At 71.4% G+C, this 57,671-nt stretch carries 41 protein-coding genes and 1 pseudogene (1 of these 42 cut by a window edge); 31 read left to right on the forward strand and 11 right to left on the reverse strand.

The genetic code is table 11. The features are described 5' to 3' along the window. From dapF to hflX, 4 genes are all read left to right on the forward strand, one after another. Nucleotides 1–461 carry the 3' portion of a diaminopimelate epimerase gene (dapF, locus tag ACFYV5_RS00265; protein ID WP_389162496.1) on the forward strand. The gene continues 436 nt to the left of window position 1, outside the view, so 461 of the gene's 897 nt are visible here — the last part of the coding sequence; the start codon falls outside the window, past its left edge; the stop codon is at nt 459–461. A gap of 138 nt (nt 462–599) precedes the next feature. Next, nucleotides 600–2,729, forward strand: a complete 2,130-nt coding sequence (locus ACFYV5_RS00270) for a RelA/SpoT family protein (RefSeq protein WP_389162499.1) — start codon at nt 600–602, stop codon at nt 2,727–2,729. A gap of 161 nt (nt 2,730–2,890) precedes the next feature. Next, a complete protein-coding gene (locus ACFYV5_RS00275; protein WP_389162502.1) occupies nt 2,891–4,384 on the forward strand; it encodes a M1 family metallopeptidase in 1,494 nt (497 codons plus the stop codon). 119 nt (nt 4,385–4,503) lie between these two features. Continuing rightward, nucleotides 4,504–5,997, forward strand: a complete 1,494-nt coding sequence (hflX, locus tag ACFYV5_RS00280) for a GTPase HflX (protein ID WP_355106098.1) — start codon at nt 4,504–4,506, stop codon at nt 5,995–5,997. 134 nt (nt 5,998–6,131) lie between these two features. Here the strand turns inward: hflX and ACFYV5_RS00285 are convergent, their stop codons facing one another. Beyond that, nucleotides 6,132–7,295, reverse strand: coding sequence for a hypothetical protein (locus tag ACFYV5_RS00285; RefSeq protein ID WP_355106100.1), 1,164 nt, complete (start codon nt 7,293–7,295; stop codon nt 6,132–6,134). 153 nt (nt 7,296–7,448) lie between these two features. Further along, nucleotides 7,449–8,624 (reverse strand): hypothetical protein, encoded by a 1,176-nt coding sequence (locus ACFYV5_RS00290; protein ID WP_355106102.1) that lies wholly within the window; start codon nt 8,622–8,624, stop codon nt 7,449–7,451. Nucleotides 8,625–8,944: 320 nt separating this feature from the next. Here ACFYV5_RS00290 and ACFYV5_RS00295 point away from each other — a divergent pair, with 320 nt between their 5' ends. From ACFYV5_RS00295 to ACFYV5_RS00315, 5 genes are all read left to right on the forward strand, one after another. Further along, nucleotides 8,945–10,417, forward strand: coding sequence for a diaminobutyrate--2-oxoglutarate transaminase family protein (locus ACFYV5_RS00295; RefSeq protein WP_389162508.1), 1,473 nt, complete (start codon nt 8,945–8,947; stop codon nt 10,415–10,417). 38 nt (nt 10,418–10,455) lie between these two features. Beyond that, a complete protein-coding gene (locus ACFYV5_RS00300) occupies nt 10,456–12,339 on the forward strand; it encodes an IucA/IucC family protein (RefSeq protein WP_389162511.1) in 1,884 nt (627 codons plus the stop codon). Nucleotides 12,340–12,434: 95 nt separating this feature from the next. Next, a complete protein-coding gene (locus ACFYV5_RS00305) occupies nt 12,435–13,202 on the forward strand; it encodes a GNAT family N-acetyltransferase (protein WP_389164980.1) in 768 nt (255 codons plus the stop codon). A 61-nt stretch (nt 13,203–13,263) separates the two neighbouring features. Continuing rightward, nucleotides 13,264–15,111 (forward strand): IucA/IucC family protein, encoded by a 1,848-nt coding sequence (locus tag ACFYV5_RS00310; protein WP_389162514.1) that lies wholly within the window; start codon nt 13,264–13,266, stop codon nt 15,109–15,111. A 37-nt stretch (nt 15,112–15,148) separates the two neighbouring features. Beyond that, complete coding sequence (locus tag ACFYV5_RS00315) at nt 15,149–17,122, forward strand: ATP-dependent DNA helicase (RefSeq protein WP_389162517.1); 1,974 nt, start codon at nt 15,149–15,151, stop codon at nt 17,120–17,122. 110 nt (nt 17,123–17,232) lie between these two features. Here ACFYV5_RS00315 and lexA read toward each other — a convergent pair whose 3' ends face one another. Next, on the reverse strand, nt 17,233–18,030 hold the full coding sequence (lexA, locus tag ACFYV5_RS00320) for a transcriptional repressor LexA (protein ID WP_137992887.1): 798 nt from the start codon (nt 18,028–18,030) through the stop codon (nt 17,233–17,235). Nucleotides 18,031–18,509: 479 nt separating this feature from the next. Here lexA and nrdR point away from each other — a divergent pair, with 479 nt between their 5' ends. Both nrdR and ACFYV5_RS00330 read left to right on the forward strand, forming a co-directional pair. Further along, entirely contained in the window at nt 18,510–19,022 is a 513-nt protein-coding gene (gene nrdR / locus ACFYV5_RS00325) for a transcriptional regulator NrdR (protein ID WP_355106114.1), read from the forward strand. 157 nt (nt 19,023–19,179) lie between these two features. Beyond that, a complete protein-coding gene (locus tag ACFYV5_RS00330) occupies nt 19,180–22,068 on the forward strand; it encodes a vitamin B12-dependent ribonucleotide reductase (protein ID WP_389162523.1) in 2,889 nt (962 codons plus the stop codon). Nucleotides 22,069–22,585: 517 nt separating this feature from the next. On the opposite strand, the gene ACFYV5_RS00335 is transcribed toward ACFYV5_RS00330, so the two are convergent. Then, nucleotides 22,586–23,164 (reverse strand): TerD family protein, encoded by a 579-nt coding sequence (locus ACFYV5_RS00335; RefSeq protein WP_389162526.1) that lies wholly within the window; start codon nt 23,162–23,164, stop codon nt 22,586–22,588. A gap of 122 nt (nt 23,165–23,286) precedes the next feature. On the opposite strand from ACFYV5_RS00335, the gene ACFYV5_RS00340 reads away from it, so the two are divergent. Then, nucleotides 23,287–23,892 (forward strand): YdbC family protein, encoded by a 606-nt coding sequence (locus tag ACFYV5_RS00340; RefSeq protein ID WP_355106124.1) that lies wholly within the window; start codon nt 23,287–23,289, stop codon nt 23,890–23,892. On the opposite strand, the pseudogene ACFYV5_RS00345 reads toward ACFYV5_RS00340, so the two are convergent. Continuing rightward, nucleotides 23,893–24,426: pseudogene (locus ACFYV5_RS00345) on the reverse strand (TetR-like C-terminal domain-containing protein); the annotation flags it as partial. It lies immediately after the preceding gene. A gap of 101 nt (nt 24,427–24,527) precedes the next feature. Here ACFYV5_RS00345 and ACFYV5_RS00350 point away from each other — a divergent pair. From ACFYV5_RS00350 to ACFYV5_RS00380, 7 genes are all read left to right on the forward strand, one after another. Beyond that, nucleotides 24,528–25,259, forward strand: coding sequence for an ATP-binding cassette domain-containing protein (locus ACFYV5_RS00350; protein WP_389162529.1), 732 nt, complete (start codon nt 24,528–24,530; stop codon nt 25,257–25,259). 33 nt (nt 25,260–25,292) lie between these two features. Next, nucleotides 25,293–25,976: a histidine phosphatase family protein gene (locus ACFYV5_RS00355; RefSeq protein ID WP_389162533.1), complete on the forward strand. Its 684-nt coding sequence runs from the start codon at nt 25,293–25,295 to the stop codon at nt 25,974–25,976. Further along, a complete protein-coding gene (locus ACFYV5_RS00360) occupies nt 25,966–26,877 on the forward strand; it encodes an ADP-ribosylglycohydrolase family protein (protein ID WP_389162534.1) in 912 nt (303 codons plus the stop codon). Before ACFYV5_RS00355 ends, ACFYV5_RS00360 begins: the two co-directional genes overlap by 11 nt. 546 nt (nt 26,878–27,423) lie before the next feature. Further along, nucleotides 27,424–28,872: a DUF4153 domain-containing protein gene (locus tag ACFYV5_RS00365; protein WP_389162537.1), complete on the forward strand. Its 1,449-nt coding sequence runs from the start codon at nt 27,424–27,426 to the stop codon at nt 28,870–28,872. 340 nt (nt 28,873–29,212) lie between these two features. Beyond that, entirely contained in the window at nt 29,213–29,563 is a 351-nt protein-coding gene (locus tag ACFYV5_RS00370) for a TetR-like C-terminal domain-containing protein (RefSeq protein ID WP_389164982.1), read from the forward strand. Between the two features lie 85 nt (nt 29,564–29,648). Further along, complete coding sequence (locus tag ACFYV5_RS00375) at nt 29,649–30,359, forward strand: ribonuclease HII (RefSeq protein ID WP_355106132.1); 711 nt, start codon at nt 29,649–29,651, stop codon at nt 30,357–30,359. Nucleotides 30,360–30,450: 91 nt separating this feature from the next. Further along, nucleotides 30,451–31,080, forward strand: coding sequence for a hypothetical protein (locus tag ACFYV5_RS00380; protein WP_389162541.1), 630 nt, complete (start codon nt 30,451–30,453; stop codon nt 31,078–31,080). 81 nt (nt 31,081–31,161) lie between these two features. On the opposite strand, the gene ACFYV5_RS00385 is transcribed toward ACFYV5_RS00380, so the two are convergent. Beyond that, nucleotides 31,162–31,791 (reverse strand): hypothetical protein, encoded by a 630-nt coding sequence (locus tag ACFYV5_RS00385; protein WP_355106135.1) that lies wholly within the window; start codon nt 31,789–31,791, stop codon nt 31,162–31,164. Between the two features lie 217 nt (nt 31,792–32,008). Then, nucleotides 32,009–34,192 (reverse strand): RecQ family ATP-dependent DNA helicase, encoded by a 2,184-nt coding sequence (locus ACFYV5_RS00390; RefSeq protein ID WP_389162545.1) that lies wholly within the window; start codon nt 34,190–34,192, stop codon nt 32,009–32,011. Nucleotides 34,193–34,325: 133 nt separating this feature from the next. Here ACFYV5_RS00390 and ACFYV5_RS00395 point away from each other — a divergent pair, with 133 nt between their 5' ends. From ACFYV5_RS00395 to ACFYV5_RS00425, 7 genes are all read left to right on the forward strand, one after another. Beyond that, on the forward strand, nt 34,326–35,690 hold the full coding sequence (locus ACFYV5_RS00395) for a DUF4192 domain-containing protein (RefSeq protein ID WP_389162548.1): 1,365 nt from the start codon (nt 34,326–34,328) through the stop codon (nt 35,688–35,690). Between the two features lie 115 nt (nt 35,691–35,805). Beyond that, nucleotides 35,806–37,854, forward strand: coding sequence for a glycogen debranching N-terminal domain-containing protein (locus tag ACFYV5_RS00400; RefSeq protein ID WP_389162551.1), 2,049 nt, complete (start codon nt 35,806–35,808; stop codon nt 37,852–37,854). A gap of 108 nt (nt 37,855–37,962) precedes the next feature. Beyond that, nucleotides 37,963–38,733, forward strand: coding sequence for an NUDIX domain-containing protein (locus tag ACFYV5_RS00405; protein ID WP_355106143.1), 771 nt, complete (start codon nt 37,963–37,965; stop codon nt 38,731–38,733). A gap of 119 nt (nt 38,734–38,852) precedes the next feature. Then, nucleotides 38,853–40,610 carry an ATP-binding cassette domain-containing protein gene (locus ACFYV5_RS00410; RefSeq protein WP_389162555.1) on the forward strand — a complete coding sequence of 586 codons (1,758 nt, stop codon included), beginning with the start codon at nt 38,853–38,855 and terminating at the stop codon, nt 40,608–40,610. Nucleotides 40,611–40,770: 160 nt separating this feature from the next. Beyond that, nucleotides 40,771–41,658 carry a FadR/GntR family transcriptional regulator gene (locus ACFYV5_RS00415; protein WP_389162558.1) on the forward strand — a complete coding sequence of 296 codons (888 nt, stop codon included), beginning with the start codon at nt 40,771–40,773 and terminating at the stop codon, nt 41,656–41,658. Nucleotides 41,659–42,034: 376 nt separating this feature from the next. Then, nucleotides 42,035–43,582, forward strand: a complete 1,548-nt coding sequence (locus ACFYV5_RS00420; RefSeq protein WP_355106149.1) for an RNA polymerase sigma factor — start codon at nt 42,035–42,037, stop codon at nt 43,580–43,582. A 133-nt stretch (nt 43,583–43,715) separates the two neighbouring features. Beyond that, entirely contained in the window at nt 43,716–44,534 is an 819-nt protein-coding gene (locus ACFYV5_RS00425) for a serine protease (protein ID WP_389162562.1), read from the forward strand. Nucleotides 44,535–44,778: 244 nt separating this feature from the next. On the opposite strand, the gene ACFYV5_RS00430 is transcribed toward ACFYV5_RS00425, so the two are convergent. Beyond that, nucleotides 44,779–45,009 carry a hypothetical protein gene (locus ACFYV5_RS00430; protein ID WP_329115038.1) on the reverse strand — a complete coding sequence of 77 codons (231 nt, stop codon included), beginning with the start codon at nt 45,007–45,009 and terminating at the stop codon, nt 44,779–44,781. Nucleotides 45,010–45,441: 432 nt separating this feature from the next. Here ACFYV5_RS00430 and ACFYV5_RS00435 point away from each other — a divergent pair, with 432 nt between their 5' ends. From ACFYV5_RS00435 to ACFYV5_RS00445, 3 genes are all read left to right on the forward strand, one after another. Continuing rightward, complete coding sequence (locus tag ACFYV5_RS00435; RefSeq protein WP_389162566.1) at nt 45,442–47,559, forward strand: type IIA DNA topoisomerase subunit B; 2,118 nt, start codon at nt 45,442–45,444, stop codon at nt 47,557–47,559. 253 nt (nt 47,560–47,812) lie between these two features. Beyond that, a complete protein-coding gene (locus tag ACFYV5_RS00440) occupies nt 47,813–48,328 on the forward strand; it encodes a DUF485 domain-containing protein (protein WP_389162569.1) in 516 nt (171 codons plus the stop codon). Continuing rightward, nucleotides 48,325–49,923, forward strand: a complete 1,599-nt coding sequence (locus ACFYV5_RS00445) for a cation acetate symporter (RefSeq protein WP_389162572.1) — start codon at nt 48,325–48,327, stop codon at nt 49,921–49,923. The genes ACFYV5_RS00440 and ACFYV5_RS00445 overlap by 4 nt, the downstream gene beginning before the upstream one ends. Nucleotides 49,924–49,935: 12 nt before the next feature. On the opposite strand, the gene ACFYV5_RS00450 is transcribed toward ACFYV5_RS00445, so the two are convergent. Beyond that, nucleotides 49,936–50,619, reverse strand: a complete 684-nt coding sequence (locus ACFYV5_RS00450) for a response regulator (RefSeq protein WP_389162575.1) — start codon at nt 50,617–50,619, stop codon at nt 49,936–49,938. Further along, on the reverse strand, nt 50,616–52,370 hold the full coding sequence (locus ACFYV5_RS00455; RefSeq protein WP_389162578.1) for an ATP-binding protein: 1,755 nt from the start codon (nt 52,368–52,370) through the stop codon (nt 50,616–50,618). Before ACFYV5_RS00455 ends, ACFYV5_RS00450 begins: the two co-directional genes overlap by 4 nt. A 267-nt stretch (nt 52,371–52,637) precedes the next feature. On the opposite strand from ACFYV5_RS00455, the gene ACFYV5_RS00460 reads away from it, so the two are divergent. Next, nucleotides 52,638–53,897, forward strand: a complete 1,260-nt coding sequence (locus ACFYV5_RS00460) for an MFS transporter (protein WP_389162581.1) — start codon at nt 52,638–52,640, stop codon at nt 53,895–53,897. Between the two features lie 96 nt (nt 53,898–53,993). Then, nucleotides 53,994–55,070, forward strand: coding sequence for a CobW family GTP-binding protein (locus ACFYV5_RS00465; RefSeq protein ID WP_389162585.1), 1,077 nt, complete (start codon nt 53,994–53,996; stop codon nt 55,068–55,070). On the opposite strand, the gene ACFYV5_RS00470 is transcribed toward ACFYV5_RS00465, so the two are convergent. Next, nucleotides 55,067–57,526 (reverse strand): DNA topoisomerase (ATP-hydrolyzing) subunit A, encoded by a 2,460-nt coding sequence (locus ACFYV5_RS00470; RefSeq protein WP_389162588.1) that lies wholly within the window; start codon nt 57,524–57,526, stop codon nt 55,067–55,069. The genes ACFYV5_RS00465 and ACFYV5_RS00470 overlap by 4 nt on opposite strands. Nucleotides 57,527–57,671 lie beyond the last annotated feature (145 nt).

The raw sequence follows: 57,671 nt of genomic DNA on the forward strand, positions 1-57,671 counted from the left end.
TCACCGTGGAGGGCCGGAGCTGGCCCGCCCGCAACGTGAACATGGGCAACCCGCACGCCGTCGCCTTCGTCGAGAGCCTCGACCACGCGGGGAACCTCTTCACCGAGCCGCCGTACAGCCCCGCCGAGGTGTACCCCGACGGCGTCAACATCGAGTTCGTCGCCGACCGCGGCCCCCGCCACGTCGCCATGCGTGTACACGAGCGAGGTGCCGCGGAGACTCGCTCCTGCGGCACGGGCGCGTGTGCCGTCGCCGTGGCCACCGCGCGCCGGGACGGCGCCGATCCCGCGGTGATCGGCACCCCCGTCACGTACACCGTCGACGTCCTCGGCGGCACGCTGATCATCACCGAGCACCCCGACGGCGAGATCGAGATGACCGGCCCGGCCGTGATCGTCGCCGAGGGCACGATCGAGCCCTCCTGGCTCGCCGACGGAGAAACCGAAACAGTCAACGACTGATCGTTCGCTCGAATGGGTGATCCGGTTCACGCTGGGCGAGAGCGGCACTGCGCTCCGTGGTGGGGTCGGTAGCATCAAGCACCGGCCCGGCGGGCATGCCTTGCCCGCCCCCGCCGGTCGACGCCGCCGGAGGTGCCCATGAGTGCAGAGGCCACCAATCCTGTGAGCGCAGCGGAGGCCGACGGCCCCGACGCTCCCAGCCGCAGGCGCGCCCGTCCGAGGATCGACCTCCGTCGGCTGGGCCGTGCCGCTCTCCTCGGTCCCGCCACCAGGGACCGGTTGCCCGACGCCATCGGGCATGTCGCCGAGGCACACCGCGCCCACCACCCCGACGCCGACCTCGCCGTGCTGCGCCGGGCGTACGTCCTCGCCGAGTTCTCGCACCGCGGACAGTTCCGCAAGAGCGGCGAGCCGTACATCACCCACCCGCTCGCGGTCACCCTCATCCTCGCCGAACTCGGTGCCGAGACCACGACCTTGACCGCCTCGCTCCTCCACGACACCGTCGAGGACACGGAGGTGACGCTTGACCAGGTGCGCGAGCAGTTCGGTGACGAGGTCGCCTATCTCGTCGACGGCGTGACCAAGTTGGAGAAGGTCGACTACGGCGCCGCCGCCGAACCCGAGACCTTCCGCAAGATGCTCGTCGCCACCGGCAACGACGTCCGGGTCATGTCGATCAAACTCGCCGACCGGCTCCACAACATGCGCACCCTCGGCGTGATGCGGCCCGAGAAACAGGTCCGGATCGCCAAGGTCACCCGGGACGTCCTCATCCCGCTCGCCGAACGGCTCGGCGTCCAGGCACTCAAGACCGAACTGGAGGATCTCGTCTTCGCGATCCTCCACCCCGAGGAGTACGAGGACACCCGCGCGCTCATCGCCGAGAACACCGGCGCGGGCGACGCGCTCGCCGTCATCGCCGACAGCGTCACGGCCGTGCTGCGCGACGCCGGTATCGCCGCCGAAGTCCTGGTCCGGCCCCGGCACTTCGTCTCCGTCCACCGTGTCCGCCTCAAGCGCGGCGACCTGCGGGGCAGCGACTTCGGACGGCTCCTCGTCCTCGTGAGCGAGGACGCCGACTGTTACGCCGTCCTCGGCGAACTCCACACGTGTTTCACCCCGGTGATCTCCGAGTTCAAGGACTTCATCGCCGCACCCAAGTTCAACCTGTACCAGTCGCTGCACACCGCCGTCGCCGCCCCGGACGGGGCCGTCGCCGAAGTCCTCATCCGTACGCACCAGATGCACAAGGTCGCCGAGGCCGGCGTCGTCGCGCTCGGCAACCCGTACACCCCTCCGACGGGCGGCGACGGCACCGAACCGGTCGAGGACGGGGAGCGCGCCGACCCCACCCGCCCCGGCTGGCTCTCCCGGCTCCTCGACTGGCAGCAGGCCACCCCCGACCCCGACACCTTCTGGACCTCGCTCCGCGCGGACCTCGCGGAGGACCAGGAGATCACCGTCTTCCGCGCCGACGGCGGAACTCTCGGCCTGCCCGCCGGAGCGAGCTGCGTCGACGCCGCCTACGCGCAGCACGGGGACGCCGCCCACGGCTGCCTCGGCGCCCGCGTCAACGGCCGACTGGCGACGCTCAGTACGGTGCTGAACGACGGTGACACGGTGCAGCTGCTGCTCGCCGCGGACACCGCGTCGGGGCCGTCCCCCGCGTGGCTGGACCACGCCCGCACCCCCGCCGCGCGCATCGCGATCACCGCATGGCTCCAGGCGCACCCGGAAGCCGCGAGAACACCGGCGGCCGACCCCCGGCCGCCGCTCTCCTTCACCGCCGACCGGCGGTCGGGCGCCAAGCTCCATGCCGACCTGCCGGACGCCCCGTCCGCCGCCGTGCGGCCGGCCGGCTGCTGCACCCCCGTACCCCCCGACGAGATCACCGGCTTCCAGGTGCGCGGCGGATCGGTCACCGTCCACCGCACCGGATGCGCCGCCGTCGACACGATGAGACGGCTCGGGCGCACACCCGTCACGGTCCACTGGGGCGACACCGCCGAGTGCCGCGTCACGCTCGTCGCCGAGTCCTTCGGCCGCCCCCGCCTCCTCGCCGACCTCACCGAGGCAATCGCCACCGCGGGCGTCGCGGTCGTCTCGGCGACGGTCGAGCCGCCCAGCGAGCAGCGAGTCCGGCACACGTACACCCTGCAACTCCCGGACGCCGCCGGGCTGCCCGCCCTGATGCGCGCCATGCGGGACGTGCCAGGGGTGTACGACGTGAGCCGCGCCCGGCACCCCGCCTCGCACGACGAGTGACGTCGGGGCCGCGGTGGCGTCAGGGCGCCGGTGGCGTCAGGGCGCCGGTGGCATCGAGGCGCCACATGCGTGCGGGTGACGCCATCGCCAGGGTGACCCCTTCGAGTGGCGGGCGAGCGCGCCGCCCGGGGGAGGGGCGCGGGCCCTGGTAGCCGTAGCCCATGCCGATCACACCCCGTCATCCCTCCCCACGCGCGCGGTGGCTGCGTTCCGCCGTCCTGGTCGCCGCCTCGGCCGGCCTCGTCGCGGCCTCCCTCCCCGCGCCCGCGCCGCTCGGCATCGGAGACCCGCTCTTCCCCCACCTCGGCAACCCGGGATACGACGTCCTCTCGTACGACATCGACCTCACCTACCGGGGCAAGAACACCGAGCCACTCGCGGCGGTGACCCGCATCGAGGCACTCGCCACCGCCGACCTGGAGCGGATCAACCTCGACTTCACGCACGGCCAGGTCGCCTCCGTCACCGTCGACGGCGAACCGGCCGAGTTCGTGACCAGCGGCGAGGACCTGGTGATCACACCGGTCCAGCCGACGGAGGACGGCGACCCGCTCACCATCGCCGTCACCCACACCAGCGATCCCCGTGGCCCCGCCGACACCGGCGGCTGGGTCCGCACGGGCGACGGCCTCGCCATGGCCAACCAGGCCGACGCCGCCCACCGGGTCTTCCCCTCCAACGACCACCCCGCCGACAAGGCGCTCTTCACCTTCCGGATCACCGTCCCCAGCTCTCTGACGGCCGTCGCCAACGGCCTGCCGACGGGCCGGACCACCGACGGGTCCACCACCACCTGGACCTACCGCACCCGCCACCCCATGGCCACCGAGCTCGCCCAGGTCTCCATCGGCCGCACCACCGTCGTCCACCGGACCGGACCGCACGGGCTTCCCCTGCGGGACGTGGTGCGCACCGCCGACCGTGACCTCATGGAGCCGTGGCTGAAGCGCACCCCCCGTCACCTGGAGTGGATGGAGCGCCAGGTCGGCCGCTACCCCTTCGAGACGTACGGACTCCTGGTGGCCGACGCCGAGACCGGGTTCGAGCTGGAGACCCAGACCCTGTCTCTCTTCGAGAGAAGGCTCTTCGCCGAGCCCGGGTTCCCGGAGTGGTACGTCGACTCGATCATGGTCCACGAGCTGGCCCACCACTGGTTCGGGAACAGCGTCTCGCCCCGCACCTGGTCGGACCTGTGGCTCAACGAGGGGCACGCGACCTGGTACGAGGCGCTGTACGCGGAGGAGACCGCGAAGCAGTCGCTGGAGCGGCGCATGAAGGCCGCCTACGGGGCCTCGGACGGCTGGCGGGCGGCCGGCGGACCACCGGCCGCCCCCGAGCCGCCCTCACCTGGGCAGAAGATCAGCCTCTTCCGGCCCGTCGTGTACGACGGCAGCGCCCTGGTCCTCTACGCACTGCGCCAGGAGATCGGCAAGGACGCCTTCCAGCGACTGGAGCGCCGCTGGGTGAGCGAGCACGCCGACTCCACCGCCACCACCGCCGACTTCACGGAGCTCGCCTCCGAGGTGGCAGGCCGTGATCTCACGTCGTTCTTCTCCGGCTGGCTGTACGCGAAGAAGACCCCGCCGATGCCCGGGCACTCGGACTGGCGCTCCGGCCCGGCCGGCGAAGCCCGCAGCGCCGCGAAACCCGGATGACGGGCCCGGGCGGGCCGTGTCACCATCGTCTGGTCGACGACGCGGCCGGCCCGGGAATCTTTCGGTGCCGTCACACGTTGTGATCGACGTAACGACTTTCCTATCGACGTAAGGATCCAATGACCTCCTCTTCATCCCCTTCCCAGGACGAGCAGAGCTTCGCGGAGACGAGCCGCACCGAGAGCCTTCGGGCCGATGCCCTGATGGAAGAGGACGTCGCCTGGAGCCACGAGATCGACGGAGAGCGGGACGGCGATCAGTTCGACCGCTCCGAGCGCGCGGCCCTGCGGCGCGTCGCGGGACTCTCCACCGAGCTCGAGGACGTCACCGAGGTCGAGTACCGGCAGCTGCGCCTGGAGCGCGTCGTGCTGGTCGGCGTATGGACCTCGGGGACCGTTCAGGACGCGGAGAACTCCCTGGCGGAACTCGCGGCCCTCGCCGAGACGGCGGGCGCCCTGGTGCTCGACGGCGTGATCCAGCGCCGTGACAAGCCGGACCCGGCCACCTTCATCGGTTCCGGCAAGGCCCGTGAGCTGCGGGACATCGTGCTCGAGACCGGCGCCGACACGGTGGTCTGCGACGGCGAACTCAGCCCCGGCCAGCTCATCGCGCTCGAAGACGTCGTCAAGGTGAAGGTGGTCGACCGGACCGCCCTCATCCTGGACATCTTCGCCCAGCACGCCAAGTCCCGAGAGGGCAAGGCGCAGGTCGCGCTCGCGCAGATGCAGTACATGCTGCCGCGACTGCGAGGCTGGGGTCAGTCGCTCTCCCGTCAGATGGGTGGCGGCGGCGGTGGCGGCATGGCCACCCGTGGTCCCGGTGAGACCAAGATCGAGACCGACCGGCGTCGTATCCGCGAGAAGATGGCGAAGATGCGCCGGGAGATCGCGGAGATGAAGACCGGCCGGGACATCAAGCGGCAGGAGCGGCGCCGCCACAAGGTGCCGTCGGTCGCCATCGCCGGATACACCAACGCCGGCAAGTCCTCACTGCTCAACCGACTGACCGGCGCGGGTGTGCTGGTGGAGAACGCACTGTTCGCCACCCTCGACCCGACCGTGCGCCGGGCCGAGACGCCCAGTGGCCGGGTGTACACCCTGGCCGACACCGTCGGGTTCGTACGGCACCTGCCGCACCACCTGGTCGAGGCGTTCCGCTCCACCATGGAGGAGGTCGGCGACTCCGATCTCATCCTGCACGTGGTGGACGGATCGCACCCGGCTCCGGAGGAGCAGCTGGCCGCCGTGCGCGAGGTGTTCCGGGACGTCGGCGCGGTGAACGTGCCGGAGGTCGTGGTCGTCAACAAGGCGGACGCGGCCGACCCGCTGGTCCTGCAGCGGCTGATGCGCGCCGAGCGCCATGCGATCGCGGTCTCCGCCCGTACGGGCGAGGGCATCGAGGAGCTGCTCGCGCTCATCGACGCCGAACTGCCGAGGCCGCAGGTCGAGATCGAGGCGCTCGTGCCGTACACCGAGGGCGGTCTGGTGTCCCGGGTGCACGCCGAGGGCGAGCTGCTCTCCGAGGAGCACACGCCGGAGGGCACGCTGCTCAAGGCGCGTGTGCACGAGGAGCTGGCGGCGTTCCTGATGCCGTACGTTCCGGCCGCTCACTGATCGGTTCCCGTTCATGCGGAAGGCCCCGCCCCCTCACCGAGGGGGCGGGGCCTTCCGCATGAGTCGTACGGGCCCTGAGCCGGGCCGCGAGACGGGCCTTGACCCGGGCCTTCACCTGGGTCTTCGGGGACGGATCAGCGAGCGAACTTCTTGCTCACCATCTCGTGCGCGTTCTGCGCGCCACGGCCCAGGAGCGGTCCCGCCAGCCAGCCGTTGCCGCCGGCCGGGCCGATCGAGGTGTTCGAGACCAGCGCGGTCTTCCCGTTCGGCAGCACGCGGAACCAGCCACCACCCGAGGAACCGGCGGTCATCGTGCAGCCGATGCGGTACATGGTCGGCGTGGCGGGTGCCGTGACCATCCGGCCCGCCCGGTCGAGACACTTGTGCATGATCACACCGTTGTACGGCGGCGCCGACGGGTAGCCCCAGGCGCCGATCGTCCCGGCCCCCGCGGGAGTCGGTGCCGAGAAGTCCATCGGCAGCGCGGCGCCGACGGTCTCCTCCAGGGACTTCTTGCCCCGCTGCGGCTGGACGTGCAGCACGGCGTAGTCGTACGGCCAGGCGGCGTTCGTCCCGCCGCGGTTGATCCACTCGTTGGAGGTCACGGCCCAGTCGGCCCAGTACTGGCCGTAGGGCGCCTCTTGGTGCGGCTGGGCGTTGCGCAGCGCGGACGGGGACTTGCCGAGGTCGTTGTAGGCCGGGACGAAGGTGATGTTGCGGTACCAGCCGCCCTGCTGACCGGCGTGGACGCAGTGGCCCGCGGTCCACACCATGTTCGACTTGCCGGGCCGGCGCGGGTCCTTCACGATCGTGCCGGAGCAGACCATGTGCCCCTTGGGCGAGTCGAAGAAGATCTTGCCGACCGGCGCCGCGTTGCGGTGGTACGGCGTCTTCTCCCGCTGGGCCTGGACGGGCCGCGGCACGGGGTCGCTGCCACCGCCCGCCGTGGTGGCGATCGTCTGGTCCGGGCTCTTCGCCGACTGCATCCGCTGGGAGTCCCAGAGTCCGTCGATCACCGGGTTGACGAAGTCCTCGGCCTCACGGAGCCAGGTGTCGGTGTTCCAGTTCTTCCACTCGCCGTCCCTCCACTTGTCCGGGTCGACGCCGTGCTTCTTCAGCTTGTCGGTGAGCTCCTTGGGGAGAGCGGCCTGGCCCTCTCCCGTGGCGGAGGCGGAGGCGCTGGCCCCGGCCGCGGGCTTGTCGGCCGCCGGCGTCTCGGTGGGACCGCAGGCGGTGGCGGTCAGCGCGAGCGCCGAAGCCAGCGCGGCGAAGGCCGGTATGAGTCGTGTGGTGCGCATGAGTCGGGATCCCCCAGATGATGATTCCCGCGTCCGGCCCTCGCCGGGACCTGAGGTCAGGGCTGGTTGCCATGGACGCGTCACTTGCGGTGCACAGTATGCCCGTAGGACGGGGCGGGACCCCGCAGGGTCCCGCCCCGTCGACCGAGCCGCCTAGCGGCCGGCGAACTTCTTGCTGACCTCGTCGTAGATGCCCTTCGCCTCGGTGCCCAGGCGCGGACCGGCGAGCCAGCCGGCCGTCACCGGCCCGATGGAGGTGTTGGACACCAGTGCCGGCTTGCCGTCCTGGCCCGCGGCCACCCAGCCGCCACCGGACGAACCACCGGTCATCGTGCAGCCGATGCGGTACATCGTGGGCTGCTCGACCTTCAGCGACAGACGGCCCGGCTTGTCCGTGCACTGGTACATCTTCTGGCCGTCGAACGGCGGGCCCGCCGGGTAGCCGGTCGCCGTCATGCTCGCGATCTTCGGCACCGCGGGAGCGTTGAACTCCACGGGAAGCGCCGAACCCACCGTCTCCTCCAGCGACTTGCCCGTGCTGCCCTTCTCCGGCGTCACATGGATCACCGCGAAGTCGTACGCGGCGCCCTGACCACCGGTCGCCGCGCCCTGGGAGATCCACTGCTCGGACGTCTGCGCCCAGTCGCCCCACCACACGCCGTACGGAGCGACCTGCTCACGCGTCGCGTTCTCCAGCTGCGCGGTCGGCAGCGCGCGGTCGTTGTACGAGGGGACGAACGCGATGTTGCGGTACCAGCCGCCCTTCTTGCCGGCGTGCACGCAGTGACCCGCGGTCCAGACCATGTTGGACTTCCCCGGGTTGGCCGGGTCCTTCACGACCGTGGCCGAGCAGACCATCGAACCCTCGGGGCCGTCGAAGAACACCTTGCCCGCCTCGGGGGCGTTGGCGTGGTACGGCGTCGGTACGCCCTTCGCCTTGACCCGCGCGGGAGTCGGGTCGGTGACCCCCTCGTCACCCGAGATGTCCTCCTCCTCGACCGGCTTGTCCGGGCGCTGCGCGTCCCGCATCCGGTCCGGGTCCCAGAGGTCCTCGATGATCGGGTTGACGTAGTCCTTCGCCTCACGCAGCCACTTGTCGCGGTCCCAGTTCTTCCACTCGCCGTTCCTCCACTTGTCCAGGTCGATCCCGTGCTCCTTGAGCCGGTCCTTGAGATCGTCCGGAATCGTGATCTTGTCGGCGGTGGACGGGCTCGCGGGAGCGCTGGGCTTGTCTCCCGCGTTCTCCTCGGTCGGGCCGCAGGCCGTCGCCGTCAGCGTCAACGCCGCGACGGCGGCTGCCGCGGCAAGCAGCGGACGAATCGATCGCATCTCGTGATCCCCCTGGGACTACGTCAACTTGTGCATGAGTGAACGGTGATGGCGCCGTGACCGGCGCCGATGTGCGCCCCCACTATGCCGGTGCCGGAGGGGACGGTGCTCGGCAGGTCCACGGTTCCGCCCTCCGTCCGGCCGTTGCCGGGTCGTGATCCCAGCCGCTCCAAGGATCTTGCGATTCCGCCGTGATCCTTGGCAGCCCTCGTCGTTGGTACGTACGGGGGACCCGGAGGAAGCGTTCAGCTGCACCGCTCGCGCGGTGGAGCAACGTACCGATGTGCAACGCAACCGTTACAGCGGGAGGACACCGAGCCGTGGCCGTGACCGAACCAGCTCCGGCCGTACCGTCGGCCGCGCATGCGCACCACGGGGAGCGGAGAGCCGGCGAGGGGGGTGTCCTCGAGGGCATTCTGCGCCGCCAGTCGCTGCGGGAATCGGCCGCGCGCACATACGCGCGCTCCCTTCCGATCGTTCCCGTACGAGCCAGGGGACTGACCATCGAGGGCGCGGACGGCCGGCGTTACCTGGACTGCCTGTCCGGCGCCGGGACCCTGGCGCTCGGACACAACCACCCGGTGGTCCTCGAGGCCATCAAGAAGGTCCTCGACTCCGGAGCCCCCCTCCACGTCCTCGACCTCGCCACCCCGGTCAAGGACGCCTTCACCACAGAGCTGTTCGCCACGCTGCCTGCCGGACTCGCCCGCGACGCGCGGATCCAGTTCTGCGGACCGGCGGGCACAGATGCGGTCGAGGCCGCACTCAAACTCGTGCGCACGGCCACCGGGCGACGCGGACTGCTCAGCTTCACCGGTGCCTACCACGGCATGACGGCCGGGGCTCTCGACGCCTCGGGCGGCGCGACGGACGTGCGCGTCACCCGGCTGCCGTACCCTCAGAACTACCGCTGCCCCTTCGGCGTCGGCGGCGAGCGGGGAGCCGAACTGGCCGCGCGCTGGACGGAGAACCTCCTCGACGACCCCAAGAGCGGGGTTGCCGCCCCCGCCGCCATGATCCTCGAACCCGTCCAGGGCGAGGGCGGCGTCACCCCCGCCCCCGACGCCTGGCTGCGCCGGATGCGGGAGATCACCGCGGCCCGCTCCATCCCGCTCATCGCCGACGAGGTCCAGACGGGCGTCGGACGCACCGGTGCCTTCTGGGCCGTGGAGCACAGCGGCATCGTCCCCGACGTCATGGTCCTCTCCAAAGCCATCGGCGGCTCCCTCCCGCTCGCGGTCATCGTCTACAAGTCCGAGCTCGACGCCTGGGAGCCAGGCGCCCACGCGGGCACCTTCCGCGGCAACCAGCTCGCCATGGCGGCCGGAGCCGCCACCCTCGCGTACGTACGGGAGAACCGGCTCGCCGCCCGCGCGGCCACCCTCGGCGCCCGGATGCTCGGACGGCTCGAGGGCTTGGCCGCCGCCCACCCCTGCGTCGGCGACGTGCGGGGCCGCGGGCTGATGATCGGCGTCGAGCTGGTCGACCCGGACTCCGCGGACCCGGCCGCCCTCGGTGGCTCCGCCCCACCGGCCGACCCTGTACTCGCGGCGGCCGTCCAGCGGGCATGCCTCGACCGCGGCCTCATCGTCGAACTCGGCGGCCGCCACTCGGGAGTCGTACGCCTCCTTCCCCCGCTCACCCTCACCGACGAGCAGGCCGAAGCCGTCCTCGACCGCTTCGCCGACGCCCTGGCCGCCGCCGAACGCACCCACCGCGCGGGCCCGCCCGCGCCCGGCACGCGCCCCCGGAACGACACCGGACCGACCGGACCGATCGGACCGTCCCACTGATCCCGGACCGCATCCGGACACCCTCACAAGGAAGCCCCGTGAACGCCAGCCCCGCCTCCGAAGCGTCCGACGCCGGCAGCGCCGCCCTCAGCCCGCTCACCGTCGAGCAGGCCACCGTCCCCCGCCAGCACTCCGGCCCGTACGACCCCCAGCCCACGCTCGCCCCGCAGGCGCCCGCGGCAGCGGGCGGCGCGGCGAGCCGGCCGGACCACCTCGACGATCCGGACGCACGGCGTGCCGCCGACACCGCGACCATCGAGAACCTGCTGCGCTGCTGGGTACGCGAGAAGAACCTTCCCGCCCCCGAGGCCGCGACCCTCCGCATCCCCCTCGCAGCCAGCGGCACCGCCCTCCTCGTCCCCGTCCACTACTGGTCGCCGACGGGATGGCACCGCTTCGGCGCTCCCACGCTCGAAGGACTGCATCCCACGGCCCCCACAGTCGACGCCGTCACCGTCGCTGCCCTCCTCAGCCGCGAGACGGGCCGCCCCGAAGGAACCGAACTCGTCGGCCGCGTCGCCGACTCGACCCGCCGCACCGCCGAGTTCATCGCCGACCGCCGCCGCCGCCCCACCCCCGGTCCAGACGTCGACCTCTTCCTCACCGCCGAGCAGTCCCTGCTGCTCGGCCACCCGCTCCACCCCACTCCCAAGAGCCGCGAAGGACTCTCCGAGGCAGAGGGCCGGCTCTACTCGCCCGAGCTCTACGGCTCCTTCCCGCTGCACTGGATGGCCGTCGACCACACGATCCTCGCCTCCGACTCCGCCTGGACCGAACAGGGACGTCCGGTCTCCGCCGCCCAGCTCGCCACCGGCCTCGCCGAAGGGCTCGAACTGCCCGCCGGTACCGTGCCGTTGCCCCTCCACCCCTGGCAGGCGCGTGAGCTGTCCCACCGCCCCGCCGTCGCCGCCCTCCTCGACGCCGGCCTTCTCCATGACCTCGGCCCCCACGGCGCCGCCTGGCACCCCACCTCCTCCGTCCGCACCGTGCACCGGCCCGGCGCCCGCACGATGCTCAAGCTCTCCCTCGGCGTACGCATCACCAACTCCCGCCGCGAGAACCTCCGCAAGGAACTCCACCGCGGCGTCGAGGTCCACCGGCTCCTGCGCACCGGGCTCGTCGACCAGTGGCAGGCCGCTCACCCCGGTTTCGACATCGTCCGCGACCCTGCCTGGCTCGCGGTCGACACCCCAGCCGGTGAACCCGTCCCCGGCATCGACGTCATGATCCGCCACAACCCCTTCACCGCCACGGACGACGCCGTCTGCATCGCGGCCCTCACCGCCCCCCGCCCCTGGCCCGGCAGCCCGCGGATGCGCTCCCGCCTCGCCGACCTCGTCACCCGCCTCGCCGCCCGCACCGGCCGTCCCACCACGGCCGTCGCCGCCGAGTGGTTCCTGCGCTACCTCGACCAGGTCGTCCGCCCCGTGCTCTGGCTCGACGGCGTCGCGGGCGTCGCCCTCGAGGCCCACCAGCAGAACACCCTGGTGCTCCTCGACGCCGACGGCTGGCCGGTCGGCGGCCGCTACCGCGACAATCAGGGCTACTACTTCCGCGAGTCCCGCCGCGACGAGCTGGAAAGCCGCCTCCCCGGCATCGGAGCCGCCAGCGACACCTTCGTCTCCGACCAGGTCACCGACGAGCGCTTCGCCTATTACCTCGGGATCAACAACGTCCTGGGCCTCATCGGCGCCTTCGGCGCCCAGCACCTCGCCGACGAACGCGTCCTGCTCGCCGGCTTCCGCCAATTCCTCACCTCCGCCACCGGACTCGGCTCCCCGCTGCCGCACCGGCTCCTGGAGGCCGCGACCCTGCGCTGCAAGGCCAACCTCCTCACCCGTCTGCACGGCCTCGATGAACTCGTCGGACCCGTCGACACCCAGTCCGTCTACGTCACCATCACCAACCCCCTTCGCTCCTGAGGAAGCACCCCACCACCGCCCAGCCACGCCCCGACCGCACCCGACCGCGCGGCCGAATGAACGCGACCGACCGAACCGCCGAGAGGAGCGCCACCATCTCTCCCACCGATGCGAGCGCCGACACGGGAACTGATACGGGGACCGATAGGGGCACGGACATGGGCACCACCGCCCCTGGAGCCGTCGCCCGCTCCCTGTCCGACACGGGCGGCGAGGACACCCTCGACCTGCACCTCCCGGCCGAGCTCGTCGCCCTGTTCGCGACCGGCCACGGCACGACCCCCATGGACGGCGACCTCCTCGACGAGGTCGGCACCTGGGGCCCGACCGACACTCCGGCCGGCTCCTTCCACCTCGTACCCGTGCGGATAGAACGGGACCTGGCGCTCGTCACCCGCTGGATGAACGACCCGGCCGTGGCCGCCTTCTGGGAGCTCGCGGGCCCGGAGACGGTGACCGAGTCCCACATCGGCGCCCAGCTCGGCGGCGACGGCCGCAGTGTCCCCTGCCTCGGAGTCCTCGACTCCACGCCGATGAGCTACTTCGAGATCTACCGCGCCGACCTGGACCCGCTCGCCCGGCACTATCCCGCCCGGCCCCACGACACCGGCATCCACCTCCTCCTCGGCAGCGTCGCCGACCGCGGCCGCGGAGTCGGCACCACGCTGCTGCGAGCCGTCGCCGATCTCGTACTCGACCACCGGCCCCGCTGCACCCGGGTCATCGCCGAACCCGACCTTCGCAACACCCCCTCCGTCTCAGCCTTCCTCAGCGCCGGCTTCCGCTTCTCAGTGGAAGTCGACCTTCCTGACAAACGAGCCGCCCTCATGGTCCGCGACCGCGCCCTTCGCCACGTCCTGTGAACGCCTCCCTGCCTTACATACACCGCTCGACCCACAGCGGTTCCCACCCCGAGGAGTCCCCGTGCCGTCGTCCCCTGCCACCCAAGACTCCGCACTGCTCGCGCCCCCCGAGCTGACCACCGCGGCCTGGACCAGGGCCGCCGCCCGCCTGCTCGCCAAGACCGTCGGGGAGTTCGCGTACGAGGAGATCATCGAGCCCGTCCTCCTCGACCCGGCGACCGACACGACCACCGACTCCGCGGCCGCCGCCGACCCCGCGGCCGCCACCACGCGCGGGCCCGAGCGCTACCTCCTCCGCCTCGACGACGGTTCGGCACTGACCTTCTCGGCCCGCCGCGGGGCGTACGGAAGCTGGCGGGTCGCACCCGACTCCCTCGCCCTCGACGGGCAGCCGGTGACGGACCCCCTCGACTTCCTCGTCCGGTCCCGCGGGCTCCTCCGCCTCGACGGCGCCACTCTCGGCCATCTCATCCGCGAGCTCACCACCACCCTCGCCGCAGATGCCCGCCTCGACCGGACGGCTCTGACGGCCGACCGGCTGGCCGACCTCGCTTACGCCGAACTCGAAGGGCATCAGACCGGTCACCCGTGGCTCGTCCTCAACAAGGGGCGGATCGGTTTCTCCGCGACCGACGCGGCCCGGTGGGCTCCCGAGGCCCGCAGCGCGACCCGTCTCCCATGGATCGCGGTGAGCACCGACCTCGCCGCCTACCGTGGAGTCCCCGGCCTCGACACCCCGGACCGGCTCTACGCACGTGAGCTCGACGCCGACACCCGCGCGACCTTCCGCACCACGCTGCAAGCGCGCGGACTCGACCCCGAGACGTACCTCCTCCTGCCGGTACACCCCTGGCAGTGGGACGAGATCGTCCTGCCGCTCTACGCCCCCGCCGTCGCCGCCGGAACCATCGTGCCGCTGCCGGCCGACGGGGACCTGCGGGTGCCACAGCAGTCGATCCGTACGTTCCTCAACACGAGCCGGCCCGACCGGCACACCGTGAAGCTTCCGCTGTCGATCCTCAACACCCTGGTCTGGCGTGGCCTCCCCACGGAACGGACCCTCGCGGCCCCCGCCGTCACCTCCTGGGTCCACGGGCTGCGCGACGCCGACCCGTTCCTGCGCGACGAGTGCGGAGTGATCCTTCTCGGCGAGGTCGCCTCCGTCACGGTCGAGCACCCCCTCTACGACCGGCTGCCCGAGGTCCCGTACCAGTACAAGGAACTCCTCGGAGCGATCTGGCGCGAACCGCTCAGGCTCCCGGCCGACGAGCGCGCCCGTACGCTCGCCTCCCTGCTCCACACCGATCCGAACGGCCGGGCGTTCGTCGCCGAACTGGTCGAGCGCTCCGGGCTCGCCCCCGCCGTCTGGCTCCAGCACCTCTTCGCGGCCCTGCTGCCGCCGCTGTTGCACTTCCTCTACCAGTACGGCACCGTGTTCTCCCCGCACGGCGAGAACGCCATCGTCGTCTACGACGACCACGACGTCCCCGTACGGCTGGCGATCAAGGACTTCGTCGACGACATCAACATCAGCGACCGGCCGCTGCCCGAACACGACGCGATGCCGGACGACGTCCGGTCCGTCCTGCTCACGGAGAAGCCCGGCTTCCTCACCCAGTTCATCCATTCAGGGCTCTTCGTCGGCGTCTTCCGCTATCTGGCCCCGCTCTGCGAGGAGCAACTCGCGGTGCCGGAGGGAGATTTCTGGGCACTGGTGCGCGCCGAGATCCTGCGCCACCAGGCCCGCTTCCCCGAGCTGAAGGAACGGTTCGAGCTCTTCGATCTCCTCACGCCCCGGATCGAGCGACTCTGTCTCAACCGGAACCGTCTGCACCTCGACGGCTATCGCGACCGCCCTCAGCGGCCCCATGCCGCCGTCCACGGGACGGTCCCGAATCCGCTCGCGTGATCAGACTGTCAGTGCCGCGCCGTAGGCTGGACGAGCTATGACGAAGCCATCCCTCCCCGACCTCCTCCACGCCGCCGTCTCCGCCGTCGGCGGTGTGGAGCGCCCCGGCCAGGTCACCATGGCCGAAGCGGTGGCCGAGGCCATCGACGACAGCTCCCACCTCCTCGTCCAGGCCGGCACCGGCACCGGAAAGTCCCTCGGCTATCTGGTGCCGGCGCTGGCGCACGGTGAGCGCGTGGTCGTGGCCACGGCCACACTGGCGCTTCAGCGGCAGCTGGTCGAGCGCGATCTTCCGCGTACGGTCGAGGCGCTGCACCCACAGCTGCGCCGGCGCCCGGAGTTCGCCATGCTCAAGGGGCGGTCGAACTATCTGTGCCTGCACCGGCTCCACGAGGGCGTACCCCAGGACGAGGAGGACGGCCTCTTCGATCCCTTCGAGGCCGCGGCCCCCACGAGCAAGCTGGGCCAGGACCTGCTCCGGCTGCGGGACTGGTCCGACGAGACGGAGACCGGCGACCGGGACAACCTGACGCCGGGCGTCTCCGACCGGGCCTGGGCGCAGGTGTCGGTCTCCTCCCGGGAGTGCCTGGGAGCGAGCAAGTGCGCGTACGGGGCGGAGTGCTTCGCCGAGGCGGCGCGCGAGCGGGCCAAGCTCGCCGACGTCGTCGTCACCAACCACGCGCTGCTCGCCATCGACGCGATCGAGGGTGCTCCCGTGCTGCCCCAGCACGAGGTGCTGATCGTCGACGAGGCCCACGAGCTGGTCTCCCGGGTCACCGGCGTCGCCACCGGCGAGCTCACCCCCGGCCAGGTCAATCGCGCCGTCCGCCGTGCCTCGAAGCTGGTCGACGAGAAGGTCGCCGACCAGCTCCAGACCGCGGCCGAGGGCTTCGAGCGGCTGATGGAGCTGGCCCTGCCGGGGCGGCTGGAGAAGATCCCGGAGGATCTGGCCTACGCGCTGATGGCGCTGCGTGACGCCTCTCGCGCCGTCATCACGGCGCTCGGCTCCACCCGCGACAAGTCCGTCCAGGACGAGGACGCCGTCCGTAAGCAGGCGATGGCCTCCGTGGAGACCGTCCATGGCGTCGCCGAGCGGATCACGCAGGGATCCGAGTACGACGTGGTCTGGTACGAGCGCCACGACCGCTTCGGAGCCTCCCTGCGCGTGGCGCCGCTCTCCGTGTCCGGGCTGCTGCGCGAGAAGCTCTTCGCGGACCGGTCCGTGGTGCTCACCTCGGCCACGCTCAAGCTCGGCGGTGACTTCAATGGGGTCGGAGCCTCCCTCGGCCTGGCCCCGGAGGGCACCCAGGGCGAGGACATTCCGGTGTGGAAGGGCATCGACGTCGGTTCGCCGTTCGACTACCCCAAGCAGGGAATCCTCTACGTCGCCAAGCATCTGGCACGTCCCGCGCGGGACGGCGACCGGGCGGACATGCTCGATGAGCTGACCGAGCTGATGCAGGCGGCCGGCGGCCGCACCCTCGGTCTGTTCTCCTCCATGCGTGCCGCTCAGCTCGCGGCCGAGGAGCTGCGCTCCCGCATCCCCGAGTTCCCGATCCTGCTCCAGGGCGAGGACACGCTCGGCGAGTTGATCAAGAACTTCTCCGCCGAACCGCAGACCTGTCTCTTCGGCACGCTCTCGCTCTGGCAGGGAGTGGATGTCCCGGGCGCCAGCTGCCAGCTGGTCGTGATGGACAAGATCCCGTTCCCGCGCCCCGACGACCCGCTGATGAGCGCCCGCCAGAAGGCCGTGGAGGACGCGGGCGGCAACGGCTTCATGGCCGTCGCAGCCACGCACGCGGCGCTGCTGATGGCGCAGGGCGCCGGGCGGCTCGTGCGGGCCACCGGGGACCGTGGCGTCGTCGCCGTCCTCGATCCGCGGCTCGCCACAGCCCGGTACGGCAGTTATCTGAAGGCTTCGCTGCCCGACTTCTGGTACACCACGGACCGTAATCAGGTGCGCAGATCTCTGGCGGCAATCGACGCCGCGTCGAAGGCGGCCGGAGTCTGAGTGAAGACGCCCAGGGCCCCGCCGTTTCGGCGGGGCCCTGGGGAGACATGGCAGGGCCCCGGGACCGGCGCAGTGGGTCCCGGGGCCCGGTCAGAGCCGGCGGGGTGGTGTCACACCCGCCGCAGTACCGCGACGACCTTGCCGAGGATGGTGGCCTCGTCACCAGGGATCGGCTGGTACGCCGCGTTGTGCGGCAGCAGCCAGACATGGCCGTCCTCGCGCTTGAAGCGCTTGACCGTCGCTTCGCCGTCGAGCATGGCCGCCACGATGTCGCCGTTCTCCGCGACCGGCTGACGACGCACGGTGACCCAGTCGCCGTCGCAGATCGCGGCTTCGATCATCGAGTCTCCGACGACCTTCAGGACGAACAGCTCGCCGTCGCCGACCAGCTGCCTGGGCAGCGGAAAGACATCCTCCACGGACTCCTCGGCGAGGATCGGGCCACCGGCGGCGATCCGGCCGACGAGCGGCACGTACGAGGCGGCGGGCTTGCCGGTGGTGTCCGTCGGCTGCGTGCTGGGCTGGTCGGAGCCGCGCACCTCGTAGGCCCGGGGCCGGTGCGGGTCGCGGCGCAGGAATCCCTTACGCTCCAGGGCCATCAGCTGGTGTGCCACCGAGGAGGTGCTGGAGAGGCCCACCGCCTGCCCGATCTCGCGCATCGACGGCGGGTAGCCGCGCCGCTGGACCGAGTCCCGGATGACCTCGATAACCCTCCGCTGGCGGTCCGTGAGGCCAGAGCTGTCCGCCCTGATCCCCGGAGGTCGCCCGGGCAACGAGCGCGCAGGTCGGCCTGGCTCCCCGTCCCCGTTCATGGCTGCGTCATTCATGGGCATGGCATGCACCGGCTCGAGTCGGCCCTGGGAGCGGTCCTGGGCAGTGATGGTGGCACTGTCTGCGGTGGTGGTCACGTCGGCGGCCCCTCTCGAATGGTCTCCCTGGCTGGCACAACGGTAGTGGCTTTCGAAAGGTTGCGCCAAACACACGTTCGAGTGAAAAACCGCAGATTGCCTTACGTGTGTGCGCAGGTGGGTGTATACGCGAGCCCGGGCGCCGGTGGCAATTCGGTCATTACGGTACCGTTCGCCATGGCGCCACGCGGGGGCGGGGGTGCCTTTCCAGTGTCGCATCCGGGGACCCGGAATCGGCGGAGCCGCGCGCTTCCCGTACGCTCGTGGCCGGTCGGGGATGCAGGGGACGCGCGACACGCGCGAAGTGCCGTAAAAGCGCCCCAACCCCAGATCTAGTGGTTGGATTGCATCTACCACCTACAAGTTGTGGTCCCCCGTCTGTCGGGGGTGCTCGCATCGCCTATGCTGGTGGTCGCTTCGAAGGGCCTGGACGGGCCCGGCGAGGCTATTCAGTCGTGCTGTGAGGGAGGGTCGGAACCATGCATTGCCCCTTCTGCAGGCACTCCGACAGCCGTGTCGTCGACAGTCGCACCACCGACGACGGGACGTCGATCCGACGCCGCCGCCAGTGCCCCGACTGCTCCCGTCGTTTCACGACGGTGGAGACCGCATCGCTGATGGTGATCAAGCGGTCCGGCGTGACCGAACCCTTCAGTCGTACCAAGGTCATCTCCGGCGTGCGCAAGGCGTGCCAGGGGCGGCCCGTGACCGAGGACGCCCTCGCCAAGCTCGGCCAGCGGGTCGAGGAGGCGGTGCGCGCCACCGGGAGTGCCGAGCTGACCACCCACGACGTGGGCCTGGCCATCCTCGGCCCGTTGCAGGAGCTCGACCTCGTCGCGTACCTGCGCTTCGCATCCGTTTACAAGGCTTTCGACAGCCTCGACGACTTCGAGGCCGCCATCGCGGAACTCCGCGAGCAACGGCCTCCCGCGGAGGACCGCGGGACCGGAGCGACCCCCGGGGTCCCCGTTCCCGCCACCGCCGCCGACTGACCGGCGGGTCGGACCCCGGTCCGGCCGGTCCGGCCACGAGCGGCCGAAAAGACGTGTCGCGAGTGCCCCGAGCGGGGCTCGCGACAGCAGACAAGAAGACGGTGCCCTGGGACTATCTGGGCACTTCAGGGTGTTTTGCCCGTATATGGGAGGCGGCATGACAGAGACGGCGAGCGGTCCGGCACGAGGTTCCCGAGCCAAGGGAGCCAAGGCGAGCAAGGGCCTGCGCATCGAGCGCATCCACACCACCCCCGGCGTGCATCCGTACGACGAGGTGGTCTGGGAGCGCCGTGACGTCGTCATGACCAACTGGCGCGACGGCTCGGTCAACTTCGAGCAGCGTGGCGTCGAGTTCCCCGACTTCTGGTCGGTGAACGCGGTCAACATCGTCACCAGCAAGTACTTCCGCGGGGCCGTCGGCACCCCGCAGCGCGAGACCGGTCTCAAGCAGCTCATCGACCGGATCGTGAAGACCTACACGAAGGCCGGCGAGGAGTACGACTACTTCGCCTCGCCCGCCGACGCCGAGATCTTCGAGCACGAGCTGGCCTACGCCCTCCTGCACCAGATCTTCAGCTTCAACTCCCCGGTGTGGTTCAACGTCGGCACGCCGCAGCCCCAGCAGGTCTCCGCCTGCTTCATCCTGTCCGTCGACGACTCCATGGAGTCGATCCTCGACTGGTACAAGGAAGAGGGCATGATCTTCAAGGGCGGCTCCGGCGCCGGCCTGAACCTCTCCCGCATCCGCTCCTCCAAGGAGCTGCTCTCCTCCGGCGGCAACGCCTCCGGCCCGGTCTCCTTCATGCGCGGCGCCGACGCCTCGGCAGGAACGATCAAGTCCGGTGGCGCCACCCGCCGCGCGGCCAAGATGGTCATCCTCGACGTCGACCACCCCGACATCGAGGACTTCATCCAGACCAAGGTCAAGGAGGAGGAGAAGATCCGCGCCCTGCGTGACGCGGGCTTCGACATGGACCTGGGCGGCGACGACATCACGTCCGTCCAGTACCAGAACGCCAACAACTCGGTCCGCGTGAACGACACGTTCATGAAGGCGGTCGAGCAGGGCGGCAAGTTCGGCCTGACGTCCCGTATGACCGGCGAGGTCATCGAGGAGGTCGACGCCAAGGCGCTGTTCCGCAAGATGGCCGAGGCCGCGTGGGCCTGTGCCGACCCGGGCATCCAGTACGACGACACGATCAACCGCTGGCACACCTGCCCCGAGTCCGGCCGCATCAACGGCTCGAACCCGTGCAGCGAGTACATGCACCTGGACAACACGTCCTGCAACCTCGCCTCGCTGAACCTGATGAAGTTCCTCAAGGACGACGGCAAGGGCAACCAGTCGTTCGACTCCGAGCGCTTCGCCAAGGTCGTCGAGCTCGTCATCACCGCGATGGACATCTCCATCTGCTTCGCCGACTTCCCCACCCAGAAGATCGGTGAGAACACCCGCGCCTTCCGCCAGCTCGGCATCGGCTACGCCAACCTCGGCGCCCTGTTGATGGCGACCGGCCACGCGTACGACTCCGACGGCGGCCGCGCCCTGGCCGGTGCCATCACTTCGTTGATGACCGGCACTTCGTACAAGCGCTCCGCCGAGCTCGCCGCGGTCGTCGGCCCGTACGACGGCTACGCCCGCAACGCCGAGCCGCACCAGCGCGTCATGAAGCAGCACGCCGACGCCAACACCGCGGCCGTCCGCATGGACGATCTCGACTCGCCGATCTGGGCCGCCGCCACGGAGGCCTGGCAGGACGTGATCCGCCTCGGTGCCAAGAACGGCTTCCGCAACGCGCAGGCCTCGGTCATCGCCCCTACCGGCACCATCGGTCTCGCGATGTCCTGCGACACCACCGGCCTCGAGCCCGACCTCGCCCTGGTCAAGTTCAAGAAGCTGGTCGGCGGCGGCTCGATGCAGATCGTCAACGGCACCGTCCCGCAGGCCCTGCGCCGCCTGGGCTACCAGGAGGAGCAGATCGAGGCGATCGTCGCCCACATCGCCGAGCACGGCAATGTGATCGACGCCCCCGGCCTGAAGACCGAGCACTACGAGGTCTTCGACTGCGCCATGGGCGAGCGCTCCATCTCCGCGATGGGCCACGTCCGCATGATGGCCGCCATCCAGCCGTGGATCTCCGGCGCCCTCTCCAAGACCGTGAACCTGCCGGAGACGGCCACGGTCGAGGACGTCGAGGAGGTCTACTTCGAGGCCTGGAAGATGGGCGTCAAGGCGCTCGCCATCTACCGCGACAACTGCAAGGTCGGCCAGCCCCTCTCCGCCAAGAAGAAGGAGGCGGAGAAGGTCGAGGTCACCGCGAAGTCCGAGGCGACGATCCGCGAGGCCGTCGAGAAGGTCGTCGAGTACCGACCGGTCCGCAAGCGCCTCCCCAAGGGCCGCCCGGGGATCACCACCTCCTTCACGGTCGGTGGCGCCGAGGGGTACATGACCGCCAACTCCTACCCGGACGACGGTCTCGGCGAGGTCTTCCTGAAGATGTCCAAGCAGGGTTCCACGCTCGCGGGCATGATGGACGCCTTCTCCATCGCGGTCTCCGTCGGCCTGCAGTACGGCGTGCCCCTGGAGACGTACGTCTCGAAGTTCACCAACATGCGCTTCGAGCCGGCCGGCATGACGGACGACCCGGACGTGCGGATGGCGCAGTCGATCGTCGACTACATCTTCCGCCGCCTGGCGCTGGACTTCCTGCCCTTCGAGACCCGCTCCGCGCTCGGCATCCACTCGGCCGAGGAGCGTCAGCGTCACCTGGAGACGGGCTCTTACGAGCCCACCGAGGACGAGGTGGACGTCGAGGGCCTCGCCCAGTCCGCCCCGCGCCAGACGGAGACCCTGAAGGCCGTCGCGCCTGCCGCCAAGGCGGAGATCCCGGCCCCCAAGCAGGCGCACACCTCGGCGGAGCTCGTCGAGATGCAGCTGGGCATCAGCGCGGACGCCCCGCTGTGCTTCTCCTGCGGTACGAAGATGCAGCGGGCGGGCTCCTGCTACATCTGCGAGGGCTGCGGCTCGACCAGCGGCTGCAGCTGAACCGCTGAGCGGAATCGCGTCTGATGCGGCATTGAGCATCTCCTGACGGGGGCGCTGATCCGCACCTGAGAGAGGGTGCCGGCCAAAGGCCGGCACCCTCTCCGGCGTCTCGGATCTGCGACGGTCCAAGCCTTCGGGTACGTCGCCGGGAGGCCTGAGCGTTACTTCACGTTCGCGGTGCTCACTCAGTACCTGACGACGAAGCCTCCCGAGGCGGCGGGGTGCACTGCGCCGCAGCAGGAAGCGCTCCGGGCGACGTACCTCGAGGTGCTCGACCGAGAAGAGTGGACCAGGGCCGCGCGCGCCGGGCTCGCGGCGGATGACAACCGGATGCGATGGCTCGCCGACCACCGGGCGCCACAGGTGCGGCTGCGTGCGTTCCCCGGTCGAGAGCCGGGTGCCGAGGAATAGCGCACCCCAGGAGCCTGTGACCGACGAGCGGTGACCGACGAAGGGGGCCGGCCCGTGGCCGGTCCCCCTCGTGGTCGGTCGGTCGTCCGCCGCGGGCGCGGAACGCTCAGGCGTGCCGGGCGCCCATCAGCGTCGTGAAGGTCTGCGGGTCCGCGTCGTATCCACGGAGCACCGACCGGTACGACCAGCCGTCCTCGCCGTCGCGGGTGAACTCCACGACCGTCGCGGCCGTGGCCTCGGCGACGTCCTCGAAGTCGTGCTCGGCGAGGTTCGTGTAGCCCTCGCGGACCCGTACGCCGGTGTTGGTGATGTCGCCGAAGGTCAGCCGTCCGCCGCCCTGCTGTACCGCCACACCCACCACCACGCGCGCGTACCGGGGGGCGAGCCGGTTCAGTTCCAGGATCATGGCCTCGTCGTAGCCGAAGCCCTGTCCCGTACGGCTGTCCCGGGTGAGTGTGATCGTGCCGTCCGGGGAGCGGCTGTCGAAGTGCACCAGATAGGCGGGTGAGCCGTAGGGATCGTCCGTCGTGTACACCCCGGCGATGATGTCCAGGTCGTGCGCCGGGGCGCCGATCGGACTGGGGTCCCACTTGAGCGTCACCTCGGCCTTGCCGACCCCCTTGTTGAGTCCGCTCACCGTGAATTCCCTCCCTGTGCATACGACTCGCGCTGCTGGACCGGTCAACTGTCCTTGGTCTCGGACAGGTTGTTCATGGTGTCATGTGCGTTCGGTGTTCTCGCGATCATTGTGCGGTGCACTCCTTCGTAGTCTGACGGGGGCGATGTCCTGCCCCGTACGATGGCGCGGTGCTGGTCAAGTGGATTCGCTGCATCGTGGTGGACCGTCGGGGGTTCGAGCGGGGGCAGCGGAAATGGGCGGGGTTGCTCGGTGAGCCGGGATTCCGGGGGCAGGGCGGAGGTTGGAGCCGTGCCCGGCCGGACGTCGCCCATGTCTTCGCCTTCTGGGAGAGCCGCGCGTTCTACGACTCGTTCATGGCGCGCTCGCACGACCGGCTCGCCGCCGCGCAGGCGGGGACGTACAAGGACCTCCAGGCCAAGCTCTTCGACCACCGCTTCGACGTGAAGACGGGCTTCGAGCCGAAGTTCGCGGACGCCGACGTGGCACGGGTCGCGCACTGTCGCGTCCACGAGGACCGGGTCGAGCACTTCGCGCTGATGCAGGAGAAGGTGTGGAATCCGGCGATGGCCGGTTCCCCCGGGATGCTGCGCGGTCTGTTCGGCGAGGCGCCCGGGAACGAGTTCGTGGTGCTGTCGATGTGGCGGTCCGCCGCCGAGCACGGCAAGTACCGGGTCGAGCGCGTCGAGCGGCTCGGGCTGCGGGCCCAGACGGACGCCGACGTCGCGGCGTTGACGGGTGACGTGGTGCAGCTCGAGCCGTCCTGGACGGTCTGATCACTCTTCGGTGGCCGGGTCATGGTCGCCGGGCTCCGGCCGCCGCACGAACGCACCCGCGGCGACCGCGGCCCGCGTCGCTCGCGCCGCCTGGTCCGCGGTCGCGGTGTCGACCGGCTCGCGGGTGACGAACAGACGCAGGAACAGCGGCGCCGAGACGGCGCGGACTACCGCGCCGGCGTCCGTCCCCGAGGGCGCCTCGCCGCGGGCCGTTGCCCGCTCGACGACCACCTCGCAGCGCGCGAAGCGCTCGGTGTAGAAGCCACGCAGTGCTTCGGCGGCCCGCTCGGACTGGAATGCGGCGCCCACGAACGCGGTGGGGGCCGCCGCGGCGGCAGGGTCGGCGAAGGAGTCGACCACCTCGCGGGCCAAGGCCCGTAGATCACCCTCCAGGCTTCCGGTGTCGGGGGGTGTCCAGCTGTCCTCGCCCGCGAGATCGAGGGCGTCCGCGACGAGTCCCTCCAGGCTGCCCCAGCGGCGGTAGAGCGTCGTCTTGTGCACGCCGGAGTGTTCCGCCACGTATTCGACGGTGAGGGTACGAGGAGTGGTGCGCTGAGACCGCGCGGCTCAAGGCGTATGCCGCGACCACCGCGCACGGAGTCGCCGCCGGCCGCTCGATCAAGGACAACAACAAGATGGCCTACGACAGGGCCGGCGGCCGGGTCCAGGCATCCGTCTCCGGACGCGTGCGCAACGCCCAGGAGCGGCTGCGCCGTCTCCGCGCCGAACCGGTGGCCAAGCCTCCGCGCCCGCTCAGCTTCGTCGCGCGGCCCGTCGCCGGTGGCGCCGAGGGCGATCTGGTCACCCTGACCGGTGTGCGGGTCGCGGACCGCCTGACCGTCGACCACCTGACCGTCCGGGCAGGGGAGAAGCTCCTGATCCACGGGGGCAACGGCGCGGGCAAGTCCACCCTGCTGCGCGTCATGGTGGGCCTGGCCGAGCCGGAGGCGGGGGAGGTGCGCCGTCGCGGACGGATCGGATTCCTGGCCCAGGAGATACCGGCCCACCGGCCGGCGGAGCGCGTGCTGGCCGCCTTCGGTCGCGGGCTCGGGCTCGCCGAGGAGGAGCAGGCCGAACTGCTCCTCTCGTACGGACTGTTCCGCCCCGCGGACCTGCTCGTGCCGGTCGGCAGCCTCTCCGCGGGGCAGCGTCGCAGGCTCGTCCTGGCCCGTCTGCTGGCCCGGCCGGTCGACCTGCTGCTCCTGGACGAGCCGGCCAATCATCTCGCCCTCGGCCTCGTCGAAGAGCTGGAGGAGGCGCTGGAGAAGTGGACCGGGGCTCTGGTCGTGGTCTCCCACGACCGGCAGCTGCGCCGCCGCTTCACCGGCCGGATACGCCGGATGGACTCTGGACGCCTCCTCGGTTGAGCCCGGCCCGGAGGGGCGATCTAGGGTCGTGGCATGGCACGACCGCGGCGCATCGTTCTCGTACGGCACGGAGAGTCCGAGGGCAATGCCGACGACACGGTGTACGAACGGGAACCGGATCATGCGCTCAGGCTCACCGAGACGGGTCTGCGGCAGGCGGAGGAGACGGGGGAGCGGCTTCGGGAGCTGTTCGGGACGGAGAGGGTCAGCGTCTACGTGTCGCCGTACCGCCGCACGCACGAGACCTTCCGGGCGTTCCGGCTCGATCCCGGGCAGGTGCGCGTGCGCGAGGAACCGCGGCTGCGGGAGCAGGACTGGGGAAACTGGCAGGACAGGGACGACGTACGGCTGCAGAAGGCGTACCGCGACGCGTACGGGCACTTCTTCTACCGCTTCGCCCAGGGCGAGTCGGGGGCCGACGTCTACGACCGCGTCGGGGCGTTCCTGGAGAGTCTGTACCGCAGCTTCGAGGCGCCCGACCACCCGCCGAACGTGCTGCTGGTGACCCACGGACTGACCATGCGACTGTTCTGCATGCGCTGGTTCCACTGGACGGTCGCCGACTTCGAGTCGTTGTCCAATCCGGGCAACGCCGAGACGCGGACCCTCCTGCTCGGCGAGGACGGCCGCTACCACCTGGACCGGCCGTTCGAACGCTGGCGTACCCCCGAACCGTACGGCACCCACCGGATAGAGTGGCAGGGCGATGACCGCTGACTTCTCTCTCGACCGGCGCTTCGACCGCGCCCTGGCCAGCCTTCGTGGGCTGGCCGTGGGAGACGCCCTGGGCTCCCAGTTCTTCGTCCCCGCCAACTATCCGCTGCTCAAACGACGCGAAGTGCCGTCGGGACCGTGGCAGTGGACCGACGACACCGAGATGGCCTGCTCCGTTCTGGCCGTGCTCGCGCGGCACAACCGGATCGACCAGGACGCACTCGCGCAGGCGTTCGCCGAGCATCACGACTTCGACCGGGGCTACGGGCCCACGGTCAACCGGATGCTCCGGCTCATCAGGGAGGGCGGCGACTGGCGGGAGCTGGCCTCGGCGCTCTTCAACGGGCAGGGCTCGTGGGGGAACGGGGCCGCGATGAGGATCGCCCCGCTCGGCGCCTGGTACGCGGACGACCCTGAGCAGGCGACCCACCAGGCCGAGATCTCGGCGTACACGACGCACCAGCACCGCGAGGCCGTGGTCGGCACGATGGCTGTGGCCGCCGCGGCCGCGCTCGCCGCCGACCCGGCCGGTCCGCCCACGCCCACGGACCTGCTGGACGGCGTGATCGCGCTCGTGCCGCGCAGCGCCGTCGGCGCGGGGCTGCGCCGGGCCCGCGACATGCTCGACTACGGGGACCCGGGGACCGTGGCCGCGGTCCTGGGCAGCGGTCGGCGTACCAGCGCGCACGACACCGTGCCGTTCGCGCTCTGGTCGGCGGCCCGTGGCCTGGGCGACTTCGAGCGGGTCTTCTGGACGACCGCCCAGGTGGGCGGCGATGTCGACACCACTTGCGCGATCGCGGGTGGCGTCGTGGCCTCAGCCACGACCGGCGCGCCTCCCACGGCCTGGCTGGAGCAGACGGAGGAGCTGCCGGACTGGCTCCCGACCGCCGTACACCCCTGACGCCGGGCATCCGACGGCCAGGTGGCTCCGGCCCCGGCCGTCGGCGGGCGTGGCCTTCGACAGGCGCACAGCCGCCGGCATATGCCGCCGCCGGCCGCAGCGCGTGTCACGGTACTGCCACAGGGCCGGCCGGTCCGGGCCGAAGGCACGGAGGCACCGTTAGAGTCGGCCACTCCCAAGCGCTGATCATGAAGAGAGAGCGCCGACGAGACACCCGGGCGCAGCCTTCCGCCGTCATGGCCGCGCGCGCGTACCGGGTCGGGAGGGGGTCCCGTGTCCGACACACCGTCCGCACCACCACCGAAGGACAGCGCTCCGCCCGAGCCGACGTCCGCCACTCCGGCCACTGCGGCCCCTCCAGCCACCCCGGCGAAGCCGGCCGGTGCCGTACCGCCCGTACCGCCGCAGCATCGGGCACCGGCGTCCACCCAGTGGCCGGGAGGACACGGACCCCAGCATCCCTGGAGACCACCGGCGCCGCCCAGAGACAGCCTGCTCACACCGCTGCGCCCCGCCGCGCCGGCCCGGGCCACGTCCGCGACCCTCGTGGCGATCGCGGCCACCGCGCTCCTCAGCGCACTGCTGCTCGGCGATGGACTCGGCATCAATCTGGTCCTCGTGGCCGTCCCCGCGACCCTCGCCGCCGCCTTCGCCGCCCGAGCGGCGGGCCGCCGCCTTCGCCCCTGGACGCTGGTCTGGGCGATCGGAGGACTCGCCCTCCTCGGCGTACCCGCGCTGCGGGACGCCGGCTGGCCCACCTTCCTCGCGATCGTCTCCGCCCTCGTTCTGACCGCCTTCGCCCTGCACGGCGGCAAGGGCTGGCCCAGCATGTTGTTCTCGCCTTTTGGCCTGGTCGACTCGCTGGGCTCCGGTACCACCTGGGCCTGGCGAGGGCTGCGTGACCGCGCCGACGGCTCCCGCGGCCGCTGGGGCCCGGTCATGCGAACGGTCGGGGTGGCCGTCCTTCTGCTCGTCGTCTTCGGCGCGCTGTTCGCGGGAGCCGACGCCGCCTTCGCCGATCTGCTCGGCTCGCTCATGCCCGATGTCTCGCCGGCCCAGGTGCCGTGGCGGCTCTCGTTCTTCCTGCTCGGCCTGTTCGGCGCGGTCTCCCTCGCCCGTACGGCCGCCGCGCCGCTGCGCTGGGACCGCATGGTCATCCGTCCCGGCCGGGCGCGGGCACGGCTGGAGTGGGCGGCTCCGCTCATCGTCCTGAACCTGCTCTTCGCGGCCTTCAACGCCGTCCAACTCACCGTTCTCTTCGGCGGGTACGACAAGGTGCTCGAAGAGACCGACCTGACCTACTCCGCTTACGCACGCCAGGGCTTCTGGCAGCTCCTGATTGCCACCCTGCTCACCCTCGCGGTGATCGGCCTCGCCCTGCGGTGGGCGCCGCGTGCGGAGGCCCGCGACCGGACGCTCGTGCGGGCCGTGCTCGGCACCCTGTGTGTCCTCACGCTGGTCGTGGTCGCCTCCGCGCTGCGCAGGATGGACCTGTACGTGGACGCGTACGGGCTCACCCGGCTGCGTATCTCGGTGGCCGCCATGGAGATCTGGCTGGGGGTGGTCATCCTTTTGATCATGGCCGCGGGGATCTTCGGTGCCCGCCTGCTGCCCCGCGCGCTGGCCGCGAGTGCCGGCGCGGCCGTACTGGCCTTCGGTCTGGCCTCGCCGGACGCGATCGTCGCCGAGCGCAACGTCGAGCGGTACGAGCGTCTCGGAAAGATCGATGTCCCTTACCTCGAAGGGCTCTCGGCCGATGCCGTGCCCGCGCTCGACCGGCTCGGTGAGCCGCAACGTTCCTGCGCGCTGATGGACATCGACGCTCGGCTGCGTACCGACGACGGAGAGTGGTTCGCCACCAGCTGGTCGGAGGCGAGGGCCCGCTCGCTGCTTGCTGAGCGGGGGATCGAGCGGTCCCGCGCGGACTGCGACGGGCCCAGCAGGGAGAGCGAGTACGACCCGGACGCGGAGGGGGATCCGTACGGCGCCCCCTGAGTCCGGACGCCGCGTCGCACACCTGGAACGCCGGAGCCCTGCCCCTCCCTCGCTCGCTGGGGGAGGAGGCAGGTGAGGGCGATTCCGGGTCGCTCCTGGCGGCCGGGCCCGGGGCGCTCCCTCTCAAGGAAAGGTCCCCCAGGGTGACGTCGCGCTCCGCGGCCGCCGCTAGGCCGCCGCTCGGCCGCAGGGGGTGTCGCCGCGACGCCGCGGGCCGGTACGGGAACGAGCCATTCTGGAGGCCGCGCTCGATCGCTGAGCACGGTCGGCTGGAACGGTCCGACCATGTCGGACTGCCGACGCTCGACGAGGCACCCGACCATGGCAGCCTGCCCGAGGGATCTCCCTCAGCTGTGCCGACGCGTGCGGGCGGCGATGTACTCGAAGCCAGCCCGGATTCGCTCTGCGGTCGGTGATTCACGAATGCGACAGCGAGACCGCGGAACGCTTCCACGGGCTGATCGTCACCGCGGTGATCGAACCCTCCACCCGGCCCTTCCAAGAGGTGGGGCAGCGCGGGATTCAGCGCGGTGACGTGCGTGCCGACGCCACGGACGACCTGCTCTCCGACGTCATCCCGGCGCTGATGACGTGCCGCTCGAAGATGTGCGCCAGTGAATGGACGGACGCCGAGATCGCCGCCATGATCGACCGGATCATGATGCCGCTGCTCCGCTCTCCGGGCGCGTGAAGCCACCTCCCGTGGCGTGCTTCGGACATCCGACGGGAATCCGGGTATCGCGGGCGGTGCCCATCGGCGTAACCTGTCTGGCGCCATGCCGTACGAACCACCCACCCACAGCGTCGAGCGATCGCTCCGAGCCACCACCGGCGCCAAGATCGTTGCCGGGGTCGACGAGGTCGGACGCGGGGCATGGGCCGGTCCGGTCACGGTCTGCGCGGCCGTCACGGGCCTGCGCCGGCCCCCCGAGGGACTCACCGACTCCAAGCTGATCACCCCCAAGCGCCGTACCGCGCTGGCGGCGGAACTGGAGACGTGGGTCACCGCCTACGCGCTCGGGCACGCGTCTCCCCAGGAGATCGACGAGCTCGGCATGACCGCGGCGCTCCGGATGGCGGCCGTACGAGCCCTGGACGCCCTGCCCGTACGCCCGGACGCGGTGATACTCGACGGGAAGCACGACTACCTCGGCAGCCCCTGGAAGGTCCGTACGGTGATCAAGGGCGACCAGTCCTGCGTCGCCGTGGCGGCAGCCTCGGTCATCGCCAAGGTGCGGCGCGACGCGATGATGGCCGAACTGGAGAGCATGGCCGAGGAGTGCTCGGCCTACGGCTTCGGCGCCAACGCGGGCTACCCTTCGCCGGTCCACAAGGCTGCCCTGGCGGAACGGGGGCCCACCTCGCACCACCGGCTCTCCTGGTCATACCTCGACGCGCTGCCCCAGTGGCGGCATCTCAAGAAGATCCGCATCTCCGCCGAGGCGGTCGCACTGGAAAGCGGGGGCCAGCTCGGCTTCGACTTCTGAACTTCCCGGCACCGCCCACTCGGCAGCCGGGTCGCACGATTGTGCCCACCCGCCGGAGCCTCCCGCGCCGGCGTTTGATAGACATCCACTCATGCCTCTCACCCCCGAGGAGCCTCAGATTCACGAGAGTGCCCAGGGTCCCCGCGCCACGGCCGCCGGCCACCCCGCGCCGACCCCTCGTCCCGTTCCCGGCCCGCGTTCCGCGTCCTCACCGCGTCCAGGGCGCCCCAGCCCGGCGACGGCCAGGCCCGGCCCGCCGGCGCAGCGCCCGCACCCCGGTGCCGGGCAGTCCCCGTCGCCCCGCCCGGAGAATCGTTCCGAACAGCGGTCCGGCCCGCAGGTCCAGGTGATCCCCGCCCCGGTCGACGGCGCGCTCGACGCCGCGGAAGAGGCCGTCGATCTGCTTCTGGAGACCGGCCGCCCGCCCGGCGACATCCTCGTCCTCACCACCGGCGAGCAGCACCCGTGGGCGGCGCACGAGCTGTCCTTCGGCGATGCCGCCTACTGGGCCCAGCAGGACGCCCGCGACGACGTGTTCTTCGCGGACGCCGCCGCCGTGGAGCGGGCGTCCGCCCGGCCCGTGGTCGTCGTGGCGGTCAACGGCGGTGCCGATGACGCCGCAGCACGGGCCCTGCCCCTGGCGAGGGGACGCGCGACCGCGCTGCTCATCGTCTGCGGCGACCCGCAGCGCGTCAACGCCGCGCTGGGCGCGGGTGTCTGACGCAGAGTACGTCTCGCGGTCCTGACCCGGCTGCCCCGTGGGGGCGGCCGGGGCCGTGGTCCGCGCACCCGTGTGGGCGCGTCAGCGGGCCGCCGTACGACGCAGTGGCTCGGCGGCGCCGCCCGCCGTACGCGGAGTCAGGGCGCCGAGTTCGGAGGCGGCGTCCCCCAGGGCCGTCGGACGCGAATCGGAGCTTGGCTGCCGGCCACCCCGGCCCTCGCCGAGGACCTGCCAACCGCCGCGGGTCAGCGTGATGTACGCCCCGCAGCGCAGCCCATGGAGCGTGCAGGCATCGCGCAGCCCCCACATCCAGGCGCCGTCCTCCTCCGTCCAACGCTCGTCGCCGTCACGGCAGTAGAGCAGCACGGCCGTCCGCACGGGGGCGCGGCGACGCAGGTCGTGCGGGATGACACGGCGCAGATGCGCGAGGAGCGCGTTGCGGAACTCCCAGCCGTCCGCCGGAACGGAGCGTCGGGTGAACGACGCGCTGGCGGCGAGTCGTTCCTCGTGATCGAGGACGGCGACGACGGCGGTCGTCGGCGTCGGCCGATGGCGGGTGTGCAGACCGCTGACGACCTCACGGGGGTTGCGGAGCAGGGGGATTCCGGCGGCGGCCCACTCGGACGGTTCCAGCATCCTGGCGAGGCGGCTGGCGGACTCGGACGGCGAGTTGATCGAGGCGGCTGCGGACGGAGCGAATCCGAAGGTCACGGTCCTCCCTTCGGATACGCGCCCGCTGGGCGGGCAGGGTCGAGTGAGGGCGCACCACGGCACAGTCCTTCCGGACCGCGTACAGGGCCGTGCGGGGCGGATTCCCAATTCTTGCGGGCCTGTGCGCGGGCGGCAACGAGCAATTGAGGCCGCTGACTGGAATGGGCAGGTATGGCACTCATATCCCTGCCCAGCCACCCACTGTTCACTCCCCGTTTCACCCCTGGACGGCAAGCACCAGCGGATACACCCCCTCCGCTCCCGCACGGCGCAGCAGTCGGGCCGCCACGGCGAGCGTCCAGCCGCTGTCCGACACGTCGTCCACCAACAGCACCGGACCGTCGGCCGAGGCCAGCCGCTCGGCCAACTCCGGGGGCACCGTCAGGGTCTGATGGAGCCCCACCACCCGCTGCGCGCTGTTGGTCCGGGAGATCCGCACGTCCTCGGCCCCAGGTGCGTACTCGACCGCACCCAGCAGCGGCATCCGGCCGATCTCCGCGATCCGCTGCCCGAGCGAGCCCACGAGGTGCGGCCTGCTGCGCGAGGCGACCGTGACGACACCGGCCGGCCGGGCAGGAGCGTCCGGCGCCCCGGACGCCCAACCCCCGGGCCCCTTGGCCCAGTCGGCGAGTACGCGCACGACCGCCTGCATCACGTCGTCCGGAACCGGACCGTCCGGAGCCCGCTCCGACAGCATCGGACGCAGCCGGTTGCCCCAGCCGATGTCCGACAGCCGCCCGAGCGCCCGCCCGCCGAACGACTGCTCGCCCGTCGGGATACGGCCCTTCAGATCGACACCGACCGCCGTGAGACCGGTCGGCCACATCTTGCGCGGCTCCACCTCCACGCCCGGCCGCCCCAACTCACCCTTGGCGGCATCGAGCGCCGCATCGCTCACCTTCCGGTCGAACCGGGACCCCGAGCAGTTGTCACAGCGTCCGCACGGAGCGGCCTCCTCGTCGTCCAACTGGCGACGCAGGAACTCCATGCGACAGCCCGTCGCCGCCGCGTACTCACGCATCGCCTGCTGCTCCGCCGCCCGCTGTCGGGCCACCCAGGCATACCGCTCGGAGTCGTACACCCACGGCTGTCCCGTGCTGGTCCAGCCGCCCTTCACCCGGTGAACGGCACCGTCCACGTCCAGCACCTTGAGCATCATCTCCAGCCTGGTCCGCCGCAGCTCGACCAACGGCTCCAGTGCGGGCAGGGAGAGCGGGCGGTCCGCGTGCGCCAGCACGTCCAAGGTGCGGCGCACCTGCTCCTCGGGCGGGAAGGCGACCGACGCGAAGTACTGCCAGATCGCCTCGTCCTCCTTGCCCGGCAACAGCAGCACCTCGGCGTGCTCGACCCCACGACCGGCACGGCCCACCTGCTGGTAGTACGCGATCGGGGAGGACGGCGAACCGAGGTGCACCACGAACCCCAGGTCGGGCTTGTCGAACCCCATGCCCAGGGCCGAGGTCGCCACCAGGGCCTTGACCCGGTTCGCCAGCAGGTCCTCCTCCGCCTGCTGCCGGTCCGCGTTCTCCGTGCGACCCGTGTACGAGGACACCGTGTGCCCGCACTGGCGGAGGTAGGCGGTGACCTCCTCGGCGGCCGCGACCGTCAGCGTGTAGATGATCCCGGATCCCGGAAGTTCGCCGAGATGGTCGGCCAGCCAGGCCAGCCGGTGGGCGGCGTCGGGCAGTCGGACCACACCGAGGCTCAGGCTCTCCCGGTCGAGCGGGCCACGCAGCACCAGCGCGTCCGTCCCCGCTCCCGTACCCAGCTGCTCGGCGACGTCCGCCGTCACACGGGCGTTGGCCGTCGCCGTGGTGGCGAGCACCGGGACGCCGGCCGGCAGGTCCGCCAGCATCGTGCGCAGACGGCGGTAGTCGGGCCGGAAGTCGTGGCCCCAGTCGGAGATGCAGTGCGCCTCGTCGACCACGAGCAGACCCGTCGCGGCCGAGAGGCGGGGGAGGACCTCGTCGCGGAAGTCCGGGTTGTTGAGCCGCTCGGGACTGACCAGCAGCACGTCCACCTCGCCCGCCGCCACCTCCCGCTGGACGGTCTCCCACTCCTCCGTGTTCGACGAGTTGATCGTCCGGGCACGGATGCCCGCACGGGCTGCCGCCTCCACCTGGTTGCGCATCAGCGCGAGCAGGGGGGAAACGATCACCGTGGGGCCGCTGCCGGCCTCGCGCAGCAGCGACGTCGCCACGAAGTACACCGCGGACTTGCCCCACCCGGTCCGCTGCACCACCAGCGCCCGTCGCTTGTCCGCGACGAGCGCTTCGATGGCCCGCCACTGGTCCTCCCGCAGTCTCGCCGCGCCGGTCGGATCCCCGACGAGGCGGGCGAGTACGGCATCGGCGGTGGCCCGGAGGCCCGCGCGGTCGGCGAGTCGGTCTGCGTTGGTCATGCCCCCATGCAACCCGATGGGTCGGACATTGCGCGAACGAGCCGCCCAACCTGTGGACAACCGGGGGGCAGCCCCCGCCTGAGTTATCCACAGGGGTTTCGGAGCCGGGGCCGGCCGCGAGACCGTCGTGACCATGAACACGAACCCGCACGAATCCCGTGGACCGGCCGAATCGCAGCAGATCACCCTGCGCAGCCCCGCCGAACTGGCCGACGCGCTCCCCTTCATGCTGGGCTTCCATCCCACCGATTCCGTCGTGCTCGTCGCCCTCCACGGCGAGCACGGCCGCTTCGGAGGGCGGGTCAGGCTCGGCATCCCGAGCTCGGCGAAGGAGTGGCCCGCGACCGCGGAGCACCTCGCCGAGTGCCTCGTCGACGGCTGCGCCCGGCGCGGCACCCGCCCGGAAGGCATCGTCGTCTTCCTCTGCCAGGACCCCGAACCCGGCGAGACCGGCCGCCGGGTGATGGAGCGGCTGCGGCCCTTCGCCCAGCGGCTGCGCACGGCCTGCGGCGAGCTCGACATTCCCGTCTACGAAGTCCTCTGCATCTCCGACGGCCTCTACTTCTCGTACGTCTGCCCCGACACCCGCTGCTGTCCACCCGACGGCACCCCACTCGCCCTGACCGGTACGTCGGTCATGGCGGCGTCCGCCGCCTACGCCGGAATCCAGGTGCGGGGCTCCCTGCGTGACATGCAGGCGCGTCTCAAGCCGCCGGCATCGTCCGACGACGAGTCGCAGCGCAAGGCCCTGAACGCGGCCGCCGCCGTGATCGTCCCCAAGATCCTCGCCGACCCGCCGGGGGCGGGCCGGGAGGAGGTCAGGGAGCAGACGCTCAGGCTCGCCCGCGAGATGTTGCGGCGGTTCGACGAGCCGTCCACCGTGGCCGAAGCGCCGGTACGGACGTCCGTGGTGGAACGGGTGCGCGGTCTGGGAACGGCGGAGCGTGACGCGGCCGACGACGCGCTGATCGATCCCGACGAGGCGGCGGCGCTCATCCTCGGCCTGCAGGACCGTGACACCCGGGACCGGGCCGCCGAGTGGATGGAAGGTGCCGAAGGCGCGGCGGCCCTGCGGTTGTGGCGGGTACTGGCCCGGCGCTGCGTCGCACCCTTCGACGAGCACGCGGCCGCGCCGCTCACCCTCGCCGGCTGGGCGGCCTGGTCCACCGGGGACGAACCGGCCGCCCGGGTCGCCCTGGGCCTCGCGCTGGACGCCGACCCCGACTACGTCTTCGCCCGGCTGCTGCACCAGGCCTGCAACGAGGGGCTCGACCCGGAGTCGCTGCGCAGCTGTCTGCGACACGAACGAGAGGCGAGGGCGGCGGCCGTCGAGACACGCCCCACGGCACGCCGGGTGGCGCCTCGCGGAGCCCGTCCGCAGACGGTCAGGAAGGGCGGGCCCACCGCCGGCACCCGCCCCGCCAAGGCGTCGCCGAAGCCGCCGCGTGCCGCCGCTGCCCGGCGCACCGGACAGCGAGGGGCGAGGAGCGGGCGATGAAGCCCGTGACCAGGCCGCCCGCGGCGGCGTTCAGCTCTGTGGCGGAGACCCACGACCCGTCCCGCCGACCCCTCACCGGCAGTCCGGATCGCACAGAGAGCGCCGCACACCACCCATGGCCCCCAGTTCCGCCCCGGCCCCCGGACGCCCCGCCGGGCCCGCGACCCTCGCCGGTCTCACGCTCCCGGGCGCCCCACGACCGAGCGAGCTGCCTTCGGTGCACCGTGCGCTCATCTGCGTCGCCCTGCCCGCCCTCGCCATCTGCGCCGACCACGGACAGCTCACCGGACAGGGCCTCGAAGGCGTCTACCTGTCCGGGCGAAGACTGCTCGCCCGCTGCGTGCTGCGGGTGGCCGGACGCGAGCCCATCGCACTTCAGGGCCGGCGGGCCGCCGCCGACCAGGCCGTGTTCGTCGGAGTCCTGCGCACGGCGGGAGACAACGGGCCCGACCCCGGGGTCACCGTCGAGCGCTTCCGCCGCGCCGACGGAACCGAGCGGATCACTCTGCGCAGCTCGGCCGACCGGCTGTTGCGACTCCCGGTGGAAATCGCTCTGGGGACGGATCTCGCGGAGCTGGGAGCGGTGGCGGCCGGGCGAGCCGGGCCCGAGATCTTCCCCAGCGTCCACGGCACCGGAATGCGCTGGACGGCGGACGACGGCCGGTACGCGGCCGTCACCGCGGACCCGCCGCCGATGGACGCGCTGGCCGCTGCCGGGCTCCTACGGTGGGAGATCGAGGTGGCTCCCGGAGCCGCCGCCACCATCGAGCTCAGGGTGCGCGGAGACCGGACACCCGGGACCTCCGTCCCGGCGCCCGGCGCCGGTCGGCCGGGCGGGGCCGTCCTCGCCGAAGCCCGTGCCGAGGGCGACGATCCGCGGGCCGGCGAGCTCCTGCGCACGGCCGTCGAGGATCTGCGGGCTCTCCTCCAGCGCGACCCCGCGCACCCGGCGGACGTTCATCTCGCGGCCGGAGTGCCGTGGCGCTGCGGGCCCGCCACCGCCGAAGCCCTCTGGGCCGCTCGTATGGCCCTGCCGCTCGGCACCCGGCTCGCGGTCACCACGCTCCGGACGCTGGCCCGCACCCAGATCGGTGGTTCCGGACCGCTCTCGGGACGCATCCCCGGCACGCTCAGGGACGCGGGGCCCTACCTGCCGCCCCGCTGCACCGGGATCGAGGCCACCCTGGCCTTCCCCGCCGTCCTGGCCGAGGCCAGACGCTGGGGGCTGCCCGAACAGGACCTCGAAGAACTACTCCCTGCCGCGGAGCGGTGTCTGGGATGGCTGCGCGGCGCCGCCGACCCGCACGGATTCGTTCCGGACCCGGGGCCCGCCGGTCCCTGGCGGGCCGAGACGCAGGCGCACGCCCACCGAGCGGCCGTGCTCGGCGCGGACCTCCTGGACGCCTGTGGCAGGCCGGGCGGAGACGCCTGGCGGGACTGGGCGAGTGCCTTGCGCGCCCGCTTCCGTGCGGAGTTCTGGCTCGACGACCGGTCCGGCGGCAGGCCCGCCGCGGCGCGCATGCCGGCTGGTCGGCCGTGGACCCAGCTCGGGGGATGGGCGGCACACCTCCTCGACACCGGTCTGCTGGGCGGCGGTCGGTACGCACCCGGCCTGCTGGACAGGGCCGAGACCGAACAACTGGCCCGGTTGCTCGGCACCCCTGCGCTGGACTCCGGCTGGGGGCTGCGCAGCCTCGGTGCCAAGGAGCCCGGCCACAACCCCTTCGGCCACAGGGCCGGAGCGGTGCGGGTCCACGAGACGGCGGTCGCCGTGGCCGGGCTCGCGGCGGCGGGGTACGAGCGGGAGGCCGCGTCCCTGCTCCGTGGCGCCCTCGACGCGGCGGAGGCGTTCGGCCACCGCCTGCCCGAGATGTACGCGGGCGACCAGCGCACCGCCGGCGGGGTGCCGGTGCCGCACCCGGCGGCCTGCCGACCCGCTGCCGTGGCCGCGGCAGCCGGCGTCCACCTTCTGACGACCCTCGTCGGGATCCGGCCCGACGCGCCGGGCCGGACCGTGGCCCTGCACCCGGTCCGGTCGGCTCCACTCGGTGCGGTACGTCTGTCGGGTCTGCGGGTCGCGGCCGAACCGTTCGCCGTGCGGGTGAGCCGGCTCGGGCTCGGCATGGTCGAGGAGGCCGCCGACGGTCTCCAGCTGGGGGGCTGAGCCATGCACGTCGGCGTCGAGAGGGAAGCGATGTGGGAGGGAGAAGAAGTCATCGTCGAAGCGGCGGAGGGGAGTGTTTATCGTCAGGAAGACGACTATGATCGCGGCATGTCTCCCTACGACCCGTCGGCCTTCCCGCCCTTTGCCGTCACTGTCGATCTGGTCGTGCTCACCGTGCGGCGCCACGCTCTGTGCGCCCTGGTCGTGAGAAGGGGAGAAGCACCGTTCCAGGGCCGGTGGGCGCTGCCCGGTGGATTCGTCCGCGCCGACGAGGACCTCGGCGCCGCCGCGGCGCGTGAGCTGGTGGAGGAGACCGGGCTCTGTGTCCATGACCCGGGCGCGCTGTCACCCATGCCGAGCAACGGCGCCCACCTCGAGCAGCTGGCGACCTACGGGGACCCGCGGCGTGACCCCCGGATGAGGGTGGTCAGCGTCGCCCACCTGGCGCTCGCCCCGGACCTGCCGGCGCCACGCGCGGGCGGCGACGCGAACAGCGCCCGCTGGGCCCCGGTCGAGGAACTGCTCGGCAAGGACGGCTCCGTCGAACGTGAGGAGGAGCCGGGAGAGCCGCTCGCGTTCGATCACGCGCAGATCCTCTCCGACGGGGTGGAGCGGGCCCGCTCCAAGATCGAGTACTCCTCGTTGGCCACGGCCTTCTGTCCGCCGGAGTTCACGGTCGGCGAGCTCAGAAGGGTGTACGAGGCCGTGTGGGGTGTCGCGCTCGACCCGCGTAACTTCCACCGGAAGGTGACCGGTACCCCCGGTTTCCTCGTCCCCGCCGGGGGGACCACCACGCGCCAGGGTGGGCGTCCCGCGCAGCTCTTCCGAGCAGGTGGGGCGACACTGCTCAACCCGCCCATGCTGCGCCCCGAGGTCTGATCGGCGCGCCCGGAGGCGACCCGGGGTCCCAACCCTGCGCAAAAAGTCCGAAATGTAGCGTTATCTTGCTTCGATAGCCGCCCTGCCGCGGAGCGGTGTCACCTACCGCGAGAGAAGCGATGCTCCAGGCCATCGGACTCACCAGCAGCCCCCGCCGCGACCTCCCGCCCGCCGTGGACGATCTCAGCTTCGAGGCCCGGCCGGGCCAGGTCACGGCCCTCCTGGGCCCCGCCGGATCCGGGAAGACCACCGCCCTGCGGCTGATGCTCGAACTGGAGCCCGGCCGTGGCGTCACGTACTTCCGCGGTCGCCCCCTCCATCGCATCGCACAACCCGCCAGTGAGGTCGGTGTACTGCTGGGAGACGTCCCGGGGCATCCCTCGCGCACCATGCGCAGCCAGTTGCGGATGCTCTGCGCGGCGACGGGCGTTCCCGCGGCCAGGGCCGACGAGATGCTCCGGGCCGTAGGGCTCACCGGCCTTCACGGCCAGCGGATCGGCACCCTGCCGCGAGCGATCGACCGCCGACTCGGCCTGGCCTCGGCCCTGTTGGCCGACCCGCACGCGCTCCTGCTCGACGAGCCGGGGGCCGGCCTCTCCGCACGCGACAACGCCTGGCTGCATGAACTCCTACGTGCCCATGCCATGGAGGGCGGCACCGTTCTCTACACCACCGACGACCCCAAGGACGCGGCCCGCAACGCCGATCGGGTCGTCACCGTCGCCGAGGGCCGCCTCGTCGCCGAGCAGGACGTGGCCGACTTCGCCCGTACCCGGCTGCGCCCGCGCGTGGCGGTACGCACTCCCCATGCCGCACGGCTCGCCGCGGTCGTCACACAGGAGGCGCGCGCGGCCCGCCGTACCGTCGAGGTGATCACCGAGCAGGGCAATCGGCTGTCCGTCTACGGCAGTGACTGCGCCGCGATCGGAGAGACGGCGTTCCGGCACGGAGTGCTCATCCACCGACTGTCCGAGGAGGTGGGAGACACGGACCGGTGGCCCTCCTCCGTACCGCCCGGGCCCACTCCCGCGGGCGGTCGTGCTCCCGACGCCGGAGGCGCTGCCGTCGTTCACGAGGCCGAGCGGCCGGCGGAGCGGAGACCGACCCGTTCGCCGCTCCGCCCGCTCCGGTACGAGGTCCGCAGGCTGCTCGGGGTTCCGGCCACCCCGCTCGTCGCGGCGGCGGTCCTGATCGCCTCCGTCGTGATCTCGGTGGTGCTCGCGCGCAGTGGCCGGACGCCCTTGCCCACGGTCCTCGCCGGCTGGCCCGCCCTCTCCCCGCTGCCGCCCGCCGCCCTCGGGGCCGGACTGCTCGGTGCCTTCTCCTTCGCGGACGAGTACCGCTACCCGGCGCTGACCACCGGCCGTGGCGCGGTTCCGCGCCGCCTCGGGCTGCTGCTCGCCAAGCTCACCGTCGCGGCCGCCGTCGCCCTCGTCCTGGCCGTGCTCGTCGTGGCGGCCGACCTGCAGGTCCTTCGTCTCGTCTACGGCGGCGAGTTGATTCCCGTACCGGAAAACTGGCCGACTCTGTGCGCGAGTTGGCTCGGTCTGATCATCGGCTGCGCCTGGGCCGGGGTGCTCGGGGCCGGGGTCTTCCGGGTCGCCGCGGCGGGCGTGGCGGCGGTGCTCGTGGTGCCGGTGGTCCTCGCGCCCCTGCTGGGGAAGGTGGGCTCCGGCCCCTCGGGTCGCCCGATCGCCGGACTGCCCGCGCGGTTGCGCGAATTCGTCAGCGTGGAGTGGCCGGCGGCGGTCGACCGCTGGCTGGCGGGGGCGTTGCGGGTGGTCGCCCAGCCCGTGGGGGTGGCGCTGGCGGTGTCGTTGACCGCCCTGCTCTGCGCTTATCTGTTCACCGGCTTTCGCCGGAAGGCGCGTTGGTGATCACTTATGGATCGAAAGCTTCTGCCTTCGAGGCAACTCGCTTGGGAATGGCTGGATATGTCCGATTAATCGTCAATTGTGTAGCGAGTGCCGATCACCCTTTCGTGTGCTTTTCACCAAAGACCTCAAGGGTCCCTGGAGCCGCGCCGACAAAAGATGCGTGAGTACCCTTGCGCACACCATGATGACCGCCGCCCGCCCCGTCGACTCCGGCCTCGGCGCCCCGGGCGATCTCGATCGCTACCCGTACGCGGAGACGCCCGTCGCCGACCGCGTGGGCCCGCCCACCTGGGAAGGAGCGGAGACGGACCTCGGCCGGGTCGGCCGTCGCTCGACCGGCAGCCGCGGCCGCGGCCTGCACGGCCAGCTCGTCCAGCAGCTGGGGCAGATGATCGTCTCCGGCGACCTCGGCGCCGACCGTCCGCTCGTCCCGGAGGAGATCGGTCAGCGCTTCGAGGTCTCCCGCACCGTCGTGCGCGAGTCACTGCGCGTACTGGAGGCCAAGGGTCTCGTCAGCGCCCGCCCCAATGTCGGCACCCGGGTCAGGCCGGTCAGCGACTGGAACCTGCTGGACCCCGACATCATCGAGTGGCGGGCGTTCGGCCCGCAGCGCGACAACCAGCGCCGCGAGCTGAACGAGCTGCGGTGGACGATCGAGCCGCTGGCCGCCCGGCTCGCCGCCGGTCACGGCCGTGAGGACGTCCAGCAGCGGCTCGCCGACATGGTCGAGATCATGGGCCACGCCTATGCCCAGGGAGACGGCATCACCTTCTCCCGGGCCGACGCCGAGTTCCACTCCCTGCTGATCCAGCTCGCCGGGAACCGGATGCTGGAGCACCTCTCCGGCATCGTCGCCGCCGCGCTCCAGGTCTCCGGCGGTCCGGTCACCGGCTGCGACCGTCCGGGCGAGTCCTGCCTGGCGCACCACGCACGCATCGTCGACTGCCTCGCGGCCGGGGACGCGCAGGGCGCCGAGGCGGCCATGCGGCAACTGTTGATCGTTCACCCGGAGGTGGAGCGCGTCGTACCCGCTCCGCGTGAGCACTGACCCGCGGGCCACGGCCAGCGGAGCGGAGCCGTACGCATCGCGTGCCGCCGGAGCCGCGCGGAGCCCGGGGATCATGACGTGTCCCCAGGGTCCGCGGGGGCTCGGGCGGCGCGAATGTGCGACGAACGCCTGTTCTGGCCGATTTGTCGGACATGAGGTGTGACTCGGGCCACGCGGATTGGGCGTAACACTCCTCGAAGCCGTGCGATGACCTAAGAGGTGACAGCCGAGGAAGGAATACAGCAGCCGCGTGAGGCGCTGTGCAGTTCCCCGGTCCAGCCCGCGCCGTCGGCACAATCCCCGCCGATGGTCGTCGGCTCCGGCCCGATCCCGGGCGGGGCCGGAAGCCGTTTTCCATCGTTCCGAGAGGTTGTTCGTGTCGGCCAGCACATCCCGTACGCTCCCGCCGGAGATCGCCGAGTCCGAGTCTGTGATGGCGCTCATCGAGCGGGGGAAGGCTGATGGGCAGATCGCCGGCGATGACGTGCGTCGGGCCTTCGAGGCTGACCAGATTCCGCCAACCCAGTGGAAGAATGTTCTGCGCAGCCTCAACCAGATCCTCGAGGAAGAGGGTGTGACGCTGATGGTCAGTGCAGCGGAGTCGCCGAAGCGCGCCCGCAAGAGCGTCGCAGCGAAGAGCCCGGCCAAGCGCACCGCCACCAAGACCGTCACCGCCAAGACGACCGTGACGAAGACCGTCTCGGCCGCCACGGCGGCTCCGGCGGAAGAGAGCGCGGACCCGGTCGACGAGGCCGGAGCGCCGGCCAAGAAGGCCGCCGCGAAGAAGACCGCGGCCAAGAAGACGGTGGCGAAGAAGGCCACCGCCAAGAAGACGACGGCCAAGAAGACCGCCGCCAAGAAGGACGCCGACGAGGCGATCGAGGGCGAGGAGCTCCTCGACGACGTCGCGCCCGGCAAGGGCGAGGACGAAGAGGCCGAGGGCGAGAACAAGGGCTTCGTCCTGTCCGACGAGGACGAGGACGACGCTCCGGCGCAGCAGGTCGCCGTCGCCGGTGCCACCGCCGACCCCGTCAAGGACTACCTGAAGCAGATCGGCAAGGTCCCGCTGCTCAACGCCGAGCAGGAGGTCGAGCTCGCCAAGCGCATCGAGGCCGGTCTGTTCGCCGAGGACAAGCTGGCCAACTCCGACAAGCTCGCGCCCAAGCTCAAGCGTGAGCTGGAGATCATCGCCGAGGACGGCCGCCGCGCCAAGAACCACCTGCTGGAGGCCAACCTCCGACTGGTGGTCTCGCTGGCCAAGCGCTACACCGGCCGCGGCATGCTCTTCCTGGACCTGATCCAGGAGGGCAACCTGGGTCTGATCCGCGCGGTCGAGAAGTTCGACTACACCAAGGGCTACAAGTTCTCCACGTACGCCACCTGGTGGATCCGTCAGGCGATCACCCGCGCCATGGCGGACCAGGCCCGCACCATCCGTATCCCGGTGCACATGGTCGAGGTCATCAACAAGCTCGCGCGCGTCCAGCGCCAGATGCTCCAGGACCTGGGCCGTGAGCCCACCCCGGAGGAGCTGGCCAAGGAGCTCGACATGACCCCGGAGAAGGTCATCGAGGTCCAGAAGTACGGCCGCGAGCCGATCTCCCTCCACACCCCGCTGGGCGAGGACGGGGACAGCGAGTTCGGTGACCTCATCGAGGACTCCGAGGCGGTCGTCCCGGCCGACGCGGTCAGCTTCACGCTCCTTCAGGAGCAGCTGCACTCCGTCCTCGACACGCTCTCCGAGCGTGAGGCCGGCGTGGTCTCCATGCGTTTCGGTCTCACCGACGGTCAGCCGAAGACGCTGGACGAGATCGGCAAGGTCTACGGCGTCACGCGTGAGCGGATCCGTCAGATCGAGTCGAAGACGATGTCGAAGCTTCGCCACCCGTCCCGTTCGCAGGTGCTGCGCGACTACCTCGACTAGTCCGCAGTCGTACACGCCGAAGGGCCCGGTCCCCCGAGTGGGGGAGCCGGGCCCTTCGGCGTGCGCGGGTGCGCGGCGGCGGCACCTGGACGACGCTGGGTGAACCGACATCACCGGAGAGTCAGGAGGCTCTATGCGTCGCCCCATCGCCCGAGCAGTGACCACTGTCCTGGGCCTGATCTCGGCGGCGGCGGGGCCGTTCGCCGCCGTCCCTCCCGCGGCCGCCGACAGTGTCGTGGTCGGGGGGCAGCCCGCCGAGATCACGGACGCGCCCTGGGCCGTGGCGCTCTCCAGCCGTGACCGGTTCGGAGGTACGCGTGCCGGACAGTTCTGCGGGGGCGTGGTGGTCGCGCCGACCCAGGTGCTCACCGCGGCCCACTGCCTCGGCAGGGACGTCCTGGGTGGCAAACCCTCGGAGGTTACCGACCTCACGGTCATCGCGGGCCGCAGCGCCCTGCGTGGTGAGGGCGGACAGGAGGTTCGGATCACCGGCACCTGGATCAGTCCGGACTACGACCCCAGGACCAACGCCAACGACCTCGCCGTACTGACCCTGGCGACCGCGCTGCCGCAGACCTCCGTGATCAAGGCGGCCCGCCCGGGCGACGAGGCCGAGGCCCCGGGCACGGAGGCGGACGTCTACGGCTGGGGGGACACCACCGGCAACGGCACCTACGCCTCGGTGCTGCGCTCGGCGCGCGTCCAGGTGCTCCCGGACGCGTCGTGCAAGCGGGCCTATCCGGGCCTCTTCGGAGCCGCGTACCGGGCCGACACGATGCTGTGCGCGGGGGATCCGCAGGGCGGCAAGGACGCCTGCCAAGGGGACAGCGGAGGGCCCCTGGTGGCCGGGGGGCGGCTCATCGGGCTGGTGTCCTGGGGCAGCGGGTGCGGGCAGGCGGAGAATCCCGGCGTCTACACCCGGGTCTCGGCGGTCCTGCCGACGAACTCCTGAGCCGTACGCGCCCGAGCGCGAGAAGGACTCGGGCCGGGCGCCCAAGCCTGTGGGAACCCGGGCCGGGTACCAAGCCGACAGGAAACCGGGCCGGGTACCCAAGCCCGTGGTAACCCGGGCCGGTGCCGAAGCCCGAGGAGAAGTCGGGCCCGGTGCGAGAACGGGCGGCCACCCCCTTGAACGCGGGGTGGCCGCCCGTCGTCCGGTCAGCGACCGGCTCTTGGCTCGTCGTGGATGCGAGGTGTCAGCGGTCCTCGTCTACTGCCTTGGCCGGCACGTCGGTGAGCCGGTCCGTCTCATCCTGTATTTCCGCGGCGATCTTCTTGAGTTCCGGCTCGAACTTGCGCCCGTGGTGGGCACAGAAGAGCAAGTCACCGCCGCTGGTCAGGACGACGCGCACGTACGCCTGGGCGCCGCAGCGGTCGCAGCGGTCAGCGGCCGTCAGGGGGCTCGCGGGGGTCAGAACAGTAGTCACGTCGCCTCTTCTCTAGCTCGACGAGCTGTCGTACCAGGGTCAACATCCAACCAGGCCGAAAACGTTCCCGCTCGTGGCTTTTCCTCGAAAGTTCTTACCGAGGTGGCTGTCTGCTGCCGGTTGGCGGCGAATGAGCCGTATTGCGTCGCTCTACGGATTTCGCATTGCTTGTCTCGGTTCGTCCTCCCGGCTGGGTTGCCGGTTGTTCATGAGGACGTGCCCGGAGCCTAAATGGTTCATGCCTGGAAGGGAACGTGATGTTCACGTCACCCCATCGAGGGATCGAACACTCATGCGACTCTGCACTAGCATGAGCAATCGGGTGGGTGGCGTGACAACGGCTCTACCAGGCATCGGTACCCTCAGACCGGTGACCGACGCCGGGCCTTACCCCACCGGGCCAGTTTTCAAATTCAGCGAGGAGCGAACCGCGTGACCGCCGAAACGTCCGTGCCGTCCAGTGCGCTGCTGACCGCAGACCGTGACGCTTCCAACTACACCGCGCGGCACCTGCTCGTACTCGAAGGGCTCGAAGCGGTTCGCAAGCGGCCCGGCATGTACATCGGGTCCACCGACAGCCGCGGTCTGATGCACTGCCTCTGGGAGATCATCGACAACTCCGTCGACGAGGCCCTCGGCGGCTACTGCGACCACATCGAGGTGATCCTCCACGACGACGGCTCCGTCGAGGTGCGCGACAACGGCCGGGGCATCCCCGTCGACGTCGAGCCCAAGACCGGACTCTCCGGCGTCGAGGTCGTCATGACCAAGCTGCACGCGGGCGGAAAGTTCGGCGGCGGCTCGTACGCGGCCTCCGGTGGTCTGCACGGCGTGGGCGCCTCCGTGGTGAACGCCCTCTCGGCCCGCCTCGACGTCGAGGTCGACCGGACCAGCTCCACGCACGCGATCAGCTTCCGCCGCGGCGTCCCCGGCATCTTCACCGAGCAGGGCCCCGACAGCCCCTTCGACCCCGGCAGCGGCCTGCGCAAGATCAAGCGCGTGCCCAAGGCCCGCACCGGCACCCGCGTGCGGTACTGGGCCGACCGCCAGATCTTCCTCAAGGACGCCAAGCTCTCCCTGGACCACCTGCACCAGCGCGCCCGCCAGACCGCCTTCCTGGTGCCCGGCCTGACCATCGTGGTCCGGGACGAGCGCGACCTGAACGGCGTGGGCAAGAGCGAGGAGACCTTCCGCTTCGACGGCGGCATCAGCGAGTTCTGCGAGTTCCTCGCCCAGGACAAGGCCGTCTGCGACGTGCTGCGCCTCACCGGCCAGGGCACGTTCAAGGAGACCGTGCCGGTCCTGGACGACCGCGGGCACATGACGCCCACCGAGGTCACCCGCGAACTGGGCGTCGACATCGCCCTGCGCTGGGGCACCGGCTACGACACCACGCTCAAGTCCTTCGTCAACATCATCGCCACCCCCAAGGGCGGCACCCACGTCTCCGGCTTCGAGCAGGCCATCGCCAAGACGGTCAACGAGGTCCTGCGCGCCACGAAGATGCTGCGCGTCGCCGAGGACGACATCGTCAAGGACGACGCCCTCGAAGGGCTCACGGCCGTCGTGACGGTACGGCTCGCCGAGCCGCAGTTCGAGGGCCAGACCAAGGAGGTGCTCGGTACCTCGGCCGCCCGCCGGATCGTCGCCAACGTGGTCGCCAAGGAGCTGAAGGCCTTCCTGACCTCCACCAAGCGCGATGCCAAGGCCCAGGCCCGGGCGGTCCTGGAGAAGGCCGTGGCGGCCGCCAGGACCCGTATCGCCGCCCGCCAGCACAAGGACGCCCAGCGCAGGAAGACCGCGCTGGAGTCCTCCACGCTGCCGGCCAAGCTCGCCGACTGCCGCAGCGACGACGTGGAGCGCAGCGAGCTCTTCATCGTCGAGGGAGACTCCGCGCTCGGCACGGCCAAGCTCGCCCGCAACAGCGAGTTCCAGGCCCTGCTGCCGATCCGCGGCAAGATCCTCAACGTCCAGAAGTCCTCCGTCTCGGACATGCTCAAGAACGCCGAGTGCGGAGCGATCATCCAGGTCATAGGGGCCGGCTCGGGCCGCACCTTCGACATCGACGCCGCCCGGTACGGCAAGGTCATCATGATGACCGACGCCGATGTCGACGGCTCCCACATCCGCACGCTGCTGCTGACCCTCTTCCAGCGCTACATGCGGCCCATGGTCGAGCAGGGACGCGTCTTCGCCGCCGTGCCGCCGCTGCACCGCATCGAGCTCGTCCAGCCCAAGAAGGGCCAGGACAAGTACGTGTACACGTACTCGGACAACGAGCTGCGCCAGACCCTGCTCGAGTACCAGCGCAAGGGCGTCCGCTACAAGGACGCCATCCAGCGCTACAAGGGTCTCGGCGAGATGGACGCGGACCAGCTGGCGGAGACCACGATGGACCCGCGGCACCGGACCCTGCGCCGGATCAACATCGGCGACCTGGACTCCGCCGAGCAGGTCTTCGATCTGCTCATGGGCAACGACGTGGCACCGCGCAAGGAGTTCATCACCAGCTCCGCGGCGACGCTCGACCGCTCGCGGATCGACGCCTGACCGGCTGTCCGTCCAGGGGTGGAGCGGCCACGCTCCACCCCTGAGCGGAGGCTTCTCAGCCCCCGCGCCGACGACGACTCGCTCTCCAGGCGCAGGCCGTCCAGTGCGTAAATCAGCACGGGCTCGTCGCACCGTCCGGAGAATCCGTCACCTGATGGGGTGAAGAGGGGGAGGAGAAGAGTCCGGGATCTTCCCACTCTGTCCATCCTTGGGCACGCGGCCGAAACGGTTCGCTGACAAGGAGAGTTCACCGGTGGAGAAGCGCGAAGGGCCGGGCACCCCGGCAGTGCGGATCGACGACCCCTGGTACGACGCACTGGCCGCCGGCTGGGGCGAGGTGGCGGCCGATGGCGGGACGTCGGCCGGTGCCCCGGCGCACACCGCGCCGGCGCCCGGAGCCGTACCGCGACAGCAGCCGGCCCTCGGCACTGCCGACATCTATCTGGCGGTCCAGCGCAGCCCCGCCTTCCAGGAAGTACGCAGTCGCTACCGGCGGTTCGTCATCCCCGCCGCCCTCGGCTTCCTCCTCTGGTACCTCGCCTACGTCGTGGCGGCGACCGTCGCGCCCGGACTGATGGCCCGGCCCGTCGTGGGCGCGGTGAACGTGGCGATGGTCGCCGGACTCGGCCAGTTCCTCTCCACCTTCCTCCTGACCTGGGCCTACGCCCGGCACGCCCGGCTGCGCCGGGACCGGGCGGCGCTGGAGCTGCGCTGGACCGTGTACGACGAGACACGGGCGCGGGAGACGACGCGAGGGGTGCAGCGGTGATCGACGACCATCAGACACTCGCGCTGCTGCTGTTCAGCGCGTTCATCGCGGTGACGCTGGGGATCACCACGTGGGTGAGCCGTAACCGGCACGGCTCCGCGGAGGAGTTCTACGCCGGCGGCAGGCTCTTCTCGCCCATGGAGAACGGTTTCGCCATCGCGGGCGACTACATGTCCGCCGCCTCCTTCCTCGGGATCTCGGGCCTCATCGCCCTCTTCGGCTACGACGGGATGCTGTACTCCGTCGGCTTCCTCGTCGCCTGGCTGGTCGTGCTCCTGCTGGTCGCCGAACTGGTGCGCAACTGCGGTCGGTTCACGCTCGCCGACGTCGTAGCGGCCCGGATGGCGGAGCGTCCCGTACGCATCGCCGCCGGAACCTCCTCCGTCACCGTCTCCGTGCTCTACCTGGTGGCCCAGATGGTGGGCGCCGGCAGCCTCGTCGCCCTCCTCCTCGGCGGCACGAGCGAGGCGGCCCGCTCCTGGACCGTGATCGGCGTCGGCGCCCTGATGGTGATCTACGTGTCGCTGGGCGGCATGCGGGCGACCACCTGGATCCAGATCGTCAAGGCGGTGCTCCTCATGGCCGGCACGATCACCCTCACCGTGCTCGTCCTGCTCCGCTTCCACGGCGACTTCAACCAGCTGCTCACCACCGCCGCCGAACGCAGCGGGCACGGCCGGGACTTCCTCGCACCAGGGCTGCGCTACGGCGGGGAGTGGACCGCGCGCCTCGACTTCATCAGCCTCGGGATCGCGCTCGTCCTGGGCACCGCGGGCCTGCCGCACATCCTGTCCCGCTTCTACACCGTGCCCACCGCGCGGGCCGCCCGCCGTTCGGTCGTCTGGTCCATCGGACTCATCGGCAGCTTCTACCTGATGACGATCGTGCTCGGTTTCGGCGCGGCCGCCATCGTCGGCCCCGACGCCGTCCGCGCCTCCAACGCCGCCGGGAACACCGCCGTACCGCTGCTCGCCCTCGACCTCGGCGGAGGAGCGGGTTCGACCGGCGGAACCGTGCTCTTCGCGATCGTCGCCGCCGTCGCGTTCGCGACGATCCTGGCCGTCGTCGCCGGCATCACGCTCGCTTCCTCCGCCTCCGTGGCCCACGACCTGTACGCCTCGCTGCGCAGCCGTAAGCCGCACGCGAAGCAGTACAGCGAGGTGACCGTCGCTCGGCTGGCCGCCGCCGGGATCGGGGTCGCCGCGATCGGGCTCGGGCTGCTCGCCCGCGACCTCAACGTGGCGTTCCTGGTCGGCCTCGCCTTCGCGGTCGCCGCCTCCGCCAACCTCCCGGTGCTGCTCTACTCGCTCTTCTGGCGGAACTTCACCACGCGGGGCGCCGTCTGGTCGGTGTACGGAGGGCTCGTCCCGGCCGTCCTGCTGGTCGTCCTCTCGCCGGTCGTCTCCGGCGGCCCCGAGGCGCTGTTCCCTGGCGTCGACTTCCATGTCTTCCCGCTCCAGAACCCGGGAGTGGTCTCCATCCCGCTGGGCTTCCTGGCCGGCTGGATCGGCACGGTCACCTCCTCCGAACCGCCGGACGCGGCTCGGCACGCGGAGACGGAGGTCAGGGCCCTGACCGGCGCCGGAGCGGTGTGAGCCGCCGGGGGTTCAGCGCGTGGCCGGAGTCCAGACGTAGCGGTGCTCGGGGCGGCCCGTCTCGCCGTACTTCAGCGTGAGGCGTACGCGTCCGGTGCGTTCGAGCAGCTTGAGATAGCGCTGGGCGGTCTGCCGGCTCACCCCGGCCCGCTCGGCGATCTCCTGCGCGGACAGGGCCCCGTCGGCGGCGAGCAGCACCTGTCGTACCAGCTCCGCGGTGGTGGGGGAGTGCCCCTTGGGCAGTTCGGGCTCGGTCGCACCCGCCGAGAGGGCACCGAAGATCCGGTCCACCTCGGCCTGTTCGGCCTCACCGCCGCCGTCGAGGGTGTCGCGCAGGGCGGCGTACGCCTCCAGCTTGGCGCGCAGCCCGGCGAAGGTGAACGGCTTCACCAGATACTGCAGCGCACCGTGGCGCATCGCCGCCTGGACCGTCGCCACGTCGCGTGCGGCGGTCACCATGATCACGTCGGTCTGGTGGCCCTGCCGACGCAGCTCGCGTACGACCGCGAGGCCGTTCTCGTCCGGCAGGTAGTGGTCGAGCAGGATGAGATCGACCGGGACCTCGCCGAGGCGGGTGATCGCCTCCGCGGTGGAGTGGGCGGTGGCGACGACGCGGAACCCGGGCATCTTCGTCACGTACGCCGCGTTGATCCGCGCGACGCGTACGTCATCGTCCACGACCAGGACGTCGATCATCGTGGCTCCTCGCTCGCCCGGGCCATGGCGGGCGCCGGCCCGGGTGTCGGCGCCGGATCCGGCGCCGGATCCGGCGTCGGATCCGGTGTCGGGTCCGGGGCCGGGTCCGGTGTCGGTTGCGGGTCCGGTTCGTTCAGTGCCTCCGGGAGTACGACGGTGAACTCGGCGCCCCCGTCCGGCCCCTCGCCGACCCGGGCGCCGCCACCCCGGCGTTCGGCGAGCCGGCGCACCAGGGCCAGGCCCAGACCCCGCTTGCCGTGTGACGGCAGCTCCTTCGTGGACCAGCCCTCGGTGAAGATCAGCTCGCGCCGGTCGTCGGGCACGCCCGGCCCGCTGTCGGTGACCCGCAGGACGACGGTGCGTCCCTCGGCCCGCAGGGCGATCTCGACGCGCGGCTCGGTGGTGCCGGCGGCGGCGTCCAAGGCGTTGTCGACCAGGTTGCCGACGACGGTGACCAGCTCGCGCGGGTCGACCAGGCGGTCGGGGAGCAGCGAGTCGGGCGAGATCCGCAGGCCGACACCCCGCTCCGCGGCGACCGTGGCCTTGCCGACCAGGAGGGCGGCGAGCAACGGGTCGTGGACCTTCTCGGTGACCTGCTCGGCGGTGGCCCGGTGGACGCCGACGACCTCGGTGACGAATTCGACCGCCTCGTCGTGCATCTCCAGCTCCAGGAGGCCGAGGAGGGTGTGGAGGCGGTTGGCGTGCTCGTGGTCCTGGGCACGCAGGGCGTCGATCAGGCCGCGGGTCGAGTCCAGCTCGCGGCCGAGCCGCTCCAGCTCGGTGCGGTCGCGCAGGGTCGCCACGGCGCCGCCGTCGTCCGTCGGCATCCGGTTGGCGATGAGGACCCGGTGGCCGCGGACGGTCACCAGGTCCTCGCCCGTGACCCGCCCGGCCAGCACGTCGGCCGTGCGGCCCGGGCCGAGGACGTCCTCCAGCGAGAGGCCGGTGGCCTCCGGGCCGATCCCCAGGAGGCGCTGCGCCTCGTCGTTCATCAGGCGGACGCGGCCCGCGCGGTCGAGGGCGACGACGCCCTCACGGATGCCGTGGAGCATGGCCTCGCGCTCGGCGAGCAGGGCGGAGATGTCGGAGAAGGCGAGGTCGTGGGTGCGCCGCTGAAGCCTGCGGGAGATCAGGTACGCGGCGAGGGCGCCGGCCGCCAGCGCCCCGCCCGCGTACGCGAGGAGCCCCGGGATCGCCCCGAGCAGGCGGTCCTGGACGCTGTCGTACTCGATGCCGACGGACACGGCGCCGACGATGGTCCCGTCGGGGTTCCGCAACGGTGTCTTGCCGCGTGCGGAGCGGCCCAGGGTGCCGCTGTCGATCTCCATGACCTCCCGCCCGGCGAGGGCCGCGCTGGGGTCCGTGGAGACGCGCCTGCCGATCTGCGAGGGGTCGGTGTGGGACCAGCGGACGCCCCGGGTGTCCATGACGACGACGTACTCGGCGCCGGTGGACTGCCGGATGCGCTCGGCCTCCACCTGTACGGGGCCCCGGGCGGAGGGCGCGGAGGTCGTCAGCGCGGTGGCGGTCTGCGGTGAGGCGGTCGTCTCGGCGATGGCGAGGGCGCGGCGCATGGCCTGGTCGTCGAGCTGGGCGCTGAGCGGGGCGAGGAAGAGGCCGGTGGCCAGCACGGTGACGCCGGTCGCGATGGCCAGCTGCATGAGGAGGACCTGCGAGAAGACCCGCTGCGGCCAGCCGAACCGCCGGCGTCGCGCGGGGGGCGGCGTGGGGGTGGTCGGTGCGGGACTCATGGCAGGAACGGTACGGGGCGGGGGGCGGCGACCGGAAATGTGCGGGGCGGGCGGGCGGGGCCGGGGCTACGGGCTGGCGGGGTGCGCCCGGCCCTCGGCCGGGCCGAGGGGTGCGGCTCGGCCGGGTGTGACGCGGCGGTGACGCACCGCGGCCTACCGCCCGACTGGGACGGCTCTCAGCCCGGTTGTCGCAAACACCTTGCTCTTGCAAGTAATGTGCAACAAGCTGTTCGGGTCCTTACTGTCGCCTGGACGTGGAGCCATGCCATGCCGCCTCTCATACCGGATGCCGGACCCCAGCGCGTCCTCGCCGGCTCGAACTTCGTCTACACCGTCGGCAGTGGCCTCTACTTGACCGCCGGGGTGCTGTACTTCACTCAAGCTGTTCACCTTCCGGCAGGCCACGTGGGACTCGGGCTCGCCCTCGCCGGCTTCATGGCGCTGGCTGTGGGCATCGCCGCCGGCCACCTCGCGGACACCCACGGAGCGCGCGGCGTCTACGCGATCACCCTCGTCGTCCAGGCACTGGCAACGGCCGGCTTCGTGCTGGCGGACAGTTTCTGGCCGTTCGTCCTCGTCGTGTCCACAGCCACCGGGGCGAAGGCGGCCGGACTGGCTGCGCGCAGTCCGCTGATCAGGCACTACGGAGGGGACCGGCCGCAGGAGTTCCGTTCCTATCTCCGCGCTGTGACCAACGTCGGCGTCTCCCTCGGTGCCCTGCTCGCCGGCTGGGTCGTCCAGGTGGGCACCCTCACCGCCTATCACCTTCTGGTCATCGGCAACGCGATCGCGTTCGTCGCCTCCGCGGCGATCCTGGTTCTCCTGCCGCCGGTCAAGCCCGTCCCCACTGTCGGGGGTCCACGCTGGATCGCCCTGCGGGACCGCCCTTACCTTCTGATCACCGTCCTCGACGGCATCATGGCCATCCAGTTCAAGGTGCTGACCGTGGCCATTCCGCTGTGGCTGGTCGGGGCCACCACCGCACCGCACTGGCTGGTCTCGGCCACCATGCTCACCGGCACCGTGATCGTGGTCGCGTTCCAGGTACGAGCCAGCCGTGGCATCAACACCCCGGCAGCGGGGGCGACCGCCTACCGCCGGGCGGGTGTGGCCTTCCTCGTCGCCTGCGCACTGGTCTCGCTGTCCGCGGGGATCCCGGCCTGGGCCGCAGCCACCCTGATCATGACCGCGGTGGTCATCCACACGGTCGGCGAACTGTGGCACGCCGCAGCCGGCTTCGAGGTGTCCTTCGCCCTCGCCCCGCCGCACGCCACCGGCCAGTACCTCGGTGTGTTCGGCCTGGGCGCCGGCCTCGCCGAAGCCCTCGGCCCGGGCCTGCTCATCGCACTCTGCATCACCTGGGGCCGCCCCGGCTGGTACGTCGTGGGCGCCATGTTCGCCCTGACGGGCCTGGCAGCGCCCCCCGCCGTCCGCTGGGCGCAACGGCACCAGCACGCCACGCAGAGACCCCCTGAACCCGCGTGGAAAGGAGGCAGCCGCCCCACCTCCTCCGAGGAAACGGTCTGACCAAGCGGTGCGTCGCCCACCTGCGGCGGCTGTGCCGTTCCGGGGCTTGCCTATTCTGGGGGCTTTGGTGGGTGTCGAGTCGTCGGAGGGGTTTCCTTGACCAACCAGCAGATTCCCGTCGTCGTCCTCTCCGGGTTCCTCGGGTCGGGCAAGACGACGTTGCTCAACCATCTGCTGCGCAGTGCCCGGGGCACCCGGATCGGGGTCATGGTCAACGACTTCGGGGACATCGGGATCGACGCCATGACCGTCGCCGGGCAGGTCGGGTCCACCGTCTCGCTCGGCAACGGTTGCCTGTGCTGTGCCGTCGACGTGAGCGAGCTGGACGAGTACCTGGAGGTGCTCACCGGGCCCGAGCTGCGTCTCGACGTCATCGTGATCGAGGCCAGCGGGCTCGCGGAGCCCCAGGAGCTGGTGCGGATGGTGCTCGGCAGCGAGAACGAGCGGATCGTGTACGGCGGGCTCGTGCAGGTCGTCGACGCCGCCGAGTTCTCCGCCACGCGCGCGCGGCACCCCGAGACCGACCGGCATCTCGCCCTGGCCGATCTGGTCGTGGTCAACAAGGCCGACCGGGTCGACGAGCGGGAGCTGGAGGCCGTCCACGCCGCCGTCAGTGGGCTCGCGGGGCCCGCCGCGGTGGTTCGCGCCGCGCACGGACGCGTCGACCCCGAGCTGCTCTTCGACCGGGTGGTGCCCGACGGGGAGATCGAGGGCCAGATGTCCATCGAGGATCTTCTCTACGGCGACCCGGACGAGGACCACGACCACCCGCACGCCGCGTACGAGACCCTCTCCCTGGCCTCGGACACCGCCCTCCACCCGCGCAGGCTGATGGAGTTCCTGGACTCCCGGCCGGAGGGCCTCTACCGCATCAAGGGATTTGTCGACTTCGGCGCCGCCGACCCCGGCAACCGCTACTCCGTGCACGCTGTCGGCCGGTTCCTGCGCTTCTCCCCCGAGCCGTGGGAGGCCGGCCAGGAACGGCTCACCCAGCTCGTCCTCATCGGCTCCGGCATCGACGGCGACGCCCTGCGCAAGGAGCTCGACGGCTGCCGCGTGAACGGCCCGCAGGACGCCCCCGACGAGCACAGCATGTGGGGCGTCCTGCGGTACGTACGACAGAACGAAGAAGAGCCGGTGGAGCCGGTACAGCCCGTCGACCCGCTCGACTAGCTCGCCGGGCCCGCCAGGACCGCGATCGGCTTCGGCAGCGGGGTGCCCGAGCCGTCGCGGCGCGGGTCGACCTCCGGCAGGTCCACCGGGGTGCCGTTCTTCTGCGCGGCGAGAGCCGGGGTCGCGCCCGCCCAGGCGAGGATCAGCACGTCCTCGCCCTTCAGGAAGCGCTGGCAGCGCACACCGCCCGTCGCCCGCCCCTTGCGGGGGTACTGGTCGAACGGCGTCAGCTTCGCCGACGTACCGGCCGTGTCGTCCAGCGTGCCCGTGGAACCCGCGACCGTGAACACCACCGCGTCCGCCGCCGGGTCCACCGCCGTGAACGAGATCACCTCGGCGCCCTCGGCCAGCTTGATGCCCGCCATGCCGCCCGCGGGGCGGCCCTGGGGCCGTACCTGCGAGGCCTGGTAGCGCAGGAGCTGGGCGTCGGACGTGATGAAGACCAGGTCCTCCTCGCCCGTACGCAGCTCGGTCGCGCCGACGATCCGGTCACCCTCCTTGAGGGTGATGACCTCCAACTCGTCCTTGTTCGCCGGGTAGTCCGGCACCACGCGCTTCACCACACCCTGCCGGGTGCCGAGCGCCAGGCCCGGCGAGGACTCGTCGAGCGTGGTCAGACAGACCACCGACTCGTCGTTCTCCAGCGTGAGGAACTCCGCCAGCGGCGCCCCGCCCGCCAGGTTCGGGGCGGCGGCGGTGTCCGGCAGCTGCGGAAGGTCGATGACCGCGAGCCGCAGCAGTCGTCCGGCCGAGGTCACCACGCCGATGTCGCCGCGCTGGGTGGCCGGGACCGCCGAGACGATCACGTCGTGCTTGGCGCGCCGGCCGCCGTCCTCGTCGGACGGGAGCTCCGCCGTGGCCGTGCGGGCCAGCAGGCCGGTCGAGGAGAGCAGCACGCGGCACGGGTCGTCCGCGACCTCCAGGGAGACGGCGGTGACGGGCGCACCCGCCGACTCCAGCAGCACCGTGCGCCGGTCGGTACCGAACTTCTTCGCCACCGAGGCCAGTTCGGCCGAGACCAGCTTGCGCAGCTCGTTGTCGGACTCCAGGATCCCCGTCAGCTCGTCGATCTCGCCGTTGAGCCGGTCGCGCTCGGTCTCCAGCTCGATCCGGTCGAACTTGGTGAGCCGGCGCAGCGGGGTGTCCAGGATGTAGATCGTCTGCGTCTCGCTGAGCGAGAAGCGCCCCATCAGCCGCTCGCGCGCCTGCGCCGAGTTCTCGCTGGAGCGGATCAGGCGGATGACCTCGTCGATGTCGAGGAGGGCGATGAGCAGGCCGTCCACCAGGTGCAGCCGGTCGCGCTTCTTCGTGCGGCGGAACTCGCTGCGGCGGCGCACCACGTCGAAGCGGTGGTCGAGATAGACCTCCAGGAGCTCCTTCAGGCCCAGCGTGAGCGGCTGGCCGTCGACCAGCGCCACGTTGTTGATGCCGAAGGACTCCTCCATCGGCGTCAGCTTGTAGAGCTGCTCCAGGACCGCCTCCGGCACGAAGCCGTTCTTGACCTCGATGACCAGGCGCAGACCGTGGCTGCGGTCGGTGAGGTCCTTGACGTCCGCGATGCCCTGCAGCTTCTTGGAGCCGACCAGATCCTTGATCTTGGCGATGACCTTCTCCGGGCCGACCGTGAAGGGCAGCTCGGTGACGACGATGCCCTTGCGGCGGGCCGTGACGGTCTCCACCGTCGCCGTGGCGCGGATCTTGAACGTGCCGCGGCCGCTCTCGTACGCGTCCTTGATGCCGGACAGGCCGACGATCCGGCCGCCCGTCGGCAGGTCGGGGCCGGGCACGAAGCGCATCAGCGCCTCGAGGTCCGCGTTCGGGTGCCGGATCAGGTGCCGGGCGGCCGCGATCACCTCGCCCAGGTTGTGCGGCGGCATGTTCGTGGCCATGCCGACGGCGATGCCGGACGCGCCGTTGACCAGCAGGTTCGGGTACGCCGCGGGGAGCGCGACGGGCTCCTGCTCCTGGCCGTCGTAGTTCGGCGAGAAGTCGACGGTGTCCTCGTCGATCGACTCCGTCATCATCAGCGCGGCGGCGGCCATCTTGGACTCGGTGTACCGCATGGCGGCCGGCGGGTCGTCGTTGCCCAGCGAGCCGAAGTTGCCGTGGCCGTCCACGAGGGGGAGCCGCATGGAGAAGGGCTGCGCCATACGCACCATCGCGTCGTAGATCGACGCGTCGCCGTGCGGGTGCAGCTTGCCCATGACCTCGCCGACGACACGCGCGCACTTCACGTAGCCGCGGTCGGGGCGCAGGCCCATCTCGTTCATCTGGTAGACGATGCGGCGCTGCACCGGCTTCATGCCGTCGCGGGCGTCCGGCAGCGCGCGGGAGTAGATCACCGAGTACGCGTACTCGAGGAAGGAGCCCTGCATCTCGTCGACGACGTCGATGTCGAGGATTCGCTCCTCGAACGCGTCGTCCGGCGGCGGTGTCTTCGTGCTGCGGCGGGCCATCGCGGCTGCGGCTCCTTCACCAACAAGGTTGATCTGACGCGGACCATTGTGGACCGTCCCACCGACAACGCCGACCGCGACCCGGTCCCCAGCCGTCCGGGGAGCCGTGTGGGAGCCGTGCGGGAGCCCCGCGACTGCCGTGCAC

Source organism: Streptomyces sp. NPDC003035 (genome assembly GCF_042888285.1).
Taxonomy (GTDB): Bacteria; Actinomycetota; Actinomycetes; order Streptomycetales; family Streptomycetaceae; genus Streptomyces.

Bases quoted from the DNA above. Each gene is read 5' to 3' on its own strand.
- ACFYV5_RS00405 (WP_355106143.1), top strand. From the start codon at position 37,963: ATGTCTCCCTACGACCCGTCGGCCTTCCCGCCCTTTGCCGTCACTGTC.
- ACFYV5_RS00275 (WP_389162502.1), top strand. From the start codon at position 2,891: ATGCCGATCACACCCCGTCATCCCTCCCCACGCGCGCGGTGGCTGCGT.
- hflX (WP_355106098.1), top strand. From the start codon at position 4,504: ATGACCTCCTCTTCATCCCCTTCCCAGGACGAGCAGAGCTTCGCGGAG.
- ACFYV5_RS00315 (WP_389162517.1), top strand. From the start codon at position 15,149: ATGACGAAGCCATCCCTCCCCGACCTCCTCCACGCCGCCGTCTCCGCC.
- ACFYV5_RS00290 (WP_355106102.1), bottom strand. From the start codon at position 8,624: ATGCGATCGATTCGTCCGCTGCTTGCCGCGGCAGCCGCCGTCGCGGCG.
- ACFYV5_RS00460 (WP_389162581.1), top strand. From the start codon at position 52,638: ATGCCGCCTCTCATACCGGATGCCGGACCCCAGCGCGTCCTCGCCGGC.
- ACFYV5_RS00360 (WP_389162534.1), top strand. From the start codon at position 25,966: ATGACCGCTGACTTCTCTCTCGACCGGCGCTTCGACCGCGCCCTGGCC.
- ACFYV5_RS00285 (WP_355106100.1), bottom strand. From the start codon at position 7,295: ATGCGCACCACACGACTCATACCGGCCTTCGCCGCGCTGGCTTCGGCG.
- ACFYV5_RS00400 (WP_389162551.1), top strand. From the start codon at position 35,806: ATGGCCCCCAGTTCCGCCCCGGCCCCCGGACGCCCCGCCGGGCCCGCG.
- ACFYV5_RS00425 (WP_389162562.1), top strand. From the start codon at position 43,716: ATGCGTCGCCCCATCGCCCGAGCAGTGACCACTGTCCTGGGCCTGATC.
- ACFYV5_RS00355 (WP_389162533.1), top strand. From the start codon at position 25,293: ATGGCACGACCGCGGCGCATCGTTCTCGTACGGCACGGAGAGTCCGAG.
- ACFYV5_RS00450 (WP_389162575.1), bottom strand. From the start codon at position 50,619: ATGATCGACGTCCTGGTCGTGGACGATGACGTACGCGTCGCGCGGATC.
- nrdR (WP_355106114.1), top strand. From the start codon at position 18,510: ATGCATTGCCCCTTCTGCAGGCACTCCGACAGCCGTGTCGTCGACAGT.
- ACFYV5_RS00410 (WP_389162555.1), top strand. From the start codon at position 38,853: ATGCTCCAGGCCATCGGACTCACCAGCAGCCCCCGCCGCGACCTCCCG.
- ACFYV5_RS00270 (WP_389162499.1), top strand. From the start codon at position 600: ATGAGTGCAGAGGCCACCAATCCTGTGAGCGCAGCGGAGGCCGACGGC.
- ACFYV5_RS00390 (WP_389162545.1), bottom strand. From the start codon at position 34,192: ATGACCAACGCAGACCGACTCGCCGACCGCGCGGGCCTCCGGGCCACC.
- ACFYV5_RS00455 (WP_389162578.1), bottom strand. From the start codon at position 52,370: ATGAGTCCCGCACCGACCACCCCCACGCCGCCCCCCGCGCGACGCCGG.
- ACFYV5_RS00350 (WP_389162529.1), top strand. From the start codon at position 24,528: ATGGCCTACGACAGGGCCGGCGGCCGGGTCCAGGCATCCGTCTCCGGA.
- ACFYV5_RS00470 (WP_389162588.1), bottom strand. From the start codon at position 57,526: ATGGCCCGCCGCAGCACGAAGACACCGCCGCCGGACGACGCGTTCGAG.
- ACFYV5_RS00380 (WP_389162541.1), top strand. From the start codon at position 30,451: ATGCCTCTCACCCCCGAGGAGCCTCAGATTCACGAGAGTGCCCAGGGT.
- ACFYV5_RS00330 (WP_389162523.1), top strand. From the start codon at position 19,180: ATGACAGAGACGGCGAGCGGTCCGGCACGAGGTTCCCGAGCCAAGGGA.
- ACFYV5_RS00375 (WP_355106132.1), top strand. From the start codon at position 29,649: ATGCCGTACGAACCACCCACCCACAGCGTCGAGCGATCGCTCCGAGCC.
- ACFYV5_RS00395 (WP_389162548.1), top strand. From the start codon at position 34,326: ATGAACACGAACCCGCACGAATCCCGTGGACCGGCCGAATCGCAGCAG.